Source organism: Streptomyces sp. NK08204, from assembly GCF_020400585.1.
In the GTDB taxonomy this organism is placed as follows: Bacteria; Actinomycetota; Actinomycetes; order Streptomycetales; family Streptomycetaceae; genus Streptomyces.
The window spans coordinates 1-57,671 of sequence record NZ_JAINVF010000019.1 but is presented as its reverse complement, the minus strand read 5'-3'; the positions used below and the strand labels follow the sequence as shown (position 1 = coordinate 57,671).

General features: G+C 71.4%; 45 protein-coding genes and 1 pseudogene (1 of these 46 running past the window's edge). 35 read left to right on the top strand and 11 right to left on the bottom strand.

From position 1 onward, the window contains the following. The 11 genes from ligA to K7G59_RS24865 form a co-directional block, all read left to right on the top strand. Positions 1-1,848: the 3' portion of an NAD-dependent DNA ligase LigA gene (gene ligA, locus K7G59_RS24915; RefSeq protein WP_225837873.1), read on the top strand. 351 nt of this gene lie to the left of the window's left edge; the window shows 1,848 of its 2,199 coding nt (coding positions 352-2,199); the start codon falls outside the window, past its left edge; the stop codon is at positions 1,846-1,848. Positions 1,849-2,107: 259 nt separating this feature from the next. Beyond that, the gene (locus K7G59_RS24910; RefSeq protein ID WP_225837871.1) at positions 2,108-4,384 is read left to right on the top strand and encodes a bifunctional diguanylate cyclase/phosphodiesterase; all 2,277 of its coding nucleotides are present in this window, start codon (positions 2,108-2,110) and stop codon (positions 4,382-4,384) included. Positions 4,385-4,393: 9 nt separating this feature from the next. Beyond that, positions 4,394-4,888 carry a cupin domain-containing protein gene (locus K7G59_RS24905; RefSeq protein WP_225837869.1) on the top strand — a complete coding sequence of 165 codons (495 nt, stop codon included), beginning with the start codon at positions 4,394-4,396 and terminating at the stop codon, positions 4,886-4,888. 80 nt (positions 4,889-4,968) lie between these two features. After that, positions 4,969-5,265, top strand: a complete 297-nt coding sequence (gatC, locus tag K7G59_RS24900; RefSeq protein WP_006130840.1) for an Asp-tRNA(Asn)/Glu-tRNA(Gln) amidotransferase subunit GatC — start codon at positions 4,969-4,971, stop codon at positions 5,263-5,265. Positions 5,266-5,270: 5 nt separating this feature from the next. Next, positions 5,271-6,770, top strand: coding sequence for an Asp-tRNA(Asn)/Glu-tRNA(Gln) amidotransferase subunit GatA (gatA, locus tag K7G59_RS24895; protein WP_225837867.1), 1,500 nt, complete (start codon positions 5,271-5,273; stop codon positions 6,768-6,770). Beyond that, a complete protein-coding gene (locus K7G59_RS24890) occupies positions 6,767-7,006 on the top strand; it encodes a hypothetical protein (RefSeq protein WP_225837865.1) in 240 nt (79 codons plus the stop codon). Before gatA ends, K7G59_RS24890 begins: the two co-directional genes overlap by 4 nt. Before the next feature lie 15 nt (positions 7,007-7,021). Further along, on the top strand, positions 7,022-8,536 hold the full coding sequence (gatB, locus tag K7G59_RS24885) for an Asp-tRNA(Asn)/Glu-tRNA(Gln) amidotransferase subunit GatB (RefSeq protein ID WP_225837863.1): 1,515 nt from the start codon (positions 7,022-7,024) through the stop codon (positions 8,534-8,536). A 223-nt stretch (positions 8,537-8,759) separates the two neighbouring features. Continuing rightward, complete coding sequence (locus K7G59_RS24880; protein ID WP_225837861.1) at positions 8,760-10,991, top strand: MMPL family transporter; 2,232 nt, start codon at positions 8,760-8,762, stop codon at positions 10,989-10,991. Beyond that, a complete protein-coding gene (locus tag K7G59_RS24875) occupies positions 10,969-11,520 on the top strand; it encodes a GNAT family N-acetyltransferase (protein ID WP_225837859.1) in 552 nt (183 codons plus the stop codon). The genes K7G59_RS24880 and K7G59_RS24875 overlap by 23 nt, the downstream gene beginning before the upstream one ends. 193 nt (positions 11,521-11,713) lie before the next feature. Beyond that, positions 11,714-11,905 carry a hypothetical protein gene (locus K7G59_RS24870; protein WP_308295084.1) on the top strand — a complete coding sequence of 64 codons (192 nt, stop codon included), beginning with the start codon at positions 11,714-11,716 and terminating at the stop codon, positions 11,903-11,905. An 89-nt stretch (positions 11,906-11,994) separates the two neighbouring features. Then, the gene (locus tag K7G59_RS24865; protein ID WP_225837857.1) at positions 11,995-15,036 is read left to right on the top strand and encodes a helix-turn-helix transcriptional regulator; all 3,042 of its coding nucleotides are present in this window, start codon (positions 11,995-11,997) and stop codon (positions 15,034-15,036) included. Positions 15,037-15,160: 124 nt separating this feature from the next. On the opposite strand, the gene K7G59_RS24860 is transcribed toward K7G59_RS24865, so the two are convergent. Next, on the bottom strand, positions 15,161-16,336 hold the full coding sequence (locus tag K7G59_RS24860; RefSeq protein ID WP_225837855.1) for a sorbosone dehydrogenase family protein: 1,176 nt from the start codon (positions 16,334-16,336) through the stop codon (positions 15,161-15,163). A gap of 98 nt (positions 16,337-16,434) precedes the next feature. Continuing rightward, complete coding sequence (locus K7G59_RS24855; RefSeq protein WP_225837981.1) at positions 16,435-17,433, bottom strand: aldo/keto reductase; 999 nt, start codon at positions 17,431-17,433, stop codon at positions 16,435-16,437. A 75-nt stretch (positions 17,434-17,508) separates the two neighbouring features. Here K7G59_RS24855 and K7G59_RS24850 point away from each other — a divergent pair, with 75 nt between their 5' ends. From K7G59_RS24850 to serA, 6 genes are all read left to right on the top strand, one after another. After that, entirely contained in the window at positions 17,509-18,450 is a 942-nt protein-coding gene (locus tag K7G59_RS24850) for a 2-hydroxyacid dehydrogenase (RefSeq protein ID WP_225837853.1), read from the top strand. A gap of 200 nt (positions 18,451-18,650) precedes the next feature. Next, positions 18,651-21,842 (top strand): EAL domain-containing protein, encoded by a 3,192-nt coding sequence (locus K7G59_RS24845; protein ID WP_263976729.1) that lies wholly within the window; start codon positions 18,651-18,653, stop codon positions 21,840-21,842. Between the two features lie 243 nt (positions 21,843-22,085). After that, positions 22,086-23,936 (top strand): acetolactate synthase large subunit, encoded by a 1,851-nt coding sequence (locus tag K7G59_RS24840; protein WP_225837849.1) that lies wholly within the window; start codon positions 22,086-22,088, stop codon positions 23,934-23,936. Positions 23,937-23,956: 20 nt separating this feature from the next. After that, the gene (gene ilvN / locus K7G59_RS24835; RefSeq protein ID WP_225837846.1) at positions 23,957-24,481 is read left to right on the top strand and encodes an acetolactate synthase small subunit; all 525 of its coding nucleotides are present in this window, start codon (positions 23,957-23,959) and stop codon (positions 24,479-24,481) included. Between the two features lie 131 nt (positions 24,482-24,612). Further along, complete coding sequence (gene ilvC / locus K7G59_RS24830; protein WP_225837844.1) at positions 24,613-25,611, top strand: ketol-acid reductoisomerase; 999 nt, start codon at positions 24,613-24,615, stop codon at positions 25,609-25,611. A 231-nt stretch (positions 25,612-25,842) separates the two neighbouring features. Then, on the top strand, positions 25,843-27,432 hold the full coding sequence (gene serA / locus K7G59_RS24825; RefSeq protein ID WP_225837842.1) for a phosphoglycerate dehydrogenase: 1,590 nt from the start codon (positions 25,843-25,845) through the stop codon (positions 27,430-27,432). A gap of 67 nt (positions 27,433-27,499) precedes the next feature. Here serA and K7G59_RS24820 read toward each other — a convergent pair whose 3' ends face one another. Continuing rightward, a complete protein-coding gene (locus K7G59_RS24820) occupies positions 27,500-29,041 on the bottom strand; it encodes an MFS transporter (protein WP_225837839.1) in 1,542 nt (513 codons plus the stop codon). Between the two features lie 98 nt (positions 29,042-29,139). Here K7G59_RS24820 and K7G59_RS24815 point away from each other — a divergent pair, with 98 nt between their 5' ends. Then, positions 29,140-29,718 (top strand): TetR/AcrR family transcriptional regulator, encoded by a 579-nt coding sequence (locus K7G59_RS24815; protein ID WP_225837837.1) that lies wholly within the window; start codon positions 29,140-29,142, stop codon positions 29,716-29,718. A 12-nt stretch (positions 29,719-29,730) separates the two neighbouring features. Here the strand turns inward: K7G59_RS24815 and K7G59_RS24810 are convergent, their stop codons facing one another. Further along, the gene (locus tag K7G59_RS24810) at positions 29,731-31,209 is read right to left on the bottom strand and encodes a helix-turn-helix domain-containing protein (RefSeq protein WP_263976728.1); all 1,479 of its coding nucleotides are present in this window, start codon (positions 31,207-31,209) and stop codon (positions 29,731-29,733) included. Between the two features lie 164 nt (positions 31,210-31,373). Between K7G59_RS24810 and K7G59_RS24805 the strand changes: the two genes are divergently transcribed. Together K7G59_RS24805 and pruA are read left to right on the top strand one after the other, a co-directional pair. Beyond that, a complete protein-coding gene (locus tag K7G59_RS24805; protein ID WP_225837832.1) occupies positions 31,374-32,300 on the top strand; it encodes a proline dehydrogenase family protein in 927 nt (308 codons plus the stop codon). A 38-nt stretch (positions 32,301-32,338) separates the two neighbouring features. Further along, entirely contained in the window at positions 32,339-33,970 is a 1,632-nt protein-coding gene (gene pruA / locus K7G59_RS24800) for an L-glutamate gamma-semialdehyde dehydrogenase (protein WP_225837830.1), read from the top strand. Between the two features lie 325 nt (positions 33,971-34,295). On the opposite strand, the gene K7G59_RS24795 is transcribed toward pruA, so the two are convergent. Next, a complete protein-coding gene (locus K7G59_RS24795) occupies positions 34,296-35,327 on the bottom strand; it encodes an NADP-dependent oxidoreductase (RefSeq protein WP_225837828.1) in 1,032 nt (343 codons plus the stop codon). A gap of 102 nt (positions 35,328-35,429) precedes the next feature. Here K7G59_RS24795 and K7G59_RS24790 point away from each other — a divergent pair, with 102 nt between their 5' ends. From K7G59_RS24790 to K7G59_RS24780, 4 genes are all read left to right on the top strand, one after another. Further along, complete coding sequence (locus tag K7G59_RS24790) at positions 35,430-36,359, top strand: LysR family transcriptional regulator (protein WP_225837826.1); 930 nt, start codon at positions 35,430-35,432, stop codon at positions 36,357-36,359. Between the two features lie 249 nt (positions 36,360-36,608). Then, positions 36,609-36,740: a hypothetical protein gene (locus K7G59_RS34765; RefSeq protein ID WP_263976727.1), complete on the top strand. Its 132-nt coding sequence runs from the start codon at positions 36,609-36,611 to the stop codon at positions 36,738-36,740. Between the two features lie 171 nt (positions 36,741-36,911). Continuing rightward, on the top strand, positions 36,912-37,955 hold the full coding sequence (locus K7G59_RS24785; protein WP_225837823.1) for a 3-isopropylmalate dehydrogenase: 1,044 nt from the start codon (positions 36,912-36,914) through the stop codon (positions 37,953-37,955). Between the two features lie 248 nt (positions 37,956-38,203). Then, on the top strand, positions 38,204-39,292 hold the full coding sequence (locus K7G59_RS24780; RefSeq protein ID WP_225837821.1) for a branched-chain amino acid aminotransferase: 1,089 nt from the start codon (positions 38,204-38,206) through the stop codon (positions 39,290-39,292). Here K7G59_RS24780 and K7G59_RS24775 read toward each other — a convergent pair. Next, a complete protein-coding gene (locus K7G59_RS24775; protein ID WP_225837819.1) occupies positions 39,289-40,731 on the bottom strand; it encodes a cytosine permease in 1,443 nt (480 codons plus the stop codon). The two genes, K7G59_RS24780 and K7G59_RS24775, sit on opposite strands and share 4 nt — an antisense overlap. 144 nt (positions 40,732-40,875) lie before the next feature. On the opposite strand from K7G59_RS24775, the gene ureA reads away from it, so the two are divergent. The 6 genes from ureA (at position 40,876) to K7G59_RS24745 (ending at position 47,389) form a co-directional block, all read left to right on the top strand. Beyond that, positions 40,876-41,586 carry an urease subunit gamma gene (gene ureA / locus K7G59_RS24770; RefSeq protein WP_225837817.1) on the top strand — a complete coding sequence of 237 codons (711 nt, stop codon included), beginning with the start codon at positions 40,876-40,878 and terminating at the stop codon, positions 41,584-41,586. Further along, positions 41,583-43,307, top strand: a complete 1,725-nt coding sequence (locus K7G59_RS24765) for an urease subunit alpha (RefSeq protein WP_225837815.1) — start codon at positions 41,583-41,585, stop codon at positions 43,305-43,307. The genes ureA and K7G59_RS24765 overlap by 4 nt, the downstream gene beginning before the upstream one ends. A gap of 10 nt (positions 43,308-43,317) precedes the next feature. Next, on the top strand, positions 43,318-44,358 hold the full coding sequence (locus K7G59_RS24760) for an agmatine/peptidylarginine deiminase (protein ID WP_225837813.1): 1,041 nt from the start codon (positions 43,318-43,320) through the stop codon (positions 44,356-44,358). Between the two features lie 19 nt (positions 44,359-44,377). Next, positions 44,378-44,989 carry a TetR/AcrR family transcriptional regulator gene (locus K7G59_RS24755; protein WP_225837811.1) on the top strand — a complete coding sequence of 204 codons (612 nt, stop codon included), beginning with the start codon at positions 44,378-44,380 and terminating at the stop codon, positions 44,987-44,989. Positions 44,990-45,311: 322 nt separating this feature from the next. Further along, positions 45,312-46,922, top strand: coding sequence for a citramalate synthase (gene cimA, locus K7G59_RS24750; protein WP_225837809.1), 1,611 nt, complete (start codon positions 45,312-45,314; stop codon positions 46,920-46,922). Positions 46,923-46,963: 41 nt separating this feature from the next. Continuing rightward, positions 46,964-47,389 carry a VOC family protein gene (locus tag K7G59_RS24745; protein WP_225837807.1) on the top strand — a complete coding sequence of 142 codons (426 nt, stop codon included), beginning with the start codon at positions 46,964-46,966 and terminating at the stop codon, positions 47,387-47,389. Between the two features lie 16 nt (positions 47,390-47,405). On the opposite strand, the gene K7G59_RS24740 is transcribed toward K7G59_RS24745, so the two are convergent. Beyond that, a complete protein-coding gene (locus K7G59_RS24740) occupies positions 47,406-48,008 on the bottom strand; it encodes a GPP34 family phosphoprotein (RefSeq protein ID WP_225837805.1) in 603 nt (200 codons plus the stop codon). A gap of 108 nt (positions 48,009-48,116) precedes the next feature. Here K7G59_RS24740 and K7G59_RS24735 point away from each other — a divergent pair, with 108 nt between their 5' ends. Next, complete coding sequence (locus K7G59_RS24735) at positions 48,117-49,523, top strand: hypothetical protein (RefSeq protein WP_225837803.1); 1,407 nt, start codon at positions 48,117-48,119, stop codon at positions 49,521-49,523. Positions 49,524-49,804: 281 nt separating this feature from the next. Here the strand turns inward: K7G59_RS24735 and K7G59_RS24730 are convergent, their stop codons facing one another. Together K7G59_RS24730 and K7G59_RS24725 are read right to left on the bottom strand one after the other, a co-directional pair. Then, on the bottom strand, positions 49,805-50,050 hold the full coding sequence (locus K7G59_RS24730; RefSeq protein ID WP_225837802.1) for a DUF397 domain-containing protein: 246 nt from the start codon (positions 50,048-50,050) through the stop codon (positions 49,805-49,807). Next, entirely contained in the window at positions 50,047-50,424 is a 378-nt protein-coding gene (locus tag K7G59_RS24725) for a DUF5753 domain-containing protein (protein WP_374114275.1), read from the bottom strand. The genes K7G59_RS24730 and K7G59_RS24725 overlap by 4 nt, the downstream gene beginning before the upstream one ends. Before the next feature lie 221 nt (positions 50,425-50,645). Here K7G59_RS24725 and K7G59_RS24720 point away from each other — a divergent pair. Next, positions 50,646-51,067, top strand: a pseudogene (locus K7G59_RS24720) (ATP-binding protein). On the opposite strand, the gene K7G59_RS24715 reads toward K7G59_RS24720, so the two are convergent. Continuing rightward, on the bottom strand, positions 51,052-53,415 hold the full coding sequence (locus tag K7G59_RS24715; protein WP_225837801.1) for a tetratricopeptide repeat protein: 2,364 nt from the start codon (positions 53,413-53,415) through the stop codon (positions 51,052-51,054). The pseudogene K7G59_RS24720 and the gene K7G59_RS24715 sit on opposite strands and share 16 nt — an antisense overlap. 109 nt (positions 53,416-53,524) lie before the next feature. On the opposite strand from K7G59_RS24715, the gene K7G59_RS24710 reads away from it, so the two are divergent. After that, entirely contained in the window at positions 53,525-53,701 is a 177-nt protein-coding gene (locus K7G59_RS24710; RefSeq protein WP_225837800.1) for a hypothetical protein, read from the top strand. A 33-nt stretch (positions 53,702-53,734) separates the two neighbouring features. Here K7G59_RS24710 and K7G59_RS24705 read toward each other — a convergent pair whose 3' ends face one another. Further along, positions 53,735-54,343 (bottom strand): YceI family protein, encoded by a 609-nt coding sequence (locus K7G59_RS24705; protein WP_225837799.1) that lies wholly within the window; start codon positions 54,341-54,343, stop codon positions 53,735-53,737. A 234-nt stretch (positions 54,344-54,577) separates the two neighbouring features. Here K7G59_RS24705 and K7G59_RS24700 point away from each other — a divergent pair, with 234 nt between their 5' ends. After that, positions 54,578-55,093 carry a hypothetical protein gene (locus tag K7G59_RS24700; RefSeq protein WP_225837798.1) on the top strand — a complete coding sequence of 172 codons (516 nt, stop codon included), beginning with the start codon at positions 54,578-54,580 and terminating at the stop codon, positions 55,091-55,093. Between the two features lie 23 nt (positions 55,094-55,116). After that, a complete protein-coding gene (locus K7G59_RS24695; protein ID WP_225837797.1) occupies positions 55,117-57,453 on the top strand; it encodes a polysaccharide lyase 8 family protein in 2,337 nt (778 codons plus the stop codon). Positions 57,454-57,671: the final 218 nt, after the last annotated feature.

Genomic DNA, 57,671 nt, shown 5'->3' with positions numbered 1-57,671 from the left:
GAGTACCACTTCCTGTGCGAGCTGAAGGTCGACGGCCTGGCCGTGAACCTCACCTACGAACACGGCCGCCTGACCCGCGCAGCCACCCGCGGCGACGGCCGCATGGGCGAGGACATCACCCCCAACGTCCGGACGATCGCGGAGATCCCGGACCGCCTCCGGGGCGAGAAGGTGCCCGACCTGGTGGAGATCCGTGGCGAGGTCTACTTCCCGATGGAGAAGTTCGCCGCACTCAACGAACGTTTGGTCGCGGCCGGCGACAAGCCCTTCGCCAACCCCCGCAACGCCGCCGCCGGTTCGCTGCGACAGAAGGACCCGCGCGTCACCGCCTCCCGCCCGCTGCACATGGTCGTCCACGGCATCGGCGCCCTGGAGGGCTTCAGCGGGATGACCCGGTTGTCCCAGGCCTACGACCTGCTGAAGTCCTGGGGCCTGCCCACCTCCCCGCACAACCGCGTGGTCGACGGCCTCGACGGGGTACGCGCGTTCATCGCCCACTACGACGGCGAGAACCGGCACTCCGTGGAGCACGAGATCGACGGCGCCGTCGTCAAGCTGGACGAGATCCGGCTCCAGGGCCGCCTCGGCTCCACCGCGCGCGCCCCGCGCTGGGCGATCGCCTACAAGTACGCGCCGGAAGAGGTCAACACCAAGCTCGTCGACATCAAGGTCGGCGTCGGCCGCACCGGCCGGGTCACGCCGTACGCCCAGGTCGAGCCGGTCACGGTCGCGGGCAGCGAGGTCGAGTTCGCCACCTTGCACAACCAGGAGGTCGTCAAGGCCAAGGGCGTGCTCATCGGCGACACGATCGTCATCCGCAAGGCCGGTGACGTCATTCCGGAGATCCTCGGCCCGGTCGTCGACCTGCGGGACGGCACCGAGCGGGAGTTCGTGATGCCGAGCGAGTGCCCCGAGTGCGGGACGCCGCTCAGGCCCATGAAGGAGGGCGACATCGACCTCCGCTGCCCGAACGCCCGCACCTGCCCTGCCCAGTTGCGCGAGCGGGTCTCCTTCCTCGCTGGCCGCGAGTGCCTGGACATCGAGCACTTCGGCGCGGTCGCCGCCGCCGCGCTCACCCGCCCGCTGGAGCCGGCCGATCCGCCGCTGGTGGACGAGGGCGACCTGTTCGACCTGACGGTGGAGAAGCTGCTGCCCATCAAGGCCTACGTCCTCGACCCGGACAGCGGGCTGCCCAAGCGGGACCCGAAGACCGGCGAGGAGAAGGTCGTCACCGTCTTCGCCAACCAGAAGGGCGAGCCGAAGAAGAACACCCTCGCCCTGCTGGAGAACATCGAGGCGGCCAAGCAGCGGCCTCTGGCCCGGTTCCTCAACGGGCTGTCCATCCGGCACGTGGGGCCGGTCGCCGCGGAGGCCCTGGCACGCGCCTTCGGCTCGATCGACCGGATCGAGGCGGCCACCGAGGAGGAGCTGAAGGCCACCGACGGCGTCGGCCCGATCGTGGCCACGGCGCTCAAGGAGTGGTTCGCCGAGGACTGGCACCGCGAGATCGTCCGCAAGTGGAAGGCCGCGGGCGTCCCGCTGGAGGACCAGTCCTCCGGCGAGGACGAGGGGCCGCGCCCGCTGGAGGGGCTCACCGTCGTCGTCACCGGCACGCTGGAGAACTTCACGCGGGACGGCGCCAAGGACGCACTGCAGAGCCGCGGAGCGAAGGTGACCGGTTCGGTGTCGAAGAAGACCTCGTTCGTCGTTGTGGGTGACAACCCCGGTTCGAAGTACGACAAGGCCATGCAGCTCAAGGTTCCCGTGCTGAACGAGGACGGTTTCGGCGTCCTTTTGGAGCAGGGGCCCGAAGCGGCGGCCGAAGTCGCGCTTTCGGCCGAGGAGTAGCGGTTGAAGGCCACTCGATCGGCGCATATCAGATGCATACGGGTGGCTCGGGCACATTCGGGCAACCGTCGACGACCGGTGCCCGTGAAAGCCTTCTGCGGCCTACTGTTGGGATGTGCACCTGCCGTGCCCAGCTGCGGTTGGGGCATCTCCGTGCGCGCAGGCCGCATGGGCAAGGGTTTTCCAACGCGGAGCCGCTGATGGCTGTCGGGCATCGGGCCGCGTGGCGTGGGCACCGCCGGCTGTGAGAGGGACGGGAATGGAACCGACCGAAAGTGTCGCCCCGGACTCACGGCTGCGCCTGCGCCGCCTCGCGGTCACCTGGCGCGGGTACCGGTGGCCGGCCTGGGGCGCCGAGCGCACCGGAGTGCGTACCGCAGGAGGCGGCGCAGCACGTCCCGGAGTGCGCACGCGCCCGTCCGGACCGGGCGCCGTCCCCGAGGCGCACTCCCCGCGGCCCCTGGCGATCGATCCCGCACGGGGGCTGGCCGGCACCGACCCCGAGCGGCATCCGTCCTGGCCCGTGCTGCCCGCGGCCGTCGTGGCCGCCGCCGGGTTCGCCCTCGGCGCGGGCTTCCTGCGCGCCTTCACCGGCAACCACGCGCTGTTCCCGGGCGGCACGGTCGGCTGGTCGCTGGCCCTGCTCACCGGCATCATCGTCGGCCACCTCGTCATGCTGGGCCGCGCCCGCTGGTGGGGCGGCACCGGATCGGGCGCCGCCCTCACCCTGGCCGTCCTGCTGCTGTACGGTTGGGTGCCCGCCGGAATGGTCAGCCTCACCGTCGTCGTCCTGGTCGGCACAGCCAGGCGGCACCGCTGGCGGCAGGGCATGCTGCACGGCGCGGTCGACATCCTCGGCATCGGCGCCGGCGCCCTGCTGCTCGGCGTCTTCGGCCGCGTGCCCAGCGTCGAGGCGCCCTGGCGGCCCGGCAGCTGGAGCTTCAGCACCGTGCCCGAGGTGGTGCTGACGGCCGGTGCCTATCTCGCGGTCAACCGCGGCCTGCTGTGGTACCTGCACGCCCCGCGCGGCGGCGGGCTGCCCACCATCGCCCGCACCGCCCTGGTCAGACAGGGGCTCGTCGCCGTGGCGCTGCTCGGCATCGCGCCGCTGGTCTGCGTCGTCGCCGACGCCCAGCCCGTGCTGCTCCCGCTGTTCGCCGTCCCGCTGATCGCCCTCGACTCCACGCTGTGGATGGCACGCGCCCGCGCCGAGGAGCAGCTGCGCGACCCGCTGACCGGACTGCCCAACCGGCAGTGGCTGCTGGAGCGGATCTGGACGGCCCTCGACGACGCCGAACGGATCGGCGCGCGCTCCGCGCTGATGCTGATCGACCTCGACCGTTTCCGGTCGGTGAACGACACCCTGGGGCATCTCGCCGGTGACCGGCTGCTGCTCCAGATAGCGGACCGGCTGCGGCTCGCCCTGCCGCGCGGAGCGGAGGTCGCCCGGCTCGGCGGTGACGAGTTCGCCGTGTTACTGCCCGTCGCCGACTCCATCACGTCGGCCACGCGCGTCGCCCGCGGCCTCGTGGCCGCGCTCAGCTCCCCGCTCGACCTCGACGGACTCACCCTCGTGCTGGAGGCCAGCGCGGGCGTGGCCGTCTTCCCCGACCACGCCCAGGACGCCGAAGGGCTGCTGCGCCGCGCGGACGTGGCGATGTACCAGGCGAAACGTGACCGCACCGGCGTCGAGGTCTACGAGTCCAAGCGGGACTCCAACACCCCCGACCGGCTGGGCCTGCTCGGGGACCTGCGCCGGGCGCTGGACGCACACGAGGTGCAGCTGCACTACCAGCCCAAAGTCCGTTTCGACGGCCAGGTCGCCGGGCTGGAGGCCCTGGTCCGCTGGGTGCATCCCGAGCGCGGGAAGGTGCCGCCGGACGAGTTCATCGCGATTGCCGAGTCCTCCGGGCTGATGCCCCATCTGACGGAGTACGTGCTGGACACCGCGCTCGGCCAGGTCGCCAAGTGGCGGGCGCAGGGACTGCGGGTCCCGGTCGCCGTCAACGTCTCCCCGCGCGATGTGCACACCCCGGGTTTCGCGGGCTCCGTCGCCGCCCGGCTGGCCCGGCACGGGGTCCCGGCGGGCGCGCTGCAGCTGGAGATAACCGAGCACGTGCTGCTGGAGGACCCGCAGCGGGCCGCCGACACCCTCGCCGGGCTCACCGGGCACGGCGTGAAGATGTCGCTGGACGACTTCGGCACGGGCTACTCCTCGCTGGTGCATCTGCGGCGGCTGCCGGTGAGCGAGCTGAAGATCGACCGCTCCTTCGTGGCCCGGCTGGCCGTGGACACCGAGGACGCGGAGATCGTGCGCTGCACGGTCGACCTGGCGCATTCCCTCGGGCTGCTCGTCGTCGCGGAGGGCGTGGAGGACGACGAGACCTGGGAGCGGCTGCGGGACCTCGGCTGTGACGCCGTGCAGGGCTGGCTGGTCGCCGCGGCGATGCCGCCCGAGGAGACGACGGCGTGGCTGCGGGCACGTGGCTCCCAGGGCTGGCAGCGCCCGCGGGCGGCTCTGCCGGCCGGCGAATAGCCTTCCCCCATGTCATTGTTCGTACCGAAGTTCGACCAGACGGTTCTCGTCCGTGACGCCGAGGCGGAGGTGGTCGGGCAGGCGCCCCTCAGTGTCAGGCTGCTGGCCGACAGCAGTGCCACCGCAGGCGCGCTGTCCACCGTGCGGGTCACGCTCGCGGAGGGTGCCGACGGTGCCCGCCCGCACCTGCACCGCAGCTCGGCGGAGATGTTCTTCCTGCTCGACGGCGAAGCGGAGCTGCTGTCCGGCGACGACGTCGTCACCGCCGAGCGCGGGGACCTGGTCATCGTCCCGCCGGGTCGGCCGCACGCCTTCGCCGCGACCCCGGGAAGTCCGGCGGACATCCTGATCGTCATCGCCCCGGGTGTCGAGCGCTTCGAGTACTTCCGTCACCTCCAGCGCATCCGCCTCGGTGAGGTCGCCCCGGAGAGTCTGCTCGAGGTGCAGGAGCTGTACGACAACCACTTTCTGAAGAGTGATGCCTGGGACGGCCGCCGCGGCTGAGCAAACCGTTTCACGGCCACCCGTCCCCGCCCCATAGGATTGGGCCCAAACCACACACACTCACCCCAGAGGATCGCTGCATGCCTGGCATCACGCGCGAGGAGGTCGCCCACCTCGCCCGGCTGGCGCGTCTGGAGCTGAAGCCCGAAGAACTCGATCACTTCGCAGGCCAGCTGGACGACATCATCGGCGCGGTCGCCCGCGTCAGCGAGGTCGCCGACCAAGACGTACCGCCGACCTCGCACCCGCTCCCGCTGACGAACGTCATGCGCGCGGACGAGGTCCGTCCCTCGCTCACCCCCGAGCAGGCGCTCTCCGGCGCCCCGGCCCAGGAGCAGCAGCGTTTCAAGGTGCCGCAGATCCTGGGGGAGGAGTGACCGCCATGACGGAGAACAACATCATCAAGCTCACGGCCGCACAGATCGCCGAGAAGATCGCCTCCGGCGAGCTGACGGCCGTCGAGGTCACCGAGGCCCACCTCGCCCGGATCGAGGCCGTCGACGAGAAGGTGCACGCCTTCTTGCACGTCGACCGCGAGGGCGCTCTCGCCCAGGCCCGTGCCGTGGACGAGAAGCGGGCCCGCGGCGAGAAGCTCGGCCCGCTGGCCGGCGTCCCGCTCGCGCTCAAGGACATCTTCACCACCGAGGGCGTGCCCACGACCGTCGGCTCGAAGATCCTGGAGGGCTGGATCCCGCCGTACGACGCGACGCTCACCAAGCGGCTCAAGGCCGCCGACGTCGTGATCCTCGGCAAGACCAACATGGACGAGTTCGCCATGGGGTCCTCCACCGAGAACAGCGCCTTCGGGCCGACCGGCAACCCCTGGGACCTCACCAAGATCCCCGGCGGCTCGGGCGGCGGCTCCTCCGCCGCGCTGGCCTCCTTCCAGGCCCCGCTCGCCATCGGCACCGACACCGGCGGCTCCATCCGCCAGCCGGCCGCCGTCACCGGCACGGTCGGCGTCAAGCCGACGTACGGCGCGGTCTCCCGGTACGGGATGGTCGCCTTCTCCTCGTCCCTCGACCAGGGCGGTCCCTGTGCCCGTACGGTCCTGGACGCGGCCCTGCTGCACGAGGTCATCGCCGGGCACGACCCGATGGACTCCACCTCCATCGACGCCCCGGTCCCGCCGGTGGTCGAGGCTGCCCGCAACGGCAGCGTCCAGGGCATGCGTGTCGGCGTCGTCAAGCAGTTCCGCGGCGAGGGCTACCAGGCCGGTGTCATCCAGCGCTTCGACGAGTCCGTCGAACTGCTGAAGGGACTGGGCGCCGAGATCGTCGAGCTGGACTGCCCGTCCTTCGACCTCGCACTGTCGGCGTACTACCTGATCGCGCCCTCCGAGTGCTCCTCCAACCTCGCCCGCTTCGACGGCCTGCGCTACGGCCTGCGCACGGGCGACGACGGCAGCCACTCGGCCGAAGAGGTCACCTCGCTCACCCGTGAGGCGGGCTTCGGCGCCGAGGTCAAGCGGCGCATCATGCTCGGCACGTACGCCCTGTCGAGCGGCTACTACGACGCGTACTACGGCTCCGCTCAGAAGGTCCGCACGCTCATCACGCGCGACTTCGAGAAGGCCTTCGAGCAGGTCGACGTGATCGTCTCACCGACGACACCGACCACCGCCTTCGCGATCGGCGAGCGCGCCGACGACCCGATGGCGATGTACCTGGCGGACCTGTGCACCATCCCGACCAACCTGGCGGGCAACGCGGCCATGTCCCTGCCCTGCGGTCTCGCCCCGGAGGACAACCTCCCGGTGGGCCTGCAGATCATCGCCCCGGCGATGAAGGACGACCGCCTGTACAAGGTGGGCGCCGCCGTCGAGGCCGCCTTCGTGGAAAAGTGGGGCCACCCGCTGCTGGAGGAGGCTCCGTCGCTGTGAGTGCACTGTCCAAGGCCAAGGGCTTCAAGAAGTCCAAGTCCGGAACATACCTGTCCATGGCCACCACCGCGTTCGGCGCGGTCGGTGTCGCCAAGCAGATCAAGAAGGCCCGCGCCGAGCACGACACGCTGCGACTGATCGACGCCACCGTGTCCGCCGTCGCGATCGTCACCGGCCTCGCCATCCTCTACCGCGAGCTGAAGCGGCTGGGCGACGACGACGTCCTGCTGGGCTGAGAGGGAAGTTTCACCGTGACCACCATGACCGACCTGGTGTCGTACGAGGACGCGCTGGCGTCGTACGACCCCGTCATGGGCCTCGAGGTCCATGTCGAACTCGGCACCAAGACCAAGATGTTCTGCGGCTGTTCGACGGCGCTCGGCGCCGAGCCGAACACCCAGACCTGCCCCGTCTGCCTCGGCCTGCCCGGCGCGCTGCCGGTCATGAACGCGACCGGCGTCGAGTCCGCGATCAAGATCGGTCTCGCGCTGAACTGCGAGATCGCCGAGTGGTGCCGCTTCGCCCGGAAGAACTACTTCTATCCGGACATGCCGAAGAACTTCCAGACCTCCCAGTACGACGAGCCGATCGCCTTCAACGGCTACCTCGACGTGCAGCTGGAGGACGGCGAGATCTTCCGTGTGGAGATCGAGCGCGCCCACATGGAGGAGGACACCGGCAAGTCGACGCATGTCGGCGGCGCCACGGGCCGTATCCACGGCGCGCAGCACTCGCTCCTCGACTACAACCGCGCGGGCATCCCGCTCATCGAGATCGTCACCAAGCCGATCGTCGGCGCCGGCGAGCGCGCCCCCGAGGTGGCGAAGGCGTACGTCCGTGAGCTGCGCGAGCTGATCCGGGCACTGCGGGTCTCCGAGGCCCGTATGGAGATGGGCCAGATGCGCTGCGACGTGAACCTGTCGCTGATGCCGAAGGGCTCCGAGAAGTTCGGTACGCGCTCCGAGACGAAGAACGTCAACTCGCTGCGGTCCGTGGAGCGCGCGGTCCGCTACGAGGTCCAGCGGCACGCGGCCGTCCTCGGTGACGGCGGCACGATCGTCCAGGAGACCCGCCACTTCCACGAGGACACCGGGAGCACCACCTCCGGCCGTACGAAGGAGGAGGCCGAGGACTACCGGTACTTCCCGGAGCCCGACCTGGTGCCCGTGGCGCCCGCGCGCGCGTGGGTCGAGGAGATCCGCGCGGCTCTGCCCGAGCTGCCGCTGGCCCGCCGCACCCGGCTGCTGGCCGAGTGGGGCATCTCCGCCACCGACATGCAGGCGATCCTCAACGCGGGCGCGCTGGATCTGATCGTCGCCACGATCGACGCCGGTGCCGACGCCGCCTCCGCCCGCAAGTGGTGGATGGGTGAACTGGCACGCAGCGCCAACGAGGCGGGCAAGGCGCTGGAGGAGCTGGCGATCACGCCGGAGCAGGTCGCGCGGGTGACCGAGCTGGTGGCGTCCGGTGACCTGAACGACAAGCTGGCCCGTCAGGTCATCGAGGGCGTCCTCGCGGGAGAGGGCACCCCGGACGAGGTCGTCGACAAGCGCGGCCTGAAGGTCGTCTCCGACGAGGGCGCGCTGACCGCCGCCGTCGAGGAAGCCATCACCGGCAACCCGGGCGTCGCGGACAAGATCCGTGGCGGCAAGGTGGCCGCGGCCGGCGCCCTGGTCGGCGCGGTCATGAAGGCCACCCGGGGTCAGGCCGACGCGGCCCGCGTCAAGGAGCTGATCCTTCAGAAGCTGGGCGTCAGCGAGGGCTGAGCCACCCACGCGGTACGGCCCCGGAGGCATGCCTCCGGGGCCGTACCGCGTTCTGCCCTGTGACGTCTGTCCCAGTCCTGTGAATAAGCCCACGAACACGGCAAACGATCACTTTCGCCTGCAAGAGTGTCTGCGACAACTCATACGTTCTTTGCGGGCTGTTCAGTTCATGGACGACGATTCCCGGCCAAAGATCCACCAATCGTCTTCTGGGAGCGCGCCCGTGGGAGCCATAGCACGCTGGTGTGTCCGGCACCGCCTGATCGCCGTCCTGCTGTGGCTCCTCGCCTTCGGCGGGGTCACCGCGGGCGCCGCTGTGGCCGGTTCGGCGTACTCGAACGACTACGAGGTCCCGGGCACCGAGTCGGGCCGCGCGGCCCAGCTGCTCGAGGACGGCTTCCCCAGCCTGGGCGGGGACAGTGACACGGTCGTGTGGCACACCGCGAACGGCACGGTCCGCGCGGCCGACGTCGAGCAGACCATGACCCGGACCCTGGACCGGATCGCCGCCCTGCCCGGTGTGGCCTCGGTGTCCGGCCCGTACGGCGGCCCGGGCACCCAACGGATCAGCGCCGACGGCCGTACGGCGTACGCCACCGTCACCTTCGACAAGCGGGCCGAGGACATCGACAGGTCCGAGGCGCAGGCGGTCGTCCGCACCGCCAAGGCCGCCGACGCCGACGGGCTCGAGGTGGAGCTGGGCGGCAGCGCCATCGGGCTCACCGAGTCCCCGCGCGGGCACCTGGCCGAGGTGGTCGGCGTGGTCGTCGCCGCCGTCGTGCTGTTCCTCGCCTTCGGCTCGGTAGCCGCCTCACTGCTGCCCATCGCCACCGCCCTGGTCGGCGTCGGCACCGCGTACGCCGGGATCGGGCTGCTGGGGCACGCCATGACGGTCGCCGACTTCGCGCCCATGCTCGGCATGCTGATCGGTCTCGGCGTCGGCATCGACTACGCGCTGTTCATCGTCACCCGGCACCGGCGCGGTCTCCAACGCGGCCTGGAGGTCACCGAGGCCGTCGAGAACGCCGTGGCCACCACCGGACGCGCGGTCGTCTTCGCCGGTGCGACCGTTTGCATCGCCCTGCTGGGCATGCTGATACTGCGCCTGAGCTTCCTCAACGGGGTCGCCGTGGCGGCCTCTCTGACGGTCGTGCTGACCGTCGCGGCCTCCGTCACCCTGCTGCCCGCCCTGCTGACCTACCTCGGACCACGCGTCCTCAGCCGCCGCGAGCGGCGCCGGCTCGCCGAGCACGGGCCCCGGCCGGAACTGCCCACGGGGCTGGCCGCCCGGTGGTCCGCGCTGGTCCAGCGACGGCCCAAGCTGCTCGGCGCCCTCGCCGTCGCCGTGATCGCCGTGCTCGCCGTGCCGGCGTTCTCCCTCCGCCTGGGCACCTCCGACCAGGGCAACGCCCCCCGTTCGTCCACCACCCGGCAGGCCTACGACCTGCTCGCCGAGGGCTTCGGTCCCGGCGTCAACGGCCCCCTGACGCTCGTGGCGCGTGTAGACGACGCGGGCGACAAGCTGGCCCTGGACAACCTCGACGACATCCTGCGCGCCACCCGGGGCGTCGCCTCCGTCACCCCGGTGACCTACGACGGCGGCGGCGACACCGCCTACCTCACCGTCGTACCCGACTCCGCGCCGCAGTCGCAGCGCACCAGTGACCTCGTGGACCGGCTGCGCACCGAGGTGCTGCCCCGCGCGGAGAGCGGCACCTCCCTCGACGTGCACGTGGGCGGGGTGACGGCAAGCTACGACGACTTCGCGCATGTGATCGTCGGCAAACTGCCGCTGTTCGTCGGCGCGGTGATCGGGCTCGGCTGCCTGCTGCTGCTGACCGCCTTCCGCTCGCTCGGCATCCCCCTGAAGGCCGCCGTGATGAACGTCGCCGCCGTCGGCGCCGCGTTCGGCATCGTCGTCGCCGTCTTCCAGTGGGGCTGGGGCAGCGAACTGCTCGGGCTCGGGCGTGCGGGCCCCATCGAACCCTTCCTGCCCGTGATCATGGTGTCCGTCCTGTTCGGGCTCTCCATGGACTACCAGGTCTTCCTGGTCAGCCGGATGTACGAGGAGTGGCTGGCGACCGGGGACAACCGGCGGGCCGTGCGGGTCGGCCTCGCCGAGACCAGCCGTGTGATCAACTCCGCGGCGGTCATCATGATCTCGGTCTTCCTCGCCTTCGTGCTCAGCGGCGACCGCGTGATCGCCATGTTCGGCATCGCGCTGGCCTCCGCCGTCGCCCTCGACGCCTTCGTGCTGCGTACCCTGCTCGTGCCGGCGCTGATGCATCTGCTCGGCGCCGCCAACTGGTGGCTGCCGGGCTGGCTGGAGCGCCGTCTGCCGCGCATCAGCATCGAGCCCCCGGAGCTGCGCGCCGCCCATGAGAGGCTCGACAGCGTCTTCGTCGAGGAACTGCGGAAGGAAGAACAGCGCGATGTACGCGATATCCCTGGGTGACGGCGCCGAGCTGCGGCCCCTGGAGGTCTGGCACGCCGAGGAGTTCCTCTTGCACCTCGACCGGGGCAGGGAGTTCATCGGCCAGTTCATCCCGTTCGGCTCCCAGGCGACGGACGTGGCCTCCGCGCGGGCCACGCTCCAGCGGTACGCCGACATGCGCGCCGCCGACACCGCCTCGTACCACGGCATCTGGCTCGACGGGCAACTCGTGGGCGGGGTGCTCACGTTGAACTTCGACGCCGAGCGGGGCAACTGCGAGGTCGGCTGCTGGCTGGAGCCCGCCGCCACGGGACGCGGACTGATCACCCGCGCGATGCGGCTGCTCATCGACTGGGCGGTCGAGGAGCGGGGCATCCACCGGGTGGAGTGGCATGCGGCGTCCGGCAACACGCCGAGCCTCAACGTCGCCCGGCGGCTAGGCATGACCCGGGACGGCGTTCTCCGGGAGAACCACCTGCACCGGGGTGTCCGGCACGACACCGAGGTGTGGTCGGTCCTCGCCCCGCAGTGGCGGGCGGCACGGCCTTAGAGAGCCGAGCACCTCACGGACTCACTAAGGCTCCTTACGTGTCGCCGGGGAGCGCCGCCGGCCGGAAGATGCGGAACTCTTCCGATGTGGCGCACCCCGCCCGGAGAGGAGAGTGGGGACATCGCAGAAAGCGAAGCGCCGGCTTCCTGACGAAGTACCGGCCTCCCCACCCGAATCTCCCGAAGGACACGTCATGCTGATGGAACTCGAGTACCACCGGATGCGTTCGGCCGAGCTGCTGCGCGAGGCCGAGCAGGAGCGCCTGGCCCGCGCGGTCGTCCGTCTGCGGCGCGACGGCCGCCACGAGAACGCCGCCCGCAAGGCCCCGGCCGGCGGGACCCATACCAGCCGCCCCCGCAGGCGGCAGCCCGTGCACACCGCGTGAACACCGGGCCGGCGGCCCTTCCGCCCGCCGGTGCGACGATCTCACCGGACCTGTGGAAAACGGGTGCCCCGGCGCCCGGACCTCATGCGATGCTCTGGCCTGTGGAGAACAGGTCCGTCAGTCCCGTGTTCGTCGGCCGCACCGACGAGTTGGGCACCCTGAACGACGCGCTCACCCGTGCCGCCGCGGGAGAGCCGCAGGCGCTGCTGCTCGGCGGAGAGGCCGGGGTGGGCAAGACCCGCCTCGTGGAGGAGTTCGCCACGGCGGCAGGCGGCCGGGGTGCCGTCGTGGCCGTGGGCGGCTGCGTGGAGATCGGCGCCGACGGGCTGCCGTTCGCTCCCTTCTCCGCCGCGCTGCGCGCCCTGCGCGACGCCCTGCCCGAGGACTTCACCGCAGCTGCGACCGGACAGGAGGAGGAACTGGCCCGGCTGCTGCCCGAGCTGGGCGAGGCCACCTCCAGCCGCCACGACGAACAGGGCATCGCCCGCCTCTTCGAGCTGACCGCCAGGCTGCTGGAGCGGGTCGCCGCCCAGCCGGTCGTGCTGGTCCTGGAGGACCTGCACTGGGCCGACGCCTCCACCCGCCACCTCCTCGCCTACCTCTTCCGCACCCTGCGCACCGGCCGGCTCCTCATCCTCGCCACCTACCGCTCCGACGACATCCACCGCCGCCACCCGCTGCGTCCCCTGCTCGCCGAACTCGACCGGCTGCGCACCGTCCGCCGCATCGAACTCGCCCGCCTCACCCGCGAGGAGGTGGGCCGTCAGATCGCCGGCATCCTCGCCACCGAACCCGACCCCGGCCAGGTGGACGAGATCTTCGAACGCTCCGACGGCAACGCCTTCTTCGTCGAGGAACTCGCCGTGGCCTCCTGCGGGGGCTGCTGCACGGGCCTCACCGACTCGCTGCGCGACCTGCTCCTGGTCCGGGTGGAGGCGCTGCCGGAGAGCGCCCAGCGGGTCGCCCGGGTCGTCGCCGAGGGCGGCTCCACCGTGGAGTACCGGCTGATCGCCGCCGTCGCCCAGCTCACCGAGGACGACCTCATCGAGGCGCTGCGCGCCGCCGTGGGTGCCAACATCCTCACCGTGACCACGGCCGGCGACGGCTACCGCTTCCGGCACTCCCTGGTCCGCGAGGCCGTCGCCGACGACCTGCTGCCCGGCGAACGCTCCCGCCTCAACCGCCGCTACGCCGAGGCCCTGGAGACCGACCCGGCGCTCGTCCCCGCCGACGCGCGCGTGATGCGCCTGGCCACCTACTGGTACCACGCCCGCGACGCCGCCAAGGCCCTGCCCGCCGTCCTGGACGCCTCCGTCGTGGCCCGCCGCCGGCACGCCTACACCGAGCAACTGCGGCTGCTGGAGCGGGCGATGGAGCTGTGGGACGCGGCACCCGAGGAGATCCGCTCGGCCCTGCGCCTGGTCGACTACGCCGAGGCGTGTGCCCCCTGCGGCTGCGACCCCGCCACCACCCCGCTGAGCTACCTCGACCTGATGGCCGAGGCGGCCGTCGCGGGCCGCCTGTGCGGGGAACGCGAACGGGCCCTGAAGATCACCAAGCGCGCGCTGCGCCTCCTGGACGACGACCCGGACCCCCTGCGTGCCGCCTGGTTCTGGGTGCAGCGCTCCCGGCTGGTGCAGGCGCAGGCCCGTGGCGACGGCTGGCCGGAACTGGCCACCGCGCAGGAACTGGTGCGCGGCCTGCCGCCGTCCGAGGTGCACGCCGAGGTGCTGGCGGTGGTCGCCAACTGGTCCATGCTGCACCGGCCCGGCCCCGAGGCCGTCGCCGCCGCCGAACGGGCCGTCGAGTACGCCCGGATGGTGAGCGCCCGGGACATCGAACTGCACGCGCGCCTCACGCGGGGCGGCCTCATGGTCGACGCGGGAGACACCGACGCAGGGCTCGCGGAGATGCGGCAGGTCCTGGAGCACTGCCTGGCGGAGGACGTCACCCATGTCGCCGCCCGCGCCTATGTGAACCTGCCCTCCGCGCTGCAGACCGTCGGCCGCGACGCGGAGGCCGAGCCCCTGCTGCACGAGGGGATCGCCTTCAGCCGCAGACACGGGATGCCGGACTTCGAGGCGTGGGCGTCGGGCAACCTGTCGGAGGCGCTCTGCTCCCTCGGCCGGTGGCAGGAGGCCGCCGAGGCCGCCGCGCACGCGACCCGTGTCGGGCACAGCACCAAGCCCCGCGCCCTGGGCGCCCTGCGCCTTGCGTACCTCGCCCTGGCCCGCGGCGACCTCGCCGAGGCCGCCCGCCGCCTCGACACCGCCCGCACTCTCTACGGCAGCCACGACCCGATGCCCCAGCAGGGGCTGCCCGTGGCCCGTGTCGCCATCGGGCTGGCCGCCGGGCAGGGACGCATCCTCGACGCCCGCACCGAGCTGCTCCAGATGCTGGACGCCGGGTTCCCGCCCGGCACCCACCGTCATGCCTGGCCCCTGCTGCTGGCCGCCGCCACCGCCGAGGCCGACGCCCGCACCCTGCCCGCCGCCGAGCCCGGCCGCGCCGAACTGCTCTCCCGCCTCAACGCATCCGTGCGCACGCTCACCACCGGCGTCCCCCTGTGGCAGGCGTACGACCGGTGGACCCGGGCCGAACTGCTGCGCGCCGAGGGCCGGGACACCGAGGACACCTGGTGCCCGGTGGTCACCGCCTTCGAGTGCCTGAACCGGCCCTACGACCTCGCCCGCGTCCGGCACCGCCTCGCCCAGACCCTGCTGGCCCAGGGCGGCGACGACGAACGCGAGCGCGCCGTGGAACTGCTCCGGCTGGCCGGAGCGGTCGCCGACCACCTCGGTGCCCGCCCGCTCGCCGACGCCGTCACCCGCCTCGCCCACCGCGCCCGTCTCAGCCTCACCGCCGCGGCCCGGCCGGGCCTGGCCCCCGCCGACCCGCTGAAGACACTCGGCCTGACCAGCCGCGAGACGGACGTCCTGCGTCTTGTCTCGGCCGGCCGCACCAACCGTCAGATAGCAGAGGAACTCTTCATCTCCCCCAAGACCGCGAGCGTCCACGTCTCCAACATCCTCGCCAAGCTCGGCGTCTCGGGCAGAGGCGAGGCGGCGGCGGTGGCACACCGGCTGGGGTTGTTCCCGGCGGGCGCGGACGACCGGCTGGTCGCGCGATGACGGCGCACGAGGGAGCAGGCCGAGTTCACCGAGGGCGCGCACAGCGCAGCGCCACGCACTCCCGGAGGGCCGGCGCAGGCTGCTGCGGCGCGGGCTGCTCAAGCCGGCCGGCCGAGGAGGCCGCTCACCTCACCTCCGCCTCCAGGAGGCGGTCGTCGCCCTTCTTCGGCCGGCCCCGGCCGTCCGTGTTGCTCGTGAGGAGCCATACCTTGTGGCCGCCCGCGGGGAGCACCGTGCGCAGGCGGCCGTAGGTGCCCGTCAGGAAGGCCTGCGGAGCGGCGGCCTGCCCGGCGCCCTTCAGGGGGATGCGCCACAGGCGCTCGCCCTTCAGGGCGGCCATCCAGATCACGCCGTCGACATAGGCGATCCCGCTGGGGGAGGCGTCGTCGGTGTGCCACTGGGCGAGAGGGTTCTGAAAGCGCGGGTCGGAGGACCTGCCCTCGGCGTCCGGCCAGCCGTAGTTGCCGCCCGGCTTGATCGCGTTCAGCTCGTCCCAGGTGTCCTGGCCGAACTCCGAGGCGAACAGCCGCTGCCGGTCGTCCCAGGCGAGGCCCTGGACGTTGCGGTGGCCGTAGGAGTACACGGGCGAGCCCGGGAAGGGGTTGCCCGGGGCGGGTTCGCCGTCCGGGGTCAGCCGCAGGATCTTCCCGCCCAGCGACTTCTTGTCCTGCGCGAGGTCCCGCCGGCCGGCCTCGCCGGTGCCCACGTAGAGCATCTTGTCGGGGCCGAACGCGATCCGGCCGCCGTTGTGGATGAATCCCTTCGGGATGCCCTTGAACACCGTGTCCGGGGCGCCCAGTTGCTCACCGGCGGGCTTGCGCTCGTCGTACAGCATGCGGACGACACGGTTGTCCGAGGCCGACGTGAAGCAGGCGTAGATCATGTGGTCCGAGGCGTAGTCGGGGGACAGGGCGATGCCCAGCAGTCCGCCCTCGCCGGCCGGGGAGACCCCGGAGACCGTGCCCGATTCGGTCCTGTGGCCCGTCTTCTCGTCGATCCGGGTGATCGTGCCCTCGTCCCGGGAGGAGACCAGCAGCCCGCCGCCCGGCAGCGCGGCCAGCCCCCACGGGGTCTTCAGGCCTTCGGTCACCGTGCGCAGCACTTTCACCGAGCCCTTGGCCGGCGGGACCGGCTCCCTCGACCGCGCCGACGCCGAGGCGCCCGGTGCCGTACCGGCCGTACCGGCCGGAGGCGTGCTCCCGAAGCCCGGGGGGCCTCCGCCGTCGGCGGAGCAGCCGCCCGCCAGCAGTACCGCGGCCACGGCCCACACGGCCGTCACAGCTCGACGTCGCACGATCATCGTCCCTTCGGGCGGGGGTCCGGCGGCTGTTCCCAGTGACTCATACTCCACCCGGTCCGCGCAGGTTCCCCGTCCGCCCGGACCGGCAGCGGGAGCGCTCAGTCCCAGGACCCCTGTGCCGACGGCAGCCGGGCCACCTCCGTCAGATCTTCCACGGTCAGCCGCAGGCCGGCCGCCGCCGCGTTCTCCTCGGCCCAGTGCGCGTGCTTGGTGCCGGGCAGCGCGATCACGTCACGGCCCTGGGCCAGCACCCACGCCAGTGCCACCTGGGCCGGGGTGACGTGTTCGCCATGGCGGCGGGCGATGCGGCGCAGGCCCGCCACGATCGGCTGGTTGGCGGCCATCATCTCGGCGGTGAAACGGGGATGGCGGGCGCGTACGTCGTCCGGCTCGAAACCCTCGCCGGGGGTGAGGGTGCCGGTCAGGAAGCCGCTGCCCAGCGGCATCGCCGCGAGGAAGCCCACGCCCCGCGCCGCGCACCACGGCAGCAGCGCATGAAGCGCCTCCGGCGACCACACCGACAACTCGGCCTGCACCGCGCTCACCGGGAAGACCTGCTGCACGCGCCGCAGCTGGGCCAGCGTGCTGTCGTACGGCCGCGAGTCCGGACGGCGCCCGCCCTGAGCGCCCATCGCGCACAGGCCCAGCGCCCGGACCTTCCCGGCCCGCACCAGGTCCGCCATCGCACCCCACGTCTCCTCGACGGGCACCTCCGGGTCGGCGCGGTGCAACTGGTAGAGGTCGATGACGTCGGTCTGCAGACGCCGCAGCGAGGCGTCGCAGGCCCGCCGCACGTACCCGGGGCGGCCGTTGGCCACGATGTGCTGCTCGCCCACCAGCAGCCCCGCCTTCGTGGACACGAACGCCTCCGCACGCCGCTCCTTGAGCACCCGGCCCAGCAGCAGCTCGTTGGTGAACGGGCCGTACATGTCGGCGGTGTCGAGAAGGGTGGAGCCGAGATCCAGCGCCCGGTGCACGGCGCGCAGCGACTCCTCGCCCCGCTGCCGAGATCCGCTGTACGCCCAGCTCATCGGCATGCACCCGAGTCCGACGGCCCCCACCGCGAGTCCCCCCGCGCCGATCGTCCTGCGCTCCACGTGCTCGTGAACCTCCCTCTCCCTGGTCACCAACCTAACCTCTGTCCGTCCGCCGCCTTGACATAGCCTCCCGTCATGACTGCTGACGTGTGGCTGCCGATACCGTCCGAGGAGATCGAGGGGCTTCCGCAAGGGCCCCGCTACCTGTTCTGGGACGGGGCCGAGGAGTTCCCCGGCGACCCGGGCGACTGCGCCTTCTACGTCGTGCCCTACATGAAGCCCGTCGGTCTGGGCGTGCGTCCGCTGCCCGGGATGCGGTCCGTCCAGGTCGTACAGACCCTGTCGGCCGGCATCGACCACGTGGAACCCGGTCTGAAGTTCCTGGGCGCCGGGGTACGGCTGTGCAACGCACGCGGGGTGCACGAGGCGAGCACCGCCGAGCTGACGCTGACCCTGGTCCTCGCGTCCCTGCGCGGCGTTCCGGACTTCGTGCGCGCCCAGGACCGGGGGGAGTGGCTCGGCGGGTTCCGGCCGGCGCTCGCGGACAAGAGCGTCCTCATCGTCGGCTACGGCTCCATCGGCGCCGCCATCGAAGACCGGCTCACGCCTTTCGAGCTTGCGCGGGTGGCGCGCGTCGCGCGCTCGGGGCGCGCCACAGCGCGCGGTCCCGTGCACCCGCTCACCGAATTGCCCGCTCTGCTTCCGAGCGCCGACGTCGTGATCCTCTCCACGCCCTTGACCGAACAGACCCAGGGCCTGGTCGACGCCGCCTTCCTCGCACGGATGAAGGACGGAGCGCTGCTGGTCAACGTCGCCCGGGGCCCCGTCGTGGACACCGAGGCGCTGCTCACGGAGCTGCAGAGCGGCCGGCTCCGCGCGGCCCTGGACGTGACCGACCCCGAGCCGCTCCCGCCGGGACACCCCCTGTGGCACGCGCCGGGCGTGCTCATCACCCCGCATGTGGGCGGGCCCACCTCGGCCTTCATGCCCCGGGCGAAGCGGCTGCTCGCGGACCAGTTGACCCGGTTCGTGAACCAAGAGCCCCTGCGGAACGTGATCCTCACTACCCGGGCGTAATCCGCTTCCGGCACCCTCCGCATCCCTCCGGATGCGGGGTATGTCCGCGTCTCTCCTGGTCGGTCACGCAGCGTAGAGAACCTATGTCCCTGAGTGACGATACTGGTGTATCGTCCCGACAGGGGCTGCGCCGCGAACCTTTCGGCGCCGGGGATGGACATTTCAGCTTCGTGAGGGGGGCGACGGGCGATGCACGGCCTATGGACGAACGATCCGACGCGGCGGAGCCGCCGACGGCGACCCTGCGGCGCGGCGGCGCGCAGACGCGGCCACCACACCAGCCATCACAGCCAGCACCAGCGCAGGCACACCGGCCGCAGGAGGCATGCGCAGGCAGCGCACCGGGACCCGCGGGACCCGGGAACGCGGAGCGGGAGGCCCCGGTGAGCGCGCCACCCTCGCTGACGACCGCCCGCGACGGACGCCGGCACGCACCGCACCCGCCCGGGTTCCTGCCGCCCCGCCCGCCGGCCGGCGGCGAGGGTCCGCGCCTGGGCCGGCAACTCGCCCTCGCCCTGGTCTGCGCGTCCTACGCCGTCGGTGCCGCGTTCGACTGGGGGGCGGACGAAGTCGCCCAGGTCATGGGTGACTTCGGGCTGAGCGCCGCGGCCGGCACCGCCGCCGTCTCGTGCTTCCTCTACGCGCGTGACGCACGCGTCCGCTTCCGGCCGGCCTGGCTGCTGTTCGCCCTGTCCTCCGCGATGGCGTCCCTGGGCAACGCCGTGTGGGGGTGGTACGAGGTCGTCCTGGACCGCCCCGTGCCCAGCCCGAGCTACGCCGACCTGTTCTTCCTGTGCTTCGCGCCGCCCGCCATCGTGGGCCTGCTGGTCCTCGCCAAACGGCCCGTGACCAAGGCCGGCTGGATCTGCCTGGCCCTGGACGCCTGGCTGATCGGCGGCTCGCTGCTCACCCTGTCCTGGAGCCTCGCGCTCGCCCAGGCCGCCCGGTTCGACGGGCCGAGCGTCGCGCACACCGCGCTGTCGCTGGCCTACCCACTGCTCGACATCGCGCTCGTCAGCATGGTGCTCGCGCTGCACTTCCGCCGCGCCCCGGGCAACCGCACGGCGGTGAACACCGCGATCGGCGCGCTCGCGCTCACGGTGATGTGCGACGCCCTGTTCACCTCCCCACTGCTGCACAGCAACTACCACTCCGGACAGCTGCTGGACGCGGGCTGGTTCGCCGGTTCGCTGCTGCTCGCCTACGCACCCTGGGCCGCGCCCCGGCCCCAGGGCGCGCAGGAGGCGCACCTACCGGACGGACACACGCGCGTCGTCCACGAGCACGTGCCCGGACAGCGGGGCACCGGTCACCACCATGTGCCGGTGCCCGCCGCGGCCGCCGACCCCAGCCGGTACCCGGCCGGCCGTCCGATCACCGGCTCCCTGGCCGCGCTCACCCCGTACCTGGCCGCCGCCGTGTGCACGCTGGGCATCCTGTACAGCGTCCTCAACGGCCGCAGGCCCGACCACGTGGTGCTGATCACCGCCGGGGCCGTCGTGCTCGCGCTCGTCATGCGCCAGGGCATCATGCTGCTGGACAACATCACCCTCACCCAGGAACTGGCGCAGAAGGAGAACCACTTCCGCTCCCTGGTGCAGGGCTCCAGCGACGTCATCATGATCGCCGCGCCCAATGGCGTCCTCAGGTACGTCTCCCCGGCCGCCGCCGGGGTCTACGGCCGGCCCGCCGAGGACCTGGTGGGCACCGAACTCGCCGGTCTGATCCATCCGGAGGACCTGGGCTGCGTGGTGCACGAGGTGCGCCGCTTCCTCGCCGCCAGCCCGCTCGAGGAGCCCACCACCCGTATCGAGTGCCGGTTCCGCTCCGGCGACGGCGGCTGGCTCAACGTCGAGTCCACCGTCAACCGGCACCACGGCGGCCTCATCTTCAACAGCCGGGACGTCACCGAGCGGGTACGCCTGCAGGCCCAGCTGCAGCACAACGCCGAGCACGACCCGCTCACCGACCTGCCCAACCGTGCGCTGTTCACCCAGCGCGTCCAGCAGGCTCTGTCCGGCCGCCGGTCCACAGACCGGGGGGCCGCCCTGCGCGGCACCGCCGTGCTCTTCATCGACCTGGACGGCTTCAAGGCCGTCAACGACACGATCGGGCACCAGGCCGGGGACGAACTGCTCGTCCAGGCCGCCCGCAGACTCCAGGCCGCCGTCCGGCACGGGGACACCGCCTCCCGGCTCGGCGGCGACGAGTTCGCGGCCCTGATTGTCGGGGACGGCACCCGTGACCGTGCCGCCCGGGAGCGGAACATCCTGGAGCTGGCCGACCGGCTCAGGGTGACGCTCTCCCAGCCGTACCCGATCGACGGCAACGACGTCCGGGTCAACGCCTCCATCGGCGTCGCCTTCGCCGAACCGGGCCTGGGCGCAGGCGAGTTGCTGCGCAACGCCGACCTCGCGATGTACCGCGCGAAATCGGCCGGAAAGGGCCGCGTCGAGCTGTACCGGCCGCAGATGCAGCAGGACGTCGTACGCAAGGCGGAACTGGCCACGCGCCTGCGTGCCGCCCTGCACGACGGCGAGTTCACGCTGCTGCACCAGCCGGTGGTGTCCCTGGAGAACGGCCGGATCGTGTCGGTCTCCGCGCAGGCGCGCTGGCGCTCCTCCCAGGGCGTGCTCTTCACGCCGGCCGAGTTCCTGCGGGTGGCCGAGGGCGGCGACAAGACCGGCGAACTGGAGCGCTGGATCCTCCAGGAGGCGGCAGCACAGGCCGCGCAGCGGGCCGCGACCGGCCCCGTCGTGCCGGTGGTGGTGCGGATGGGCGCCCGGCGGCTGCTGGACCGCTCGCAGCCGCTCGGCTCCGTCGAGGCGCTGCTGACCCGGCACGGCCTGCCGCCCGGGGCGCTGGTCGTCGAGCTGTCCGACACCGACCCCAGGGTCTGCCTGGACGACCTGGAGCGGCGTCTGACCGCGCTCAGCCGGCTCGGGGTGCGCATCGCGCTGGACGGCTTCGGCAGCGGCTTCGCGGCGATCACGGCCCTGCGCAGGCTGCCCGTGGACATCCTGAAACTCGACCGGAGTCTGGTCGAGGGCGTGGTGGAGTCCGCTCGGCTGCACAAGATCACCAGCGGGCTGCTCCGCATCGCCGGCGACCTCGGCCTGCAGTCCGTGGCCGAGGGCGTGGACTTGCCGGAGCAGGTGGCCGCGCTGCGCGCGATGGGCTGCACGCACGGACAGGGCATGGCGTTCACGGGACCGCTGGACGAGTACCGGCTGCGCCGGGCGCTGGCGGCCGGGCACTGCCCCGTGCCGCACGCCGCCGAGCCGGCACTCGCAGGCAAGCGCGCGGCGGTGTACACAGGGGGTGTAGCCGCTGTCATCGGAGGCGGAAGTGCCCTTCGTTCACATAATGAGACGCCCGTCCCACCTACTTGACACGTGGTGCGTGCCGGGGGGAGGGTCGGTTCCATGCGCACCCGAATTCTCGTACTTGGAAAGCGCGTCGGCTGAGCTGGGACCCACCGGAGGACCTCCGGAATCCCCGGCGACCCTCACCGGCGCGCTCCCCTCGCTTGCCTCATGGCACGAGGGGTTTTTTGTTGCACGAGCACCTTTCGCACAACGTTCGAACTCCGCCCAAACCTCGCATAAAACCTCAGCATCGAGAAGAGAATGCCGATGACCGAGCAGGCCACCGGGGCCCACCATCCGCAGCCGCGGCCCCGTTCCGGAGGACAGCACTCCGCCCCCGTCGAGCACGTCACGGGTGCGCAGTCCCTCATTCGCTCCCTTGAGGAGGTCGGCGCGGACACGGTATTCGGCATTCCCGGCGGCGCGATCCTTCCGGCGTACGACCCGCTGATGGACTCCAGCCGGGTCCGGCACGTCCTGGTCCGGCACGAGCAGGGCGCCGGCCACGCGGCCACCGGCTACGCGCAGGCCACCGGCAAGGTCGGTGTCTGCATGGCGACGAGCGGTCCGGGTGCGACGAACCTGGTCACGCCGATCGCCGACGCCCACATGGACTCGGTGCCGCTCGTGGCGATCACCGGGCAGGTGGCGTCCCAGGCGATCGGTACGGACGCCTTCCAGGAGGCGGACATCGTCGGCATCACCATGCCGATCACCAAGCACAACTTCCTCGTCACCAAGGCCGAGGACATCCCGCGGGTCATCGCGCAGGCGTTCCACATCGCCTCCACCGGCCGTCCGGGCCCGGTCCTCGTCGACATCGCCAAGGACGCCCTCCAGGCGAAGACCACCTTCTCCTGGCCGCCCACCATGGACCTGCCCGGCTACCGCCCGGTGACCAAGCCGCACGCCAAGCAGATCCGCGAGGCCGCCAAGCTGATCACCTCCGCCCGCCGGCCCGTCCTCTACGTCGGCGGCGGTGTCCTCAAGGCGCAGGCCACGGCCGAGCTGAAGGTCCTCGCCGAACTCACCGGAGCGCCCGTCACCACCACCCTGATGGCGCTCGGCGCGTTCCCCGACAGCCACCCGCTGCACGTGGGAATGCCGGGCATGCACGGTGCGGTCACCGCCGTCACCGCGCTGCAGAAGGCCGACCTGATCGTCGCCCTCGGTGCCCGCTTCGACGACCGCGTCACCGGCAGGCTGGACAGCTTCGCCCCCTACGCCAAGATCGTCCACGCCGACATCGACCCGGCCGAGATCGGCAAGAACCGTGCCGCGGACGTGCCGATCGTCGGTGACGCCCGCGAGGTCATCGCCGACCTGATCCAGGCCGTGCAGAAGGAGTACAGCGAGGGCCACAAGGGCGACTACACCGCCTGGTGGAGCGACCTCAACCGCTGGCGCGAGACCTACCCGCTCGGTTACGACCTGCCCGAGGACGGCTCCCTGTCGCCCCAGCAGGTCATCGAGCGCGTCGGCAGGCTCGCCCCCGAGGGCACCGTCTTCGCCGCGGGCGTCGGCCAGCACCAGATGTGGGCCGCGCACTTCATCCAGTACGACAAGCCCGCCACCTGGCTGAACTCCGGCGGCGCCGGAACCATGGGCTACGCGGTCCCGGCCGCGATGGGCGCCAAGGCCGGCGTGCCGGAGAAGACGGTCTGGGCGATCGACGGCGACGGCTGCTTCCAGATGACCAATCAGGAGCTGACCACCTGCGCCCTGAACAACATCCCGATCAAGGTCGCCATCATCAACAACGGCGCCCTCGGGATGGTCCGCCAGTGGCAGACCCTCTTCTACAACCAGCGCTACTCCAACACCGTGCTGCACTCCGGTCCCGACGACGTCAACCCGGACGCCAGGGGCACCCGTGTGCCGGACTTCGTGAAGCTGTCCGAGGCCATGGGCTGCGTGGGTCTGCGCTGCGAGTCCCCCGAGGACCTCGACAAGGTCATCGAACAGGCGAACTCCATCAACGACCGCCCGGTCGTCGTCGACTTCATCGTCCACGAGGACGCGATGGTGTGGCCGATGGTCGCCGCAGGCACCTCCAACGACGAGATCATGGCCGCCCGGGACGTCCGCCCCGACTTCGGCGACAACGAAGACGACTGAGAGAGAGCCGAGTCAAGAACATGTCCAAGCACACGCTCTCCGTCCTGGTGGAGAACACGCCGGGCATCCTCGCCCGCATCGCCGCCCTGTTCTCCCGCCGCGGCTTCAACATCGACTCGCTCGCGGTCGGCGTCACCGAGCACCCCGACATCTCCCGCATCACCATCGTGGTGAACGTCGAGGACCTGCCGCTGGAGCAGGTGACCAAGCAGCTCAACAAGCTCGTCAACGTGCTCAAGATCGTCGAGCTGGAGCCCGGCCAGGCCGTTCAGCGCGAACTCGTTCTGGTGAAGGTCCGCGCCGACAACGAGACCCGCTCCCAGATCGTCGAGATCGTCCAGCTGTTCCGCGCCAAGACCGTCGACGTCTCCCCGGAGGCCGTGACGATCGAGGCCACCGGATCCAGCGACAAGCTGTCCGCCATGCTCAAGATGCTGGAGCCGTTCGGCATCAAGGAGCTGGTCCAGTCCGGCACGATCGCGATCGGCCGCGGCGCCCGTTCGATCACGGACCGCTCGCTGCGCGCCCTCGACCGGACCGCGTGAGCCGGTACCGGCCCACGCAAGGCTGAATACGGGCGGCACGCGCCGCCCGTATGCCGAGACCCCCGAACTTTCACCCCTCTCACCGTCATACGGTGGGACGCACCATCTGCACACCAAGGAGAGAACCCAAAGTGGCCGAGCTGTTCTACGACGCCGACGCCGACCTGTCCATCATCCAGGGCCGCAAGGTCGCGGTCATCGGTTACGGCAGCCAGGGCCACGCCCACGCGCTGTCGCTCCGTGACTCGGGTGTCGACGTGCGCGTCGGTCTGCACGAGGGCTCCAGGTCCAAGGCGAAGGCCGAGGAGCAGGGCCTGCGCGTGGTGACCCCGGCGGAGGCCGCCGCCGAGGCCGACGTCATCATGATCCTCGTCCCGGACCCGATCCAGGCCCAGGTCTACGAGGAGTCCATCGCCCCGAACCTGAAGGACGGCGACGCCCTGTTCTTCGGCCACGGCTTCAACATCCGCTTCGGCTTCATCAAGCCCCCGGCCGGTGTGGACGTCTGCATGGTCGCCCCGAAGGGCCCGGGTCACCTGGTCCGCCGCCAGTACGAGGAGGGCCGCGGCGTGCCCTGCATCGCCGCCGTCGAGCAGGACGCCTCCGGCAACGCCTTCGCGCTGGCCCTGTCCTACGCCAAGGGCATCGGCGGCACCCGCGCCGGCGTCATCAAGACGACCTTCACCGAGGAGACCGAGACGGACCTCTTCGGCGAGCAGGCCGTCCTGTGCGGCGGTACGGCCGCGCTGGTGAAGGCCGGTTTCGAGACCCTGGTCGAGGCCGGCTACCAGCCGGAGATCGCCTACTTCGAGTGCCTGCACGAGCTGAAGCTGATCGTCGACCTCATGTACGAGGGCGGCCTGGAGAAGATGCGCTGGTCGGTCTCCGAGACCGCCGAGTGGGGCGACTACGTCACCGGCCCGCGCATCATCACGGACGCCACCAAGGCCGAGATGAAGCAGGTCCTCGCCGAGATCCAGGACGGCACCTTCGCCCGTAACTGGATGGACGAGTACCACGGCGGCCTGAAGAAGTACAACGAGTACAAGCAGCAGGACGCCGAGCACCTGCTGGAGACCACCGGCAAGCAGCTGCGCAAGCTGATGAGCTGGGTGAACGAGGAGGCGTAAAGCCTCGTGACACGGGCCGGGGCGGACTGCTCCGGCCCGTTGTCCACCCCGTCCAGCCACAGACGGGTGATACTTCCGCAGTGGCGCAATAACATGCCCTTCGCGCCACTACACTTCTCAACAACACGCGTCAGGCCCACAGCGTCGTGCGTCTTCCGCGGCTAGCCCCCCTCCTCCGCCTGCGGCCGTTGGGACGGCCGTCCGCATGCTCTGGACTTGTGAGGACCTCACGTGAGCTCGAAACCCGTCGTACTCATCGCTGAAGAGCTGTCGCCCGCCACCGTCGACGCACTGGGACCGGACTTCGAGATCCGGCACTGCAACGGAGCCGACCGGGCCGAACTGCTTCCGGCCATCGCGGATGTCGACGCGATCCTGATCCGCTCCGCCACCAAGGTCGATGCCGAGGCCATCGCCGCGGCGAAGAAGCTCAAGGTCGTCGCCCGCGCCGGCGTCGGCCTGGACAACGTCGACGTCTCCGCCGCCACCAAGGCCGGCGTGATGGTCGTCAACGCCCCCACCTCCAACATCGTGACCGCGGCCGAGCTGGCCTGCGGCCTCATCCTCGCCAGCGCCCGCAACATCCCGCAGGCCAACACCGCGCTGAAGAACGGCGAGTGGAAGCGCAGCAAGTACACGGGCGTCGAGCTGGCCGAGAAGACCCTCGGTGTCGTCGGCCTCGGCCGCATCGGTGCCCTCGTGGCCCAGCGCATGTCCGCGTTCGGCATGAAGGTCGTCGCCTACGACCCCTACGTGCAGCCCGCGCGGGCCGCGCAGATGGGCGTCAAGGTGCTGTCCCTGGACGAGCTGCTGGAGGTCTCCGACTTCATCACCGTCCACCTGCCCAAGACCCCCGAGACCCTCGGCCTCATCGGCGACGAGGCGCTGCGCAAGGTCAAGCCGTCCGTGCGCGTCGTCAACGCCGCACGCGGCGGCATCGTGGACGAGGCGGCGCTGTACGCGGCGCTGAAGGAGGGCCGGGTCGCCGGCGCCGGCCTCGACGTGTACGCCAAGGAGCCGTGCACCGACTCCCCGCTGTTCGAGCTGGACCAGGTGGTCTGCACCCCGCACCTGGGAGCGTCGACGGACGAGGCGCAGGAGAAGGCCGGTATCGCCGTCGCCAAGTCGGTCCGCCTCGCCCTCGCCGGCGAGCTGGTCCCGGACGCGGTGAACGTCCAGGGCGGTGTCATCGCCGAGGACGTCAAGCCGGGTCTGCCGCTCGCCGAGCGCCTCGGCCGCATCTTCACCGCGCTCGCCGGTGAGGTCGCGGTCCGCCTCGATGTCGAGGTGTACGGCGAGATCACCCAGCACGACGTGAAGGTGCTGGAGCTGTCCGCGCTCAAGGGCGTCTTCGAGGACGTCGTGGACGAGACGGTGTCGTACGTCAACGCGCCCCTGTTCGCGCAGGAGCGCGGCGTCGAGGTGCGCCTGACCACCAGCTCGGAGTCCGCCGACCACCGCAACGTCGTGACCGTGCGCGGCACGCTCGCGGGCGGCGAGGAAGTGTCGGTCTCCGGCACGCTGGCCGGTCCGAAGCACGTCCAGAAGATCGTCGCGGTCGGCGACTACGACGTCGACCTGGCCCTCGCCGACCACATGGTCGTCCTGCGTTACGAGGACCGTCCGGGTGTCGTCGGCACCGTCGGCCGCATCCTCGGCGAGGCGGGCATCAACATCGCCGGCATGCAGGTGGCCCGTGCGGCGGCCGGCGGGGAGGCGCTGGCGGTGCTGACCGTCGACGACACGGTGGCCCCCGGTGTGCTGGCCGAGGTCGCCTCCGAGATCGGTGCGACGTCCGCCCGCTCGGTGAACCTGGTCTGACGCGTACGTACGAGCGCCGGGCGGGCTGAGGTCTCTCTCAGCCCGCCCGGCGCTTTTGTGTCGCCCCCTACTCGTCGTCCCTGACCCCGGTCCCCCGCAGCGTCACCGCCGCCCCCAGCGCAGCCACCGCCAGGACCGCCGCCCCGGCGATCGCCGCCCCGTGCATCCCGGTGGTGAACGCCTCGCGGGCGGTGGCGAGCAGGGGCTCGCCGGTACGGCCGGGCAGACGGGCGGCCGTTGCCAGGGCGCCGCCCAGGGTCTCCCGGGCCGTCGACGGGGCCGAGGACGGCATCTCGTGGCGGTAGACCGCCGTACCGATGGAGCCCAGGACCGCCATGCCGAGGGCGCCGCCGAACTCCGTGCCGGTCTCCAGGAGCGAGGAGGCCGTGCCCGCACGCTCCAGCGGTGCCGTGCTCATGGCCAGGTCGGTCAGCTGGGACATCACCATGACCACCCCGGAGGCGAGGACACCGGCCGCCGCCAGCACGAGCCACAGGGAGCTGGTGCCGGTGAAGACGAGCAGGGTGTAGCCGGCCGCCGAGATGGCGAAGCCGGTGGCGACGACAGGGCCGCGGCCCGCGCCACGGGCGACGAGCACCCCGGTGACCGGGCCCGCGACGCCGATCAGCACCGACGGGAGCAGGCTCCACAGCGCGGCCGAGAGCGGGCTCTTGCCGAGCACCGACTGCAGGTACTGCGTGGTGAAGATCGCCGAGCCCATCATCCCGAACGCCGAGGCCAGGTTCAGGACCATCGCCGGGGCGAAGCCGCGGCCCCGCAGCAGGGCCGGCGGGACCAGCGGGGAGGCCGCGGTGCGCTGACGGCGGACGAAGAGCGCGGCGCACAGCACACCGGCCGCCACCGAGACGACGTACCGCGGGTGCCAGCCCTCGGAGGGGATCTCCTTCAGGCCGTAGATCACGGGGAGCACGGCGGCCATCGACAGCGGCACACTCAGCCAGTCGAAGCGGCCGGGGTCCGGGTTCTTCGCCTCGGGCAGCAGCACCGGGCCGAGTATCAGCAGCAGGGCCATCGCGGGCAGGTTGACCAGGAAGACCGAGCCCCACCAGAAGTGCTCGACGAGGATGCCGCTCATCACCGAGCCCAGCGCGACACCTCCGGTCATCACGCCGGACCACAGCCCGAGCACCTTCGCCCGCTCGGCGGGGTCGGTGAACATCGTGCGCAGCAGGGCCATGGTCGACGGCATCAGGGTCGCGCCGCCGATCCCGAGGATCGCGCGGGCCGCGATCAGCGTCTCGGCGCTGTCCGCGTAGGCGGCGAGGACCGACGCGGCGCTGAAGGCGACGGCGCCCGTCAGCAGGAGCCTGCGGCGGCCGATGCGGTCACCGATCGACCCCATCGTCATCAGCAGCCCGGCCAGGACGAAGCCGTAGACGTCGAAGATCCACAGCTGCTGGGTGCCGCTCGGCCGCAGGTCGGCGCTGATCGCGGGGGCCGCGAAGTACAGGACCGAGACGTCCATCGAGACCAGCAGCAGCGGGAGCATCAGCACGCCGAGAGCGGTCCACTCACGCCGTCCGGCGCGGGTGGTGGGCGGAGGAGTGATCGGTGTGGTGCTCGGGACGGTGCTCGTCGGGTTCGTCATGCCGAGGAATGTACGCACGTCTTAGACGCTTGTCTAGAACGTCTGTGTAATACATGTGTCTAGGACGCGTGTATGAATCGTGGAGTAGGGTGACGGCCATGGGACACCGTGAGGATCTGCTCGAAGGCGCCAAGCGCTGCCTGCTGGAGAAGGGCTTCGCGCGGACGACCGCGCGGGACATCGTGAAGGTCTCGGGGACCAACCTGGCGTCGATCGGCTACCACTACGGCTCCAAGGACGCGCTGCTGGCGCAGGCCTACGTCGCCCTGGTGGAGAACGCGTCCGACGCCTTCGACGGGAGCGGGGGCGCCGAGGCCGGAGGCGCGCCCGGTTCACTGGAGCGCTTCCGGTGGGTGTGGTCGAACATCGTCGGCACCATGCGGGAGCCCGGCTCCATCTGGCGGCTCAGCATGGAGGTCATGACCATCGACATGCCTGCGGTACGTGAGCACCTGGCCCGTGCGCAGCGGGAGGGCGGGCGCGGGCTCGTCTCCATCATCCAGGGCGTGCCGGAGGAGCAGGTGTCCGACGAGACGGCGGACACGCTCGGAAAGTTCTACATGACCCTGATGACCGGGCTCATCGCGCAGTGGACCTTCGACCCGAAGACCGCACCCGACGGCGACGCGCTCACCGAGGGGCTGCGGCAGATCATCGAGGCCGCCGCGAAGAGCTGAGCGGCGCCGCCGTCAGCCCAGCCGGGCCCGCTTCAGTGCCATGTGCAGCAGCAGCCGGTCCTCGCCGTCGTCCAGGTCCAGGCCCGTCAGCTGCTCCACCCGGGACAGCCGGTAGTACAGCGTCTGCCGGTGGATGCCCAGCTCGGCCGCCGTGCGGCCGGCCTGGCCCGCGCAGTCGAGGTACACCTCGGCGGTGCGCGCCAGATCGTGGTGCGCGGGGGCGAGGAGCGGGCCGGCCGCGGGATCGTGGGCGGCCTCCGGCGGCAGTGCGGTCAGCAGCCGGTACGGCCCGATGCGCGCCCACTCGGCGACCGGCCCGAGCCGTGGCTCGGCCAGCGCGGCGCGCGCGGCGGCGCAGGCCTCCTGCCAGACCGTGCCCAGCTCGGTGAGACCGGTGCGCGGCTCGCCGACCCCGGCGGCGACCGAGGTGAGCGCGGCCACCGAGGCCGCTCCGCCGAACCCCGTCGCCACCACGGCGGCGGCACGCGCCCCGGCGCCTCGTGCCTCCGGGCCCCGCACCGGGGTTCCCCGTGCCGACGTCCCCGGCCCCGCCGCACCCTGCCCCGCCGCTCCGGGGCCCGTCGATCCGGTCCCCGGACCGTCCTGCCCGGTCGCTGCGGGCCCCGGTGCGGCCTGTCCTGCCGCTGCCCGCGCCGCCGCGCCCTGCCCCCTCGCCGTGGGCCCCGTCGCTGCCCGCGTCCCCGTGCCCCTGCCCCCGTCGGCCTCCCTCAGCAGCCGTGAGGCCGCCGTCAGGGCCGGGACCGCCACGTCCGTGCTGCGCAGCCTGACCAGCACCGCGAGGCTCTGCCCGGTCACGCCCCACGGCAGCGTGCACAGCGCCGCGGCGTGCGGGATCGTGCGCGGGGAGGGGGCGTCGTCGGGGTCGGCGGAGGGCCAGGGGGCGACGCACACCAGGGTGTGGGGGCCGTCCGCGCGGGCGCCGAGGGCGGTGCGGAGGTCGGCCACCGCCATGTCCCGCTGCCAGCCGTGCTCCGCGGTGAGCACCGCCCGCAGCTCCCTGCTCAGCCCGGCGCCGGCCTGCGCCTCGTCCGCGAGCAGCGCGCCGATCCGCCCGGTCACCTGCATGGCGGCGGCCAGCTGTGCGTCCGTCGGCCCCGGATCGTCGTCCAGCAGCCAGACATAGCCGAGGACCACCCCCCGGTGGCGCACCGGCAGGCAGATCCGGCCGCGGTAGACGCCGGCCTCCGGGCTCGCCGGGATGCGGACCGGCCCGGTCGCGCGCGTGATGCCGAAGCCCTCGAACCACGACCGCACCGTGGCGGTGGAGCGCCGGGTCAGGATCGAGCGGGTCCGCACGGGGTCCAGCGCCGAGGGATCCAGCTCGCCCTCGCTGTCGTACGCGCCGAAGGCGATCAGCTCGAAGTCCCGGTTCTCCAGGGTCGCCGGCGCGCCCAGCAGCTCCGAGATCTCGTCCACCAGCTCCTGGTAGTCACCCCTGTGTTCCGACGTCACTCGGGCATTCTCCCGCATTTCACGATCGCCTTCATACAACTGTCTGAGATTCCGGGCACGGATGCGTGACAGCTGTAGATGGCCGACGATCGGGGAGATCCTTAGGTTTCACGGTGGTTCTCCGTGCCGTACCCGAAACGTCGGGTGGCGGCCGTTCTGATGCGTTTCTGTGGAGGTGCCCCGTGCTGGGTCCCGTGATTCTCGCCGCGTCGCGCAGCGACCGGATGCGACGCCTTATCTCGGCGGCCCCGGTGACCAAGCAGGTCGTCGACCGGTTCATCCCCGGCGAGACCGTGGCCGACGTCGTCCCGATCATCAAGGATCTGACGGCCAAGGGCCTGGAACTGACGATGGACGTCGTCGGCGAGGACATCACCACCCCCGAGCAGGCCACCGCCGCCCGGGACGCGTACCTGGAGCTGATCGACCACCTCCGGCAGCTGGAGCTGGGTGAGAAGGTCGAGATGTCCGTCAAGCTGTCCATGTTCGGGCAGGCCCTGTCCGGCGGCCACGAGCTGGCGCTGGCGAACGTCCGCCCGGTGGTCGAGGCCGCCGCCGCCATCGGTACGACCGTGACCCTCGACGCCGAGGATCACACCACCCTCGACTCGATGTTCGCCATCCACGAGGAGCTGCGCAAGGACTTCCCGCAGACCGGCTGCGTCATCCAGGCCTACCTCTTCCGCACCGAGGCCGACGCCCGCCGCCTCGCGGAGAGCGGCAGCCGCGTCCGCCTGGTGAAGGGCGCGTACAAGGAGCCCGCCGAGGTCGCCTACCAGCAGAAGCCGGAGATCGACAAGGCGTACGTGCGGATCCTGCGGATCCTGATGGAGGGCGAGGGCTACCCGATGATCGGGTCCCACGACCCGCGCCTGATCGCCATCGGGCAGGAGCTGGCCCACAAGGCCGGCCGCAAGCTTGACGAGTACGAGTTCCAGATGCTCTACGGCATCCGCAGCGACGAGCACCTGCGTCTGGCCGCCGAGGGCCACCGCATGCGTGTCTACACCGCCTACGGCACCGACTGGTACGGCTACTTCATGCGCAGGCTCGCCGAGAAGCCGGCGAACCTGCGCTTCTTCCTCCGCAGCATGGTCAGCAAGGGCTGAACCCGAACACCCGCTCAAGATCAAGGAGTTACGGATTCATGGACGCTGTGACCCAGGTCCCCACCCCCGTCAACGAGCCGGTGCACGGCTACGCCCCCGGCTCGCCCGAGCGCGCCCGGCTTGAGGCCAAGCTGAAGGAGCTGGCCGAGAACCCGATCGACCTGCCGATGACCATCGGCGGCCAGAAGCGGATGGGCGGCGGCGAGGCCATTCAGGTGGTCCAGCCGCACAACCACAAGGCCGTCATCGGCACCCTGCGCAACGCCACCCAGCAGGACGCCCAGGACGCCGTCGACGCCGCCCTGGCCGCGGCGCCGGCCTGGCGCGCGATGTCCTTCGACGACCGCGCGGCGATCATCCTGCGCGCCGCCGAGCTGCTGGCCGGCCCGTGGCGCGAGACCATCGCCGCCTCCACCATGCTGGGCCAGTCCAAGACCGCCCAGCAGGCCGAGATCGACAGCCCGTGCGAGCTGGTCGACTTCTGGCGGTTCAACGTCCACTACGCCCGCCAGATCCTGGCCGAGCAGCCCCCGGCGAACTCCCCGGGCGTGTGGAACCGGCTGGACCACCGCCCGCTGGAGGGCTTCGTCTACGCGATCACGCCGTTCAACTTCAGCGCCATCGCGGCCAACCTCCCGACGGCCCCGGCCCTGATGGGCAACGTGGTCGTGTGGAAGCCGTCCCCGACCCAGACCCACGCCGCCGTGCTGCTGATGCAGCTGCTGGAGGAGGCCGGTCTGCCCAAGGGCGTCATCAACCTCGTCACCGGCGACGGCATCGAGGTCTCCAAGGTCGTGCTGGAGCACCGGGACCTGGCCGGCATCCACTTCACCGGCTCGACCAAGACCTTCCAGTACCTGTGGAAGACGGTCGGCAACAACATCGAGAAGTACCGCTCCTACCCGCGTCTGGTCGGCGAGACCGGCGGCAAGGACTTCCTGGTCGCGCACCCGAGCGCCGACCGCGCGGTGCTGAAGACCGCCCTGACCCGCGGTGCCTTCGAGTACCAGGGCCAGAAGTGCAGCGCGACCTCCCGGGCGTACATCCCGGCGTCGATCTGGAACTCCGGTTTCAAGGAGGAGTTCGCGGCCGAGGTCGACTACCTGACCATGGGTGACGTCACCGACCTGTCGAACTTCATCGGTGCCGTGATCGACGAGCGTGCGTTCGCCAAGAACAAGGCCGCGATCGACCGCGCCAAGGAGGACCCGACCTGCACGATCGTCGCAGGCGGCACCTACGACGACTCGGTCGGCTACTTCGTCCGTCCGACGGTCATCGTCTCCACCGACCCGGAGAACGAGATCTTCCGCACGGAGTACTTCGGCCCGATCCTCGGCGTGTACGTCTACGAGGACGACAAGTACGACGAGATGCTGACCCAGATGGAGTCGGTGTCGGACTACGCCCTGACCGGCTCGGTCATCGCGGGCGACCGTGCGGCGGCCGCCTACACGATGGAGAAGCTCCGCTTCGCGGCGGGCAACTTCTACATCAACGACAAGTCGACCGGCGCCGTCGTCGGCCAGCAGCCCTTCGGTGGTGGCCGTGCCTCCGGCACCAATGACAAGGCCGGCGCCCCGCAGAACCTCCTGCGCTGGACCCTGACCCGGGCCATCAAGGAGACCCTGGTCCCGCCGACCGACTACGCCTACCCGCACATGGGCTGACCCTCAGCCCCCCGAGCGACGGGCCGGGAAGCCTGACCTACGAGCAGGCTTCCCGGCCCGTTTCCACTCAGTCGAGGTCGAGCCGGATCGCCTGCGCGTCGTCCAGGTCGCGTCGCGGGAACACCTTGTTGAACCTGCTCGAAACCGATGTCGTCCACGGAGTCCGTGACGGCACCCTGGCCGGCGCTCGCGCGTGTCGACGGGGCTGCACCTCGGGCTGGTGTTCTGCCTCCCAGTGTCACGGCAGCGCCGGCCAGCCCTATCAGTTCCACCGAACACGCTCCTGCGAGGTCCCTCGCCCCCAACAACCGCGGACCGGGACGACTCAGACCTTGCGCACCAGCATCTTCCCCGTGTTCGCGCCGCGCAGCATGAGCAGGAACGCCTCCACGATCCGGTCGAAGCCGTCCACCACCGTCTCGTCCGGCGCGAGCGCCCCACTGCGCAGATGCGGAACGGCGAAGTCGTACAACTCGTCCTGGACGTCCTGGTAGTCGCGGACCAGGAAACCCTCGATGCGCAGGCTCTTCTCCACCACGTCGGAGTGGTTGAAGTCCCCCGAGTTCCCGGCTTCGCTCGAACCGGGGGCGCCCCCATCCGGCGGGGCGTCCGGCGTGTTGTACCGGCTGATCGTGCCGACCCGCACCGCCCGGCCGCGCTGGCGCAACGCCCCTATGGCCGCGCCGAGTTGCTCGCCGCCGACGTTGTCGACGAAGACGTCCAGGCCGGTGGGGGCGGCCTCGGCGAGGAGGTCGGCGGCCGGGCCCGTGCGGTAGTCGAAGGCGGCGTCGTAACCCACCTGCTGCGTCAGGTACGTGACCTTCTCCGCCGAGCCCGCGCTGCCGATCAGCCGGCCCGCGCCCAGCAGGCGGGCGAAGCGGCCGGTCGCGGTGCCGACTCCGCCGGCCGCCCCGGAGACGAACAGGTCCTCGCCCTCGCGCAGCCGGGCGATCCGGGTGAGGCCGACATAGGCGGTGAGGCCGGTGCCGCCGAGCACACTCAGGTACGCGGACAGGGGGACGCCCTCATGGTGGGGCAGGCGTCTGACCTCCTCGGGGCGGACCACCGCGTGTGTGCGCCAGCCCTGCCGGTGGAAGACGACCTCTCCCTCGGGGAGGGCCGGGGTGCGCGAGGCGACGACCCGGCCGAGGGTGCGGCCCTCCAGCGGGGCGTTCAACCCGAAATCGCCGTCCATCATTTGCCGGTGGTAGGGGTCCACCGACCAGTAGAGGTTCTCCACCAGGGCGGTGCCCGGGGCCGGTTCGGGGACGGGGGACTCGGCGAAGCGGAAGTGGTCGGCGGTGGGGAAGCCGGTGGGACGGGCGGTCTGCTGCACGGTGAGCGCGATCTCGGTCATGGAAAGGACCGTAGGCAGGAATGCCCGGTGGGAGCAGAGGGTTGGGCTCATGGCACGCGCCGATCCATGAAATAGCCTCATACACCCAGGTGGGAGCCCTCAGTGACAGCTGCCGATCTTGCTCCGCAGGAGCTCAGGACCCTCGTGGCCGTGGCCGATGAGGGCGGCTTCTCCAGCGCCGCCACCCGGCTGGGCACCACCCAGTCCGCCGTCTCCCACGCCGTGCGCGCCATCGAACGCAAGCTGGGCGTGGTGCTGTTCGAGCGCGGGCGGTTCGGGGCCCGGCCGACCCCGGCCGGGGAGCGGGCGGCGGCCCACGCGCGGCGCGTGCTGCGCATGCTGCAGACCCTGGCCGCCGAAGCGCGCGGCGCGGGCACCGGCGAGATCACCGGGCCGCTGCGCGTCGCCGCCTTCCGCAGTGCCGCCCTGCACCTGCTGCCGCCGGCCCTGGAGCGGCTGGCCGTGCTGCACCCCGGCATCGAGGTCACCGTCAGCGTCGTACGGGAGCTGGGCCCCGGCAACGCGGGCGAGGTCGAGGCGGGGCGGGCGGACCTCGGGATCGCCGCCTTCGCCCACGACGTGGCGCTCCCGCCCGGCCTGGTCGGTGGTGTGCTGCTGGAGGAGCCGTACTCCCTGGTGCATCCCGCCGGGCATCCCGATCCGCGCGGGCTGCCGCTGGTCGACTGGATGGAGAACTGCGGTTCCTACACCCGCGCGTGGTGGGACGCCCAGGACTGGATCCCGGCCGCCACCGTCACCGCCGAGGACGACGGGGCAGTGCTGTCGATGGTGGGCAGCGGGCTCGGCATGGCGATCATGCCCGCGCTGTCCCTCACCGCGGCCCCGCCCGCCGTGGAGATCGCCGATCTGGGCCCGAAGCGGCCGTACCGTTCCGTCCGCTACGTCACCACTGCCGAGTCGGCCGCCACGGAGGCCGTACGCGCGCTGATCCGCGCCCTGCGCGAAACCACCCGTCACTCACCCGTTCGAGATTCACCCGTGCTCACGAAACCGCAGCTCAGGGCGGTGTGAGCCGGTGCGCCGTCTCAGATAGTAGGAAGCCCGAGTAATTGTGCAGACAGCGGCGGGCCGCTCCCTTACTTTGGGAGAAGCCGAACGTCCCGCTCGAACCAGCGAAGGGCGGCCGTGAGCCCGGCCCCGTGCAGGCAACCCCTGCGGCCGGTGTGCTCCCCGCCGCATCCGGCGTCTCGCGAATCCCTCATTCCGCACTCCAGTGTTCGCAAGCCGGCGAGCACGCCAGCAAGAAGGAGTCGATCCCTCATGCCCGAGACGACCGTCCGCCGCCGCGTCCGTCATGTGTCCCGCACCAGCGAGGCCGACCGCAAGAACGCCGCCGCCGCCCTCCAGCGCGCCCTCGACCGCCGGGACAACGGCGGCGCGACCGGCCACTGAGCCGTCCACCGACCCGGGAGCCGCACCCGAGCGGGGTGCGGCGCGGCCCCGGCCGCCGCGCCGCACCCCGAACACACGGCCGCCGGAGCGCGGATGACGCCGTCCCCCGAAGGGGTGTCCGTATGGCGGACGGTCCATGTCATTCCATGGGACGAGGAGTAGGGTTCCCGCATGTCTCGCAGCATCAATCTCGCAGTGATCCCCGGTGACGGCATCGGCCAGGAGGTCGTGGCCGAGGGTCTCAAGGTCCTCTCCGCCGTCCTGCCGCAGGATGTGAAGCTGGAGACCAAGGACTACGACTTCGGCGCCACGCGCTACCACGCCACCGGTGAGACCCTCACCGACGCCGACCTGGAGCAGCTCAGGCAGCACGACGCGATCCTGCTCGGCGCGATCGGCGACCCGTCGGTGCCTTCCGGCGTCCTGGAGCGGGGCTTCCTGCTCAAGCTCCGGTTCGCCTTCGACCACCACGTCAACCTGCGTCCCTCGAAGCTGCTCCCGGGGGTCGCCACCCCGCTCGCGGGCGAGCCGCAGATCGACTTCGTCGTCGTCCGCGAGGGCACCGAGGGTCCCTACACCGGCAACGGCGGCACCATCCGCAAGGGCACCGAGCACGAGGTCGCCACCGAGGTCTCCGTCAACACGGCGTACGGCGTCGAGCGCGTCGTCCGTGACGCCTTCGCCCGCGCCCAGGCCCGCCCGCGCAAGAAGCTCGCCCTGATCCACAAGAACAACGTGCTGACCTTCGCCGGTCACCTGTGGACGAATGTCTTCAACAAGGTGGCCGCGGAGTACCCCGAGGTCACCACCGAGTACATGCACGTCGACGCGGCCACCATCTACCTGGTGACCCAGCCCGAGCGGTTCGACGTGATCGTCACCGACAACCTCTTCGGCGACATCATCACCGACCTCGCCGCGGCCGTCTCCGGCGGCATCGGCGTCGCCGCGAGCGGGAACATCAACCCCTCCGGCGAGTTCCCGTCCATGTTCGAGCCGGTGCACGGCTCGGCCCCGGACATCGCCGGCCAGGGCAAGGCCGACCCCACCGCCACGGTGCTGTCCGTCGCCCTGCTCCTGCGCCACCTCGGATACGACACCGAGGCGGACCGTATCGAGGAGGCGGTCGCCGCCGATCTCACCGAGCGCGGCTCCCTGCCCGCGCGCAGCACCTCCGAGATCGGCGACGCGCTCGCCGCCCGAGTAGCCGGCTGACCCGGCTGCACGGCTCGACCGCAAGCCGCCGGGTCGCCTCCGCGCCCGGCGGCTTCCGCATGCCCCCCGCCGGGTGCCACCATCGATCCCTGGGCCGCCACCCGGATTCCGTCAGCCCCCGCCGTCGAGCGATAATCGGACGCGGAGCCGCGGTATGAGGGAATGCTCGGACGTCCTAACACTGGCTGAAAACGGCCGGTTGCGGCGTGAGCGCGGCCCGCCACTACAACCGGTGAGGACAACCACTCATGACGACGCCCACGATCGAGCTCAAGCCCTCCGCCAACCCGCTGTCCTCCGCAGAGCGGGAGGCGATCCTGGCCAACCCCGGTTTCGGCCGCCACTTCACCGACCACATGGTGACGATCAAGTGGACCGAGGGCCGAGGCTGGCACGACGGCCAGCTCGTCCCGTACGCGCCGATCCCCCTCGACCCGGCCACCAACGTCCTGCACTACGCGCAGGAGATCTTCGAGGGCCTGAAGGCCTACCGCCAGCCCGACGGCTCGGTCGCCATGTTCCGCCCGGACCAGAACGCCAAGCGTTTCCAGCGCTCCGCGCGGCGTCTGGCCATGCCCGAACTGCCGGTCGAGACGTTCATCGAGGCCTGTGACGCCCTGGTCCAGCAGGACCGGGACTGGGTGCCCGCGCACGGCGGCGAGGAGTCCCTCTACCTGCGCCCGTTCCTGATCGGCACGGAGGTCGGGCTCGGCGTCAAGCCCGCCAACGAGTACCTGTTCATCGTGATCGCCTGCCCGGCCGGCGCGTACTTCCCCGGCGGCGTGAAGCCGGTGTCGATCTGGGTCTCCGAGGACCGTGTCCGGGCCGTCCCCGGCGGCATGGGCGACGCGAAGACCGGCGGCAACTACGCCGCCTCGCTGCTCGCCCAGGCCGAGGCCGCCGCCAAGGGCTGCGACCAGGTCTGCTACCTCGACGCGGTCGAGCACAAGTGGGTCGAGGAACTCGGCGGCATGAACCTGTACTTCGTCTACGGCGACCGGATCATCACTCCGTCGCTGACCGGCTCCATCCTGGAGGGCGTCACCCGTGACTCCCTGCTGACCGTCGCCCGGGACCTCGGCTACACCTCCGAGGAGGGCCGGGTCTCTGTGGAGCAGTGGCAGCGCGACGCCGAGAACGGCACCCTCACCGAGGTCTTCGCCTGCGGCACCGCGGCCGTGATCACCCCGGTCGGCACGGTGAAGCGTTCCGCCGCCGAGTGGAAGCAGGGCGGCGAAGAGCCCGGCGAGGTCACGATGCGCCTGCGCCAGGCCCTCCTCGACATCCAGCGCGGCAAGGCCGAGGACAGGCACGGCTGGATGCACCGGATCGGCTAGCCTTCGCCGGTCATGCTCAGGGCCGCCTCGGATTCCGTGTCCGTGGCGGCCCTCGCCGTGTGCGGGGTGAGGGTCAGCAGCAGGTACACCGCCCCGCCGGCCAGCCCCGACAGCAGGAAGCTGCAGTCCACCCCGCCGGTCAGCCTCAGCAGCGGACCCTGGTACGACGGCAGGGACACCGCCAGCAGGCCCACTGCCGCGCCGGTCGCCCAGGAGACGGTGGCGCGCACGTTCCAGCCCGCCCGGTACCAGTAGATCCCGCCCTGCGAACGGCGGTTGAAGACCTGCAGGGCGTCTGCGTCGTACACCCCGCGGCAGCGGGCGAAGCCGATGAGGGTGATGACCGCCCACGGGGTGCCGATGGCGGTGAGCAGCAGCACGAAGGACGTCATCGCGGACTGTGCGTCCCAGGCGTAATGGCCCACGAAGACGCAGGCCGTGGCGACGACGGCGACCGCGCAGGTGGCGTGGGCGCGGGAGGCGCGCGGCAGGATCGCGTCCAGGTCGAGACCCATGGAGTACAGCATCAGACCCGCGTTGCCGACCGAGCCCGCCGAGGCGGACAGCAGCAGCGGCACCAGGTACCAGGTGGGGGAGGCCGCAACCAGCGGCCCCGCGTAGTCGAGTGCCGCCCGCGCCCCGTACGCCGTGAACGTGCCGAACAGCTGCGGCACCAGCAGGCCGAGGACGAGGCCGGCCCAGGTGGCGTGCAGGACGCTGCGGCTGGAGTGGCGGCCGGGGGAGATGTAGCGGGTGTAGTCGCCGAGCAGGGTGATGAAGGCGATCGGCCCGGACAGGCCGGCGGCGACCGCGGCCAGGAACCAGGTCGGCCAGAAGCCGCCCAGCAGATAGCCGCCCGCCTCCGGCAGCGCCGAGGTGGTGAAGTGCGGGGCGTAGGCGAAGACGCCGAGGACCAGCAGGGCCGTCATGCCGAGGGACAGCACCTTGGACATGGTGAGCAGCACTCGGTAGCCGTACACCGCGCCCGCGACCGTCGCCGCGGCGAGCAGTGCGTAGACCACGGCGTACGACACCCCGTTCGCGGGCAGCCCGAACATCCGGCCGAGCACGCTCAGCACCACGTCACCACCGATCCACACGGTCAGCGCGGTGTAGCCGAGGGCCAGCAGCAGGCCGACGACCGAGCCGACCAGCCGCCCCCGCACGCCGAACTGGGCACCGGAGGAGGTGGACAGGTTGGTCGCGGTGCGCAGCGAGATCAGGGCCAGCGGCGCCGTCACCGCGGTCCCGGCCACGGTGCCCGCCACGAGCGCGCTCACCGACGACCACCAGTCGAGGCCGAAGGACGGCGGCAGCCATCCGAAGATGATCACGCCTAGGCAGAGGTTGGAGCCGAGCAGGATCGAGACGAGATCGCGGGGACCGCTGGTCCGTTCCTCGTCCGGGATGGTGTCGACTCCGCGCTGTTCTATGGGCATGGCTGGGTCTCCTCGGGTATCCGCCAGAGTGTTTGAGCGACGTTCAATCTCCGTGAAGCCCGTTCCGCAGTCAATGCTTTGGTTTCTCGAATTCTGCCTTTAGAGTGGTGCTCTAACCCATGGAAGGCAAGGAGACGCCACGTCGTGAGACTGACCCCCACCGAACGTGACCGGCTGCTGCTCTTCGGAGCCGCCGAGCTGGCCCGGGCCCGCCGGGCGCGCGGCCTTCGGCTGAACGTGCCGGAGGCGACCGCGCTCATCGCCGACACCGTCTGCGAGGCGGCGCGGGACGGCAGGCGGCTCGCCGAGGCCGTCGAGGCGGCCCGCTGCGTGCTCGGTCCCGACGACGTCCTGCCGGGTGTCGCCGACGTCGTCACCGAGGTGATGGTCGAGGCGGTCTTCGACGACGGCTCCCGGCTCGCGGTGGTCTGCGACCCCATCGGCGGCGGCCTGGGCGAGCGGGCCCCGGGCGCGCTGCTGCCCGGCCCCGAGCACCGTGATCCCGGACCGGTCGTCCGGCTCACGGTCACCAACACCGCGACCGTGCCGGTCTCCGTCACCTCCCACTTCCACTTCTTCGAGGCCAACCCGCGCCTGGACTTCGACCGCCGGCGGGCCTACGGCATGCGGCTCGCCGTACCCGCCGGCTCCTCGGTCCGCTTCGGACCGGGCCAGAGCGAGGAGGTCGGGCTCGTCCCCATCGGCGGCGGGCGCGTCGCGATCGGCTTCGCGGGGCTGGTCGACGGGCCGCTGGACGCGCCGGGCGCGAAGGAAGAGGCCCTGCGCAGAGCGGCTGCCTGCGGATATCTCGGAGTCACCCCAGCGATCACGCCGGAAGGAGGCGAGGAGCGATGAGCCGCTCGAAAGGACGCGAGGTGAGCCGGGCGGTCCATGTCGACCCGCACGCCTACGCCGCCACCCACGGCCCCCGCGCCGGCGACCGTATCCGGCTCGGGGACTCGGGCCTGACCGTCCGGGTCGAGTCCGACTCCCAGCGCTACGGCGACGAGTTCCTCGCCGGCTTCGGCAAGACCGCCCGCGACGGACTGCACCTGAAGGCCGCCGCAGTCCGCGACACCTGCGACGTCGTGATCAGCAACGTCGTCGTCATCGACGCGGTGCAGGGCGTCCGCAAGGTCTCCATCGGCATCCGGGAGGGCCGCATCTGCGCCATCGGCCGGGCCGGCAACCCCGACACCCTCGACGGCGTCGACGTCGTCGTCGGCACGGGCACGTCCATCGTGTCCGGCGAGGGACTCATCGCCACCGCCGGGGCCGTCGACACCCATGTGCACCTGCTGTCGCCGCGCATCATGGAGGCATCCCTCGCCTCCGGCGTCACCACGATCATCGGGCAGGAGTTCGGCCCGGTGTGGGGCGTCGGCGTCAACTCGCCCTGGGCACTGCGGCACGCGTTCAGCGCCTTCGACGCCTGGCCCGTCAACATCGGCTTCCTGGGCCGGGGTTCGTCGTCCTCGACGGCCCCGCTCGTCGAGGCGCTGGCCGAGGGCGGCGCGAGCGGCTTCAAGGTGCACGAGGACATGGGCGCCCACACCCGCGCGCTCGACACCGCGCTGCGGGTCGCCGAGGAGCACGACGTCCAGGTCGCCCTGCACAGCGACGGGCTGAACGAGTGCCTGTCGGTCGAGGACACCCTGCGTGTGCTCGAAGGCCGGACCATCCACGCCTTCCACATCGAGGGCTGCGGCGGCGGGCACGTGCCCAACGTGCTGAAGATGGCGGGCGTTGCGAACGTCATCGGCTCCTCCACCAACCCCACCCTGCCCTTCGGCCGGGACGCGGTCGCCGAGCACTACGGCATGATCGTCTCCGTCCACGACCTGAAGACCGACCTGCCCGGCGACGCGGCGATGGCCCGCGACCGCATCCGCGCCGGGACGATGGGCGCCGAGGACGTACTGCACGACCTGGGCGCGATCGGCATCACCTCCTCCGACGCCCAGGGCATGGGCCGCGCGGGCGAGACGGTCCGCCGCACCTTCGCCATGGCCGGCAAGATGAAGGCCGAGCTGGGCCCGCTGGAGGGGGACGGCGACGGCGACGACAACGCCCGCGTCCTGCGCTACCTGGCCAAACTGACCATCAACCCGGCCATCGCGCACGGTCTTTCGCACGAGGTCGGCTCCATCGAGGTCGGCAAGCTCGCCGACATCGTGCTCTGGCGCCCGGAGTACTTCGGCGCCAAGCCGCAGCTCGTCCTCAAGTCCGGCTTCCCGGCGTACGGCGTCGTCGGCGACCCCAACGCGGCCACCGACACCTGCGAACCCCTCGTGCTCGGACCGCAGTTCGGCTCCTACGGCGCCACCGCCGCCGACATCAGCGTGGCGTTCGTCGCCCAGGCCGCCGTCGACCAGGGCAACGACACGATGCCCACCCGGCGCAGAAGGGTCGCCGTGCGCGGCACGCGGGGCATCGGCCCCGCCGACCTGCGGCTGAACGCCCGTACCGGGGCCGTCGACGTCGACCGGCACACCGGCCTGGTCACCCTCGACGGCGAGCCGCTCCGCTCGCAACCCGCCGACTCGGTCTCCCTCAACCGCCTCTACTTCCTGTGAAGGACCCCGTATGAACACCCCCGCCGCCGACGGCTTCCGCATGCCCGCCGAGTGGACCCCGCACGAGCGCACGTGGATGGCGTGGCCGGGCCCCAACCCCACCTTCGACGACCCCGGCGACCTCGCCGCCTCCTGTGCCGCCTGGGCGGCGGTCGCCCGCGCCGTGAGCCGCTTCGAGCCGGTGACCGTGGTGTGCGGCCCCGGCCGGTCCGCCGAGGCCCGGGCGCTGCTCGGTCCGGAGATCGACACCGTCGAGCGCGAGCTGGACGACGCCTGGATGCGGGACATCGGCCCCACCTTCCTCACCAACGGCAAGGGCGAACTGGCCGCCGTGGACTGGACGTTCAACGGCTGGGGCGCCCAGGACTGGGCCCGCTGGGAGCATGACTCCAAGATCGCCGCGCACGTCTGTGACCTCGTGGGCGCGAAGACGTACGCCTCGAAGCTGGTCAACGAGGGCGGCGCGATACACGTCGATGGCGAGGGCACCGTCCTGCTCACCGAGACCGTGCAGCTCGGCCCCGAGCGCAACCCGCACTGGTCGAAGCAGCAGGTCGAGGCCGAGATCCACGCCCACCTCGGCACCAGCAAGGCGATCTGGCTGCCGCGCGGCCTGACCGGCGACTACCCTCCCCACGGCTTCGGCACCCTCGGCCACGTCGACATCGTCGCCGCCTTCGCCCGCCCCGGCGTCGTCGTCGCCCACCACCAGCCGGACCCGGCCCACCCCGACCACCAGGTCACCCAGGAGGTCATCGGCATCCTGAAGTCGGCGACCGACGCCCGGGGCCGCAGCCTGGAGGTCGTCCCGGTCCCCGCCCCGACCGTCCTGGAGGCCGACGGTCACTGGGCCGACTACTCCTACATCAACCACTACCTCTGCAACGGCGGCGTCGTCCTGTGCGGCTTCGACGACCCGCGCGACGAGATCGCCGCCGGGATCTTCCGCCGGCTCTTCCCCGAGCGGACCGTGACCCTGGTGGACGCGCGTACGATCTTCGCAGGCGGGGGCGGTATCCACTGCATCACCCAGCAGCAGCCGAAGGTGTGACGACGTACAGGAGCGGCAGATGGCCGGTGCGGGCCGGGCGCGCAGGAACGCGCCGCCACGTGAGGAGGTCCTCGCCGCCGCCATGGGCATGATCGCCGAGCGCGGTCTGGAGAAGCTCACCATGGCGGGCCTCGGCCGCGAGGTCGGCATGAGCAGCGGCCATCTGCTGTACTACTTCCACTCCAAGGACGAGCTGCTGCTCGAGGCCCTGGAATGGAGCGAGGGCAGGCTGGGCGCCGAGCGCGGCCGGCTGCTCACCCGCGAGGGGACCGCCCGCGAGCGCCTGGACGCCTACGTCGAGCTGTACGTCCCCGAGGGCCACCGCGACCCGCACTGGACGCTGTGGCTGGAGGTGTGGAACCGCTCACAGAACGCCGACGACGACGCCCGCCACCGGCAGGCCGCCATCGAGGGCGCCTGGCACCGCGACCTGGTCGCCCTGATCGCCGAGGGCATCTCGCGCGGCGAGTTCCGCCCGGTCGACGCCGACCGCTGCGCCACCAGGCTGCGCTCCCTGCTGGACGGCTTCTCCATCCACGTCGCGGTCGGCCTGCGCGGCACCGACCGGGAACAAGTGATGGCCCACGTGAGGGAGTTCATCGCCGAGACACTCCTCACCCCGGCTCGGTGAGACACCCGCGAAGTCCACGCCGGCGCCCGCATCCTGAGACGGTCGGCGGGGCAGGGGCGGGGTTGTGCCAGACTTCCCCCGTGTTCTCGTTCGCCACGATTATTGGCAGCAGGCGCGCCGGTCCGCAGTGACCACTTCGTACAACCAGGTGCGGGTGGCCACCGTCGTCCTCGACCCGCGCGCAGACCTCTCGCACCCGCGAGAGGTTTTTTCGTTTTCCGGCCCACCTTCAACCGGGAACGCTGCGCGAGGGACCATTGGGGGGACGGTGGAGCCGGTCATTCCGGTAAGACCGAAGATCCACAACAGGAGCCTTGACACCATGACCGAGACGGCAAACAGCGAGCTCGACGACTCGTTCCACGTCTTCGACACGACCTTGCGCGACGGAGCGCAGCGCGAGGGCATCAACCTCACCGTCGCGGACAAGCTCGCCATCGCACGGCACCTGGACGACTTCGGCGTCGGCTTCATCGAGGGCGGCTGGCCCGGCGCCAACCCCCGCGACACCGAGTTCTTCGCCCGCGCCCGACAGGAGATCGACTTCCGGCACGCCGAGCTGGTCGCCTTCGGCGCGACCCGTCGCGCGGGTGCGAAGGCCGCCGAGGACCCGCAGGTCAACGCCCTCCTGGAGTCCGGCGCCCCGGTGATCACGCTGGTCGCCAAGTCCCACGACCGGCATGTGGAGCTGGCGCTGCGCACCACGCTCGACGAGAACCTGGAGATGGTCCGCGACACGGTGTCGTACCTCAAGGGCCAGGGCCGCCGGGTCTTCGTGGACTGCGAGCACTTCTTCGACGGTTACCGGGCCAACCCCCAGTACGCGAAGGAGGTCGTCCGTGCGGCCTCGGGGGCCGGCGCGGACGTCGTCGTCCTGTGCGACACCAACGGCGGCATGCTCCCCGCCCAGATCCACGCGGTCGTCTCCACGGTCCTCGCCGACACCGGCGCCCGGCTCGGCATCCACGCCCAGGACGACACCGGCTGCGCGGTCGCGAACACACTGGCCGCCGTCGACGCGGGCGCGACCCACGTCCAGTGCACGGCCAACGGCTACGGCGAGCGCGTCGGCAACGCCAACCTGTTCCCCGTCGTCGCCGCCCTGGAGCTGAAGTACGGCAAGAAGGTGCTGCCCGAGGGCCGGCTGCGCGAGATGACCCGGATCTCCCACGCCATCGCCGAGGTCGTCAACCTCACCCCCTCCACGCACCAGCCGTACGTGGGAGTGTCCGCCTTCGCGCACAAGGCCGGCCTGCACGCCTCCGCCATCAAGGTCGACCCCGACCTCTACCAGCACATCGACCCCGAGCAGGTCGGCAACACCATGCGCATGCTCGTCTCCGACATGGCGGGCCGCGCCTCGGTGGAGCTGAAGGGCAAGGAGCTCGGCATCGACCTGGGCGGCGACCGCGAGCTGGTCGGCCGGGTGGTCGAGCGGGTCAAGGAACGCGAACTCAAGGGCTACACCTACGAGGCGGCCGACGCGAGCTTCGAGCTGCTGCTGCGCGCCGAGGCCGAGGGCAGGCCCCTGACGTACTTCCAGGTCGAGTCCTGGCGGGCCATCGTCGAGGACCGCCCCGACGGCACCCACGCCAACGAGGCCACGGTCAAGCTGTGGGCGAAGAGCGAGCGCATCGTCGCCACGGCGGAGGGCAACGGCCCGGTCAACGCCCTCGACCGCGCCCTGCGCGTCGCCCTGGAGAAGATCTACCCGCAGCTCGCCAAGCTGGAACTCGTCGACTACAAGGTCCGCATCCTGGAGGGCAAGCACGGTACGTCGTCCACCACCCGTGTGCTGATCTCCACCTCCGACGGCACGGGCGAGTGGTCCACCGTGGGCGTCGCGGACAACGTCATCGCCGCGTCCTGGCAGGCCCTGGAGGACGCGTACACCTACGGCCTGCTGCGGGCGGGCGTGACCCCGGCGGAGTAGCCCGGCCCGCCGTACCTCCCCGCCCCGGGCACAGTGGAGCCATGGACAAGGACGACGGCACCGGCCTGGCCCACGCCCACGTGGCGACCCGGCTGCCCGCGAGCGACCTGGACCGGGCGCGCCGGTTCTATGCCGAGCGGCTCGGCCTGGAGCCCGTGGACGAGCGGCCCGGCGGGCTGCTGTACCGGAGCGGGGGCGTGGACTTCGTCGTGTTCCGTTCGACGGGGTCCTCGCCCGGCACCTTCACCCAGATGGCCTGGGAGGTCGACGACATCGAGGCGGTCGTGGCGGAACTCAGGCGGCGCGGCGTCGTCTTCGAGGAGATCGACACGCCGGGGCTGCGCACCCGGGACGGCATCGCCGAGATCGACGGGAACTACCCGAGCAAGCTGGCCCGGGGCGAGCGCGGCGCCTGGTTCCGGGACAGCGAGGGCAACCTGCTGGGGATCGGCGAGCTGATCCACTAGCGGCGGCCACCAGGGGTCACAGCGCGCGCCAGATGTTGTCGAAGGCCGCGTTCTCGATGCGCCGCCGCTGGCGTACCGCCTCCAGCTCGGTCACGGCGTTGTTGACGGCGGCGAGCACGGTGACGGTTGCGTCGTCGGTGAGGTCCTCGTCGTCCGGCTCCTGCTCCTCGATGCCCACGGCGGCGGCCAGGGCACCGAGGACGGGGTCGTGGGAGCTCCAGCGGTCGCAGGCGTGCCGCCGGGCCTGGGCCTCCGAGTCGGCGGCGGCCGGCTCCCGATGGGCGGCCCGGCGCCGGTGCCATCCGCCGCGGCGGCCCTCGTCGGTCAGGGCCTCGCGGTAGGCCGAGGCCAGCCGCAGGCCCCGGCGCCAGAGCCAGTCCTCGACGGTCTCGTACGGCTCCTGCCGGGCGAGGGCGGCCTCCGCCTCGTCCAGCAGCCGGTCACCCAGCGCCAGCGGCGGCCCCGGCACGACCCGCTCGCCCTCCAGGGTCAGGGCCCGCGCCCCGAGGAGGTCGATCAGCTCGGCGCCCGCGAGCGCGAGCGACAGATCGCCCTGCTCGACGGGACGCTCGCCGGGTACGTCCTGGCTGACGAGATACAGATCCTGCGCCGTGCTCATGCCGTGCTCCAGGGTGGGAGGGTCGGGCGGCGGTGCCGGGTCGTTCCTACTGTAGGTACCCCTCCGGAGTGAATGCCCAATTTAGGGGGCTTCGGGTAGCTTCGAAATATGAAGGCCGTTCCGCGGATCCTCAGCCTCCCTGCCCTGCTGCTTGCCGCCCTGGCACTGGTCGTCGCGGCGACGTTCCCGGCGCCCCGCGCGAGCGCGGACACCGGCATCTCCACGATCGGCCAGGCCCTTCGCAGGAGCCCGGTCTATGTCGATCCTGCGGCCTCCGCCGAGCTGTCCAAGGCGGACGCCGACTCGCTCGCGAAGCAGATCAAGGACGCGGACAGACCCCTGTTCATCACGGTGCTCCCCGCCGGTTACCCGACCCAGAACCTCTTCGCCCGACTGCGCACGGCCACCGGAGTGACCGGCCTGTACGGCATCCGCCTCGGCGACCGCTTCGACGCCCGCGCCGACTCCTCGGTGCTGTCCCACCAGGGCGTGCGGAACCTCGTCGCCGGTGTCCAGGGCGAGAGTGCCAAGGCCCAGCTCACCGACTTCACCAACAGCGCCCTCACCAACATGGGCGGCCACGCCCCCTCCACCTGGGGCGGCCCCTCCGGTGCCGGCGGCGCGGCCTCGGCCACGGCCCTCGTCACCGGCGGCGTGATCGTGGTGGCCGTCGGCGCCGGCGCCTACGCGCTGGTGCGCCGCAACCGCCGCCGTCACACGGAGGAACAGCGGGCCTCGCTGGAGCGGCTGCGGGTGGTCGTCGACGAGGACATCACCGCCTTCGGCGAGGAACTGGACCGCCTGGACTTCCACCCGGCGGAACCCGGCGCGGACGACGCCATGCGGGCGGACTACGAGCGCGCGCTGGACTCCTACGAGAACGCCAAGCAGTACATGACGGGGGCGACAAAGCCGGAGGACGTCCGCGCGGTCACCCAGGCCCTGGAGGACGGCCGCTTCTCCCTCGCCCAGCTCGCCGCCCGCCGCGAAGGCCGCCCGTTGCCCGAACGCCGGCCGCCCTGCTTCTTCGACCCCCGCCACGGCCCCTCGGTCGCCGACGCCCCCTGGACGCCGCCCGGCGGCGCCCCGCGCGAGGTCCCGGTCTGCGCGGCGGACGCCACCCGCCTCGCCGACGGCCGCGACCCGGTGATCCGCGAGGTCGACACCGAGTACGGCCGCCGCCCCTACTGGGAGGCGGGCCCCGCCTACGGCCCCTGGGCGGGCGGCTACTTCGGCGGCGGCATCCTGCCCGGCCTGCTGGTCGGCACCCTGCTCGGCGGCATGATGGCCACCCCCTCCTACGCGGCCGACTACGGCACCGGCTACGGCACCGGCTACGGCGACTTCGGCGGCGCCGACTTCGGCGGCGGAGGCTACGAAGGCGGCGACATGTCCGGCGCGGACTTCGACCCCGGCGACTTCGGGGGCGGCTTCGGCGACGGGGGTGGTTTCGGCGACGGGGGTGGTTTCGACGGCGGCGGGGGCGGGGGCGGAGACTTCAGCGGGGGCTTCTGACCGGTCAGCGGCGGCGCCGGTACGGCTTGAAACCGACCGAGGTCGGCTGCTCGGGATGCAGCCCGAGCCGCCGGAGCGCACGGGCGTCGACGTTCAGCACGATCGTCCCGTGCCGACGCCCGTCGTCACGCCGCCCGCACATCAGGTCGACCCGTATCTCCTCGTCCGCGAACGGCCAGTAGTCGATACCGCGCTCACGCAGTCAATCGACAAGAACGCGACCGGCTTTCGGGCAGCCCGGCACGTTCTCGTACGAGGTGAGCCGGACCCAGTCTCTCTGCTCAGTCGCGGGTGACGCGGTCAAGGAACTCACTCCACGTGCTCGGGGAGACGGTGAGGATCGGGCCTTCGGGGGTCTTTGAGTCGCGGACGTGGACGGCCAAGGGGTGGGCGGCGACCTCGACGCAATTGCCGCCCTCGTCGCTGCTGTAGGTGGACTTGCGCCAGGCGTAGGCGAGTTCGACGCAGTCGCCGCCCTCGTTGCTGCTGTAGGTGGACTTGAACCATGCCAGTGCTGCGGTGTTCATGACTCTCCTAGCAGTCCGCTCAAGAGGTGCACACTCTCGTCGGGAGCGAGGGCCTGTGATCGCAGCATTCCATACTTGTGGTGATAGTCGCTGACCTCGTCGGGATCGTCGACCAGGAAGCCGGCGCGCTGCACCTCCAGGTAGACCGGGCGCTCATGCTCGGGAGTTTCCAGCAGCGTCATGGGCCCCGCGAGTCCAGCGTGCGGCATACGGTCCATGGGCATGATCTGCACGCTCATGTGGATGGGCTCCGTGTATTCCAGGATCTGCCGGATCTGCTCCCGCATGACCTCCGAGCCGCCGACCTGCCGCCGCAGGATGCTCTCCTCCAGGACGAAGTGGCCGACGGGCGGCCGATCCCGCTGACAGACCAACTGACGGCGAACTGCTCCTGCGTGAGCCGGGCTTGCTTCCGGAAGTGCGCCAGCAGCGCCCCGACCGCGTGCCACGAACCGACCTTCTTGGGCTTCCTCGCCGTGTACATAGTTGCCCCTTCCCCCGAACGCTCCCGAAGTCCTCGTAGTGGAGCCGTAGTAATCAGACCTACGGCGTCACTCACTGACCCACTTTAGTGACGCACAGTGACACTCGCCTCATGAACGCAGAACCCCAACACCCCCACGCCCGCGAGGCGTTCTACCGCCGGGACCGCAGGTCGGTACGGATCGCACGGGAGTTCGTCCGGGAGGCGCTGTCGGACTGGGCCGCCACCGAGCGCGTCGACGACGTACTGCTCTGCGTGAGCGAGCTGGCCACCAACGCCCTCCTGCGCGGCGTCCCCGTGGGCCGCGGCTTCGCCCTCCGGCTGACCCTGCACGCCGACGGCGCCCTGCGCGTGGAGGTGCACGACAGCGGCCCGGGGGAGGTCCGCACCCCGGACGCGTCCGCCGAGTCGGAACACGGCCGGGGGCTGCTCCTCGTCGCCGCCCTCGCCGACAAGTGGGGCGTGGGGGAGCGGACCCGGGGAAGACCGTGTGGTGCGAGTTCGGGCTGTCGGGCGGCTACCCCGGTGGCTGAGCCAGCTGACGCGCCTGGTCGGCCAGATCGGTGAAGCCGCCTCGCTCGAAGGCCTCGGCAGCTGCGGCCAACGCGGACATGGCCTTCGCGGAACGGGATTGACGCTCATACACCGCAGCCATGTTGTGGGACGCCACCCCCATGCCGTGCCAGTCGTTGTGCCGTCGGTAGAGGCTGTGGGCCTTCCCCAGCGCCGACAGGGCCTCGTCCAGGCGTCGCGCCTCCAACAGCGCGAGACCCAGGTTGCCCCAGGCCCCGGCCTCCGCGGGGCCGCCATTGATCTGCTTGTAGGTGGCACAGGCCATGGTGTGGGCGGCGATCGCTTCGCCGTACCGCATGAGGCACTGCAAGGTCAGGCCCAGGTTGCTGAAGGCACTGGCGACCTGGTGAAGGTGGCGCAGCTCGGCGCTGAGAGCCAGGGCGCGTGCGTGGGCCCTGGCAGCTTCCTCGAAACGGCCGAGTCGGCGCAGGATGCGCCCGAGGATGTCCTGGGCGGCTGCCTCGCCGAACCGGTCGCCGAGCTGTCTGCTGGCCTCCAGGGATTGCAACACGTTGTCGTGAGCCTCCTCCAGCCGTCCCAGCTCTTCGAGCAGCACGCCCAGGTTGTTGCGGACGCCGGCGGCACGTCCCTGGCTGCCCAGGGCGGTGTAGACGTCGATGCTGCGGCGGTAGGCGGCGGTGGCCTCCTCGTAGCGTCGCAGGCCGTGCAGGGAAAGGCCCAGGCCGTGCCAGGCCTCGCCCTGACCCCGCTGGTCCGCGAGTTCGGCGTAGATCCGCCGTGCGCTGTGGAAGGCGTCGATCGATTCCTCGTATCGACGCAGACCGCGCAGGGCGAGGCCGCGACAGACCCAGGCACCGGCCTCGAGGTCGGAGTCTGCGAGTCCGCGCGCGGCTTCGCAGGCGTTGCGGGCGAGTCTCTCCCAGTCGTCGTAGGCACGGCGGAGTTCGAGGTAGTCGTCGAGCACGAGTGCCAGAGTGACGGCGCTCTCGGCCTCCTCCGCGTCCTCGGCCTTGCTCCACAGCGCGGCACCCAGCAGCCCCGACCGTTCGGAGTCGAGCCAGCCGAGGGCATGAGGGAGGCCGCGCGGGAAGATGCCGGGAACGTCGCCCGATCGCCCCCGGATGAGGCTCCTCGCCGTCTGTACGCCTTGCAGGTAGTAGTCGAGCAGCCGTACACGGCCCTCGGTGGCCGCCCGTGCGAGTCCGGGATCCTCCGCCGCCACCGCTCGCGCGTACTGCCGCAGCAGGTCGTGCATCTCCCAGCGTGCGCCGCCGGGCAGCGAAGTCAGGAGGCAGGCCGCTGTCAGGTCGTCGAGCAGCGGCTCCAGTTCCTCGGGCCGGAGCGCAGTGAGGCAGACGGCGGGATTGAGCCCGATGTCCGAACCAGGGGCCTGTCCCAGGAGCCTGAACACTTCGGCGAGTTCCGGTTCCAGCCGCGCGTACATCACGTCGAACACCGGCCGCAGCGCCAGTTCCCTCCCGTACTGGTCCACGCCCCGCGCGCGGAGCGTCCGCGCGCGGTCGGCGGCCCTGCGCAGCTCCGCCGTGAGGGTGGCGAGGGGGCGGTGCCTCCGGCGTCGTAGCAGCTGGACGGCGATGAGCAGGGCGAGGGGCAACCGCCCGCACAGCTCGCAGAGTTGGACCAGGGCGTCGGGCTCCTCGGTGGCCCGGCGGTCGGTGGGATCGAACTCCGTCAGCAGCCGCTGGACGAGGTCCCGGGCGGCGTCGGGTCCAAGAGCCTCGATGCGGAACTGCCTTACCGGCAGGGAGTCCAGGACGTCCCGTGAGGTGACCAGGACCCGGTGACCACGGCCGCCACCCGGCAACAGGGGCGCGATCTGGTCCGGGGCCGAGGCGTTGTCGAGGACGATCAGCACCGGATCCCGTTCCGCCAGAAGAGAGCGGTAGACGGCGTACTGCTCGTCCGGGGTGGGCGGCATGTCCTCGTTGCGCACCCCTAGCGCCCGTAACAGCGACCGGACGGCCTGTTCCGCCGTGGTCGGGGCCGCGTCGTATCCGCGCAGGTCGATGAAGAGCGCACCCCCGGGGAACAGCCCCTGCTCGCGTGCTTGGTGCGCGACGTGCAGAACCAGCGCCGTCTTGCCGACGCCGCCCAGTCCCGCGACGGCGGAGATGACGACGGCCGGCGCGCTCTCCTCGCCGTCCGCCGCCAGGGTGGCCAGCAGTTCGGTGACGGCGTCATCGCGTCCGGTGAAGAAGGCGGGCGGCCCCGGTAGCGCGGCGAGGCTGGTCGGAGCAGGGCCGAAGTGGTAGTGGTGCTCTTCCTTGCCGGTCACGCGGTCGTTGAACGTACCCGCCCGGAAATCGATGTGGTCGCTGCCGCTCACCGGTTCATCTTGGTCCACAGCCTGCGCTGGGCGGAAGGAGGTGCCGCCAGAGCGGTCAGCCGGGATCCCTGGCACCCCGTGACCAGGGCAGTGGGACCAGGTCATGTGCATGGGGTACCTCGAACGGCTGCGTCGCGCGGCGGAGTTCCTCGCCAGGCGCGGGGTCGACACGTCAACCGTGCGGCTCGCCTGTTACAGCGGAGCCGGGTTCACGGACGACCTGCGCGCCGCGGGTCGTCGGGGCGATGCCCTGCTGGTCGACCTGGCACGGCTGCACGAGGGCTGACCGTGCCAGGTAACCGGCGTTGTCACCCGAGGCTCACTGGGTCTTGATCGCGGAGATGTCGAAGACCAGCTTGATCTTGTCGGAGACCAGGAAGCCGCCAGTCTCCAGGGCCGCGTTCCAGGTCAGGCCCCACTCGGAGCGCAGGATCTCGGCCTTGCCCTCGAAGCCGACGCGGTCGTTGCCGAACGGGTCCTTCGCGTGGCCGTTGAACTCCAGGTCGATGGTGACCGGCTTGGTGACGCCCATGATGGAGAGGTCGCCGGTGATCCGGTAGTCGTCGCCGCCCAGAGCCTCCGCCTTGGTGGAGCGGAAGGTCATCGTCGGGAACTCGTCGGTCTTGAAGAAGTCGGCCGTCTTCAGGTGGCCGTCGCGGTCGGCGTTGCCGGTGTCGACGCTCTCCATCTTCACCTCGATGGAGGCGGTCGACCGGCTCGGGTCCGCGCCGTCCAGGTGCAGCGTGCCGTTGAAGTCGTGGAAGCCGCCCTTGACATTGGTGACCATCGCGTGGCGGGCCACGAAACCGATCGTGGTGTGCGACGGGTCGATGGTGTACTCGCCGGTCAGCGCGGCCAGGCCGGGGTTGACGGCGGCGGGCGCCGAGGTGGTCTGAGGGGCGGTGGTCTTGCGGCTGAAGATACCCATGAGAAAGTTCCTTTTCCGATCTTGTTGAAGGTTCAACGAACTCAACGACTTCGACGGTAGACCTATTCCGTTCGGTTTTCAACATCATCCGCAGTGTGTTTTCCCTGTTACGCACAGTTGCCCGGCACGCCCTCTGGCCAACGCGCGTAGAACTCGGGCACCATCTCCCTGCACGCCGCACCACCTGCACAGCCGTCCCACAGGAATCCGGCCCACCGCAGGAAGGTCCCCGTCATGAAGGTCATGAACGCACTCAGAGCGCGCTCCGTCCTGACCGCGCTCGCGCTCGTCGTCGCGCCCGGCGTCGCTGTCGTCGGGACCGCCACCGACGCCTCCGCCGTCACCAAGATCAGCCAGGCCACCGCCGAGTCGATGTTCCGGCAGGTCGGCATCACCTGGTCGTCCTCCGGCAACTGCACCGACCGCTACAACTCCACCTGTACGTCCTTCGAGCAGCTCAACCTGGCCACCGCGCAGGGCGCCCAGACCCTCAAGAAGGCCAGCGGCTGCGCCCTCAACATCACCGGCGGCACCGAGGTCGGGCACGCCTCCGGCACGTACTCCCACTGGAACGGCTACAAGCTCGACTACAGCAAGTACAGCTGCATCGGCACGTACATCAAGACCTACTTCACCTACATCGGCCTGCGCGGCGACGGCGCCCCGCAGTGGCAGTCCGGCTCCGGCAACGTCTACGCCGACGAGGGCACCCACTGGGACGTCACTTACTACAACTGCGGCGGCTGCTGAGCCGGAAGGGCGGTGACCAGCACATGAGCAGGAACGGGCCGAGCCGGCCGACCCGACGCGCTCTGCTGCTGGCCGCCGCCCTCACCGCGGCCGTGGCGCCCGCGCCCGGGGCCAGGGGCGCCACCGGCTCCGCCGACCCCTACGACACCCTCCGCCGCCGCTGGCTCGCCATCGCCCTCGGCACCGGATACGACCCCGCGACCGAGCCGTACGCCGGGCGGCTGGCCCAACTCGGCGCCCTGGCCCGCACCTTCCGCGCCACCATGGCCCCGGCCCCCGACTCGCTCTGGCCCGGCCACCGCTTCGACCCGCCCGCCGGCATCACCCACAGCTACGGCCGCCTGTGGACCATGGCCCAGGCGTACGCGCAGGACGGCACGGGCAGCACCGGCGACCCCGGCCTGCTCGCCGACATCCTGCGTGGCCTCGACCACCTCTCCACCGCCGTCTACAACCCCGCCGCCACCCGGTACGGCAACTGGTGGGAATGGCAGATCGGCAGCCCCCGGCTCCTGATGGACATCACCGCCGCCCTGTACGAGCGGCTCGGGGGCGACCGCATCTCCGCCGCCTGCGCGGCCGTCGACCACTTCATCCCGGACGCGATGCTCACCGACTACTCCGGCACCTCCACCGGCGCCAACCGCGTCGACCTGTGCCGCTCCGTCGCCCTGCGCGGCATCCTCGGCCGGGACGCGGACAGGATCGTCCTCGCCCGGGACGCCCTCTCGCCCGTCTTCCCGTACGTCACCCAGGGCGACGGGCTCTACGCCGACGGCTCCTTCGTCCAGCACACCTGGGTCGCCTACTCGGGCACGTACGGTCAGGTGCTGCTCGACGGACTCGGGCGGCTGCTCACCCTGCTGGCCGGGTCGCCGTGGGAGGTCACCGACCCCGCCCGGCAGAACGTCCTGGACGCCGTCGAGCACGCCTTCGTGCCCCTGATCCACGACGGGCTGGTGCTGGACTGCGTCAACGGCCGTGCCATCAGCCGGGGTTACCTGCGGGGCGACGATCTGCACGTCCTGCACAGCGACCACCACCACGGGCGGGCCCTGATCGCCGCGATCGCCCTGCTCGCGGGCGGTGCGAGCGAAGAGGAGCGAGAAAGGTGGTACGGGATCGTCAAGGGATGGATCGAACGGGACGCCGACACCGACGTGCTGACGGCTCCTCAGTTCTCCGTCGCCGACCTCGCCCGGCTCAACGCGGTTGCCGCCGCACCCGTGCCCGCGGTCCAAGAGGCCGTCGGTCACCGCCTCTTCCCCGCGATGGACCGGGCCGTCCACCGGCGCCCCCGCTTCACCGCGGCCCTCGCCATGGCCAGCGACCGCATCGCCCACTACGAGTGCGGCAACGGCGAGAACCCGCGCGGCTGGCACACCGGCTCCGGCATGCTCTCCTGGTGGCCCGAGGCGCGCGGCGACCAGTACACGGACTGGTACTGGCCGACCGTGGACTGGTACCGCCTGCCCGGCACCACCGTCTCCACCCGGCCGCTGGCCGACCGGGCCGGCGGTGAGTGGGGTGCCCCCAAGCCGGAGGTCCACTGGGTCGGCGGCACCACGGACGGGGAGTACGCGGCGGTGGGCCAGCACCTCAAGGGGCTCGGCTCCACCCTGGAGGCCCGCAAGTCGTGGTTCTTCCTCGCCGACGCCGTCGTCTGCCTCGGCGCCGGGATCAGCTGTGCCGACGGCGTCCCGGTCGAGACGATCGTGGACAACCGCAACCTGGGGGAGGGCGGCACCCAGCCCTTCGTGCGGGGACGGGACTGGGCCCACCTGGAAGGGCACGGCGGCTGGATCCTGCCGCACGGCGGCGACCTGCACACCCTGCGCGAGGACCGCACCGGCGCCTGGTCCGACATCAACACCAGCAGCACCGGCGAGCGGCGCACTCGCCGCTGGCAGACCCTGTGGCTCGACCACGGCACCGACCCGGCCGACGCCGCATACGTCTACGTCCTGCTGCCCGGCGCCTCCCGCGGCGAGACCGCCGCCCGCGCCGCCGACCGCGACTGGCTGTGCGTTCTCGCCAACGACACCGCCCGCCAGGCCGTCGCCGTACCCCGCCTCGGCCTGACCGCCGCCGCCTTCTGGCGAACCGGTAGCGTGGGCGGTCTGACCGCGTCGGCGGGCTCGAGCGTGCTCGTCCGGCGCCGGGGCCGGACCGCCACGGTGTGCGTGAGTGAACCGCCCCGCACGGGCGTGCCGCTGGAAATCGTCTGGGACCGTCCGGTGCGCTCGGTGGTGCGGGCCGACGAGACCGTGGAGGTGTTGTCGACAGGCCCCCGTCTGAGGCTCCGTGTCACTCCAGGGATGGCATCTGCGACCCACCAATGTGAGGTGGCTCTCCGGTGACAGACTTTGTGCCCTTCCCACAACGCCCGCGGCCTGTGAGCAGTCGGAACGGCTGCAAGTCGTGGTGGTTCTGTTCACTGGCACCAGGAAAACGGGTCGGAGACTGTACGGAGTCGACGGCTCGATTTTCTTGGTCTCCTTCGTAAGGTCACTACATGACCGTTTTGGAAGAGACGACGGGTGAGCCGACCGGCGAGCCGACGGACGCACGCGGGCGG

Bases quoted from the DNA above. Each gene is read 5' to 3' on its own strand.
- K7G59_RS24710 (WP_225837800.1), top strand. From the start codon at position 53,525: ATGGGGTACCTCGAACGGCTGCGTCGCGCGGCGGAGTTCCTCGCCAGG.
- K7G59_RS24755 (WP_225837811.1), top strand. From the start codon at position 44,378: ATGGCCGGTGCGGGCCGGGCGCGCAGGAACGCGCCGCCACGTGAGGAG.
- ilvN (WP_225837846.1), top strand. From the start codon at position 23,957: ATGTCCAAGCACACGCTCTCCGTCCTGGTGGAGAACACGCCGGGCATC.
- K7G59_RS24860 (WP_225837855.1), bottom strand. From the start codon at position 16,336: ATGATCGTGCGACGTCGAGCTGTGACGGCCGTGTGGGCCGTGGCCGCG.
- K7G59_RS24795 (WP_225837828.1), bottom strand. From the start codon at position 35,327: ATGACCGAGATCGCGCTCACCGTGCAGCAGACCGCCCGTCCCACCGGC.
- K7G59_RS24810 (WP_263976728.1), bottom strand. From the start codon at position 31,209: ATGCGGGAGAATGCCCGAGTGACGTCGGAACACAGGGGTGACTACCAG.
- K7G59_RS24775 (WP_225837819.1), bottom strand. From the start codon at position 40,731: ATGCCCATAGAACAGCGCGGAGTCGACACCATCCCGGACGAGGAACGG.
- K7G59_RS24735 (WP_225837803.1), top strand. From the start codon at position 48,117: ATGAAGGCCGTTCCGCGGATCCTCAGCCTCCCTGCCCTGCTGCTTGCC.
- K7G59_RS34765 (WP_263976727.1), top strand. From the start codon at position 36,609: ATGCCCGAGACGACCGTCCGCCGCCGCGTCCGTCATGTGTCCCGCACC.
- pruA (WP_225837830.1), top strand. From the start codon at position 32,339: ATGGACGCTGTGACCCAGGTCCCCACCCCCGTCAACGAGCCGGTGCAC.
- K7G59_RS24695 (WP_225837797.1), top strand. From the start codon at position 55,117: ATGAGCAGGAACGGGCCGAGCCGGCCGACCCGACGCGCTCTGCTGCTG.
- K7G59_RS24760 (WP_225837813.1), top strand. From the start codon at position 43,318: ATGAACACCCCCGCCGCCGACGGCTTCCGCATGCCCGCCGAGTGGACC.
- K7G59_RS24785 (WP_225837823.1), top strand. From the start codon at position 36,912: ATGTCTCGCAGCATCAATCTCGCAGTGATCCCCGGTGACGGCATCGGC.
- cimA (WP_225837809.1), top strand. From the start codon at position 45,312: ATGACCGAGACGGCAAACAGCGAGCTCGACGACTCGTTCCACGTCTTC.
- K7G59_RS24745 (WP_225837807.1), top strand. From the start codon at position 46,964: ATGGACAAGGACGACGGCACCGGCCTGGCCCACGCCCACGTGGCGACC.
- K7G59_RS24700 (WP_225837798.1), top strand. From the start codon at position 54,578: ATGAAGGTCATGAACGCACTCAGAGCGCGCTCCGTCCTGACCGCGCTC.
- K7G59_RS24840 (WP_225837849.1), top strand. From the start codon at position 22,086: ATGACCGAGCAGGCCACCGGGGCCCACCATCCGCAGCCGCGGCCCCGT.
- K7G59_RS24780 (WP_225837821.1), top strand. From the start codon at position 38,204: ATGACGACGCCCACGATCGAGCTCAAGCCCTCCGCCAACCCGCTGTCC.
- K7G59_RS24815 (WP_225837837.1), top strand. From the start codon at position 29,140: ATGGGACACCGTGAGGATCTGCTCGAAGGCGCCAAGCGCTGCCTGCTG.
- K7G59_RS24870 (WP_308295084.1), top strand. From the start codon at position 11,714: ATGCTGATGGAACTCGAGTACCACCGGATGCGTTCGGCCGAGCTGCTG.
- K7G59_RS24765 (WP_225837815.1), top strand. From the start codon at position 41,583: ATGAGCCGCTCGAAAGGACGCGAGGTGAGCCGGGCGGTCCATGTCGAC.
- gatC (WP_006130840.1), top strand. From the start codon at position 4,969: ATGCCTGGCATCACGCGCGAGGAGGTCGCCCACCTCGCCCGGCTGGCG.
- K7G59_RS24845 (WP_263976729.1), top strand. From the start codon at position 18,651: ATGGACGAACGATCCGACGCGGCGGAGCCGCCGACGGCGACCCTGCGG.
- K7G59_RS24850 (WP_225837853.1), top strand. From the start codon at position 17,509: ATGACTGCTGACGTGTGGCTGCCGATACCGTCCGAGGAGATCGAGGGG.
- K7G59_RS24910 (WP_225837871.1), top strand. From the start codon at position 2,108: ATGGAACCGACCGAAAGTGTCGCCCCGGACTCACGGCTGCGCCTGCGC.
- K7G59_RS24730 (WP_225837802.1), bottom strand. From the start codon at position 50,050: ATGAACACCGCAGCACTGGCATGGTTCAAGTCCACCTACAGCAGCAAC.
- K7G59_RS24740 (WP_225837805.1), bottom strand. From the start codon at position 48,008: ATGAGCACGGCGCAGGATCTGTATCTCGTCAGCCAGGACGTACCCGGC.
- K7G59_RS24875 (WP_225837859.1), top strand. From the start codon at position 10,969: ATGTACGCGATATCCCTGGGTGACGGCGCCGAGCTGCGGCCCCTGGAG.
- K7G59_RS24705 (WP_225837799.1), bottom strand. From the start codon at position 54,343: ATGGGTATCTTCAGCCGCAAGACCACCGCCCCTCAGACCACCTCGGCG.
- K7G59_RS24865 (WP_225837857.1), top strand. From the start codon at position 11,995: ATGCTCTGGCCTGTGGAGAACAGGTCCGTCAGTCCCGTGTTCGTCGGC.
- gatA (WP_225837867.1), top strand. From the start codon at position 5,271: ATGACGGAGAACAACATCATCAAGCTCACGGCCGCACAGATCGCCGAG.
- K7G59_RS24820 (WP_225837839.1), bottom strand. From the start codon at position 29,041: ATGACGAACCCGACGAGCACCGTCCCGAGCACCACACCGATCACTCCT.
- K7G59_RS24905 (WP_225837869.1), top strand. From the start codon at position 4,394: ATGTCATTGTTCGTACCGAAGTTCGACCAGACGGTTCTCGTCCGTGAC.